The sequence below is a fragment of the Sulfurimonas sp. NW9 genome, assembly GCF_051132275.1.
GTDB lineage: Bacteria > Campylobacterota > Campylobacteria > Campylobacterales > Sulfurimonadaceae > Sulfurimonas > Sulfurimonas hydrogeniphila.
This window is the reverse complement of record NZ_CP093236.1, coordinates 912,289-969,959: the sequence shown is the minus strand read 5'-3', so window position 1 is coordinate 969,959 and position 57,671 is coordinate 912,289. Positions and strand designations below refer to the sequence as shown.

Genomic DNA, 57,671 nt, shown 5'->3' with positions numbered 1-57,671 from the left:
AAAGAGAATGAAATTGTCATGGTTGGCGTAAAAAATGCCATAGAAGATGCAAAAGATGTCGGGGACATCATTGTCGCACAGTATATGGGTTCTCCAATTTATTTGAGACAGGTTGCAAAAGTGACAAACTCTTATGATATTCAAAACTTCAAATCGGCACTTATCAGCAAACGAGAAAAAAACGGAAAATTTATGCCTTTTGAAAACCAGGTGACACTTACAGTCTCAAAACTGCAGGGAACGAATGCCGTCATTATTGCAGATGAAGTCAAAAAAGAACTGCAAAACTACAAAAGCGAACTGGACAAAAAAGGCATCAGTTATGTCATTACCAGAAATGACGGAGAACGTGCAAATGATGCAGTAAACGAACTTGTAATGCACCTGGTTTTATCTATTGTAATTATCGCGATTCTTCTTATATTTGTACTTGGCTGGAGAGAATCACTCATCGTAACCTTTACGGTTCCTGCAATTTTGGCAATTACTCTGTTTGTAGCCTATTTGAGCGGTCAGACCATTAACCGTATTACTCTTTTTGCATTTTTGCTTTCTTTGGGGCTTTTGGTTGATGCTGCTATTATTGTTATTGAAAATATTCACAGACACTACCATTCTGTCGAATCTGCCCATGAAAGCAATGATGAAATTATGATCAAAGCAACAGATGAAATCGGTGCACCGACAAATATCGCCACACTTGCTATCATCATGACAATGGTGCCTATGGCATTTGTCGGAGGCATGATGGGACAGTTTATGAAACCTATTCCTGAGAATGTTCCCGTAGCACTCATTGCTTCGCTCTTTGTAGCTTATATATTTACACCTTACCTTGCCGTGAGAATTTTAAAACGACCAAAACATGACAAAGGAGCGCATTAATGTTTAAGAAATTTGAAAAACTTGTACTGCAAGGCATACAAAGTTCTGCGCAGAGAAAATTGATACTTATCGGTACATTAATAGCATTTATCATCTCTATTTTAATGATAGCACCGACTGAAATTGTCAAAGCAAAGATGTTGCCGGGAAAAAACAATGATACTTTTACCATCTATGTGAAACTGCCAACAGGCAGTTCGATACAACAGACCCAGCAAGTGACACAATGTGTCAGCAGTTATATTACTCAAGAAAAAGAAGTGCGTGATACCGAAGTATTTTTAGGCATGGGTGCACCTCTTGATTTTGCCGGACTTATTAAAGGCAGTCAGTTTAAAAACTCTGAAAATGTTGCAGAAATTGTCGTAAATATCACAAAAAAACATGACAGAGAAGAGCCTTCTTATTTGATGGTACAGCGTCTGCGTCCTGTTATTCAAGATGCTTGTGAAAAGCTCTATCCAAATACACATATCTCTTTTGTAGAACCGCCTGCAGGACCTCCGACACTCTCGGCTATTGTTGCTGAAATATACGGTGACAATGCGCAGGGCATAAGAAAGCTGGCAAAACGTGTTGAAAAAGTTTTTCAAAATACACAGGGGCTTGTTGATATTGACATTATGGAAGATGACATATACGATAGTTTTGAAATAATTGTCCATACAACAAAAATCGCAAAATCAGGTCTCACTGTCAAGCAACTCAACAATATTTTATACCTTGCTTTTGAAGGGATGGATATATCTGTAAAAAATTCAGACAAATACAGCGATCAGATTCCTCTCTTTTTACGCCTGTCGGACTCTTCAAGAAGATTTAGCAAAAAAGATTTGGATTCTGTAAAAGCAAAACTGGCTTCACTCAAACTCATGAACAACAAAGGCATGATGGTACCTGTCACGGAACTTGTTACCGTAATTCCTAAAAAATCAAATCCGATGATCATGAGTAAGGATTTGCACCAGATGACCAATGTTTTAGCCGAAACCGATATGGTTTCTCAGGTTTATCCTCTGCTTGATGCAAGAAATACAATTATCAACAGTTTTGGTGATGAATACAAAGTCGAAAAAACAGGTCTTTTTGATTTGCAACTCACAGACAAAGCAACAGGAAAAGTCTATAAACTCATTTGGGACGGTGAAATGAAAGTCACAATGGATACGTTTAGAGACCTGGGCGGTGCTTTTATTGCGGCTCTTATCCTTATCTTTTTACTGATGGTTATCTATTATAAAAGTTATACACTCAGCGGTATCATTCTTTTAGGTTCTTTTCTTTCTATCATCGGTGTCATATTCGGTCACTGGATTATGGATATTTTCACGGCAGACACCTTCTTTTTAACGGCAACATCCCTTATCGGATTTATTGCTTTAATCGGAATCAGTTCGCGTAACTCTTTACTGCTTATAGACTTTACAAAATCACTCATGAGTGAAAAGGGAATGCACAAGGCCGAAGCGATTGCCTATGCAAGTGCGACACGGGCAAAACCTATTTTCCTGACAGCCATCGCCATTATGCTCGCTTCTACACTGCTTGCAAAAGATGCCGTCTTTGGAGGACTCGGTGTTGCTCTTATATTTGGTACGGTAGCGGCAGTGGTGGCTTCACTTATCGTAGTCCCTGTTCTGCTTTACATGTCAGACTTGGAAAGCCATTTCCATTTCCATGAGAAAAAAGCCGTTTCAGTTGAAGATCCTGTCTAATTAGACAGGATTATCAGCCTTTTTTCTATAAAAAGGTTTGAAAATCCAAACTTTTTTTCTATCCACTCAAAGGTCTTTTTTGTATAAAAAAAGACATGGGTCGGATCATTTTTATAATACCATGAAGAAAATTCTACACGCTCATCATAGATGTCTGTCATCAGATACAATTTTGCATTTTCTTTTAACATAGATTTTAAAAGTGTAAACTCTTTTGCGGGACGGTAAAAATGCTCTATCACCTCACACGAAGCAATATAATCGTATTTGTTTTCCAAAAGCTCTTTGTTTGGATGAAAATACGGATCATAAGGACTGATATCATAACCTTTTTCCTGCATGACCTTTGTAATGATTTGTGAGGTTCCTGCCCCAAAATCAAGTCCTTTCTCCTCTTTTGAAAAGTCTTTTTCAATATTTGCGGTAATGGGAGAAACAAACTTTCGATACCCTGCATCTTCGGTATTATCATCATGGAGTTCATAGCGTTCTTTTTCGCTTTGTGCATCCGGCAAGTCTGTTTCATCAACAAATATTCCATGACAGACCTTACATGCAAAGTACCTTTGATTCTCTTCGTATAGCAAACCTGCACTGTTTTGGCATAAGGGACATATTTTCTTCATGCCTAATCTTAGTCTATTAGGCTTTAATAAGTAATAAATAGATAAAATCTCATTACTAAAGTTTTCGGAGCCTAGGTTTTAGCCTTTAAAGACATATAGCCCAGACTAAAGTCTCAATAACATTCGGAACCGGTACTTCAGTGCCGGCTGTTGCAATAGTCTTGCCACTCTCAGCCGGCACTGAAGTACCGGTTCCAAAAAAATGCTTAACTTAATGGTAGTGAGACTAAAGTACCGGTTCCCAAAGGGATACTGAACTTAAATGACATTAAAAGGAACTTTTTGCTTAATTTGCCGAATTTATTAGCATCTTTGCGTATTCTCATTGCGCCTGTGATGTTTTGGATTATACTCAATCCCCAAATTTTTACCGACAACGGGTTTGATATAACATGGAACTACTATTTTGCCTCACTTTTGTTTGTTTTGGCATCTGTGACTGATTTTTTTGACGGCTATATCGCAAGAGAGTGGAATCAAATGACAATGCTCGGTGCCATCCTTGACCCGCTTGCCGACAAGATGCTCACACTTGCGGCATTTTTAGGACTTATGGTTATGGGAGATGCTTCTCCCTGGGCAATTTACATCATTATAGTTCGTGAGCTTTTCATCACAGGACTTCGTACTGTTGCACTCAGTGAAGGTATCAGCGTAAAAGCATCCTGGTCTGGAAAAGTAAAAACAGTAGCACAGATGATAGCCATAGGGTTTTTACTGATGCACTGGCCATATGGAGCGGCACTTCTTTGGTTTGCCGTATTTTTAACTGTTTATTCGGGCCTAGAATATCTTTGGGGATTTAAACAAGCGATTGTAAAGGAGCACAAAGCATGAGTTGGATTGTTTCACTTTTAGTCCTCTCCGGACTTATATTTTTCCATGAGCTTGGGCATTTTACCGTAGCACGCCTTATGGGTGTCTATGTAGAAGTATTTAGCATAGGTTTTGGAAAACGTCTTTTTACTTTTCGGGCTTTTGACACAGAGTGGAGTATTTCAGCCATTCCTCTTGGCGGCTATGTCAAGATGAAAGGTCAAGATGATGCAGACCCGAGTAAAAAAAGTTACGATGCGGACAGCTACAATACAAAAACGCCTCTGCAAAAGATTTTAATTCTTTTAGCCGGTCCTGCGGCAAATTTTGTGCTTGCATTTATACTCTATTTCATTATAGCACTTGGCAATCCTCAGGTTTTAGCCCCTGTTGTGGGAACGGTTATCAAAGACTCCCCTGCCTATGTTGCGGGTCTTGAGTCCAATGATACCATTATGAGTATAAACGGCAAAAAAATCACAAGCTGGAAAGAGATGGCACAAATGATTGCAGAGGCAAAAGGCTCTGTTGCACTGCAGGTGGACAGAAACGGCTATCTGAAGCTCATAACACTCAAACCAAAACTGCAAACCGCCAAAAACATGTACGGAGAAGATGTCAAACGCAAAATGATAGGCATATCGGCTGCGGGTGTCATGCATGAACAAAAACTGGACTTCGCAGACAAGTTGAAATATGCCACCGATCAGACTGTTTTTGCCTCTACTTTGATTTTTACCGGTTTGAAAAAACTCGTGATGGGGGATGTCCCGGCTTCTGAAATGGGCGGAGTTATCTCCATTGTAAAACTCACCTCCGATGCAACGGCAGTAGGCTGGATGAGTGTTTTGTTTTTTGCGGCATTGATTTCTGTAAACCTCGGAGTATTGAACCTGCTCCCTATTCCGGCACTTGACGGCGGACATATCATGTTTAATTTATATGAACTGCTCTTTAGACGAGAACCGAGCGAAAAAATAGTCATTAACCTGACAATAGCCGGCTGGGTCATACTCTTCGGGCTTATGGGACTTGGAATTTTTAACGATATTAACAGATTGGTAGGATAAGAAAATGGACGAAATTGAATACAAATTATATATAGATGATGTTATCAGACGGGTTGAGACGGCACGTCTAAAGGTAAGTGAACACCATATAGTAAAAATTGTTGCTGTGAGCAAATACTCAACGGCTGATGAGATAAAAAGACTTTACCATATCGGTCAGCGTGCTTTTGGGGAGAATAAGGTACAGGATTTAAAAGCAAAAGCAAAAGAGCTTGAAGAGTTGCCGCTTGAATGGCATTTTATAGGCAATCTGCAAAAAAACAAAATCAACAACCTTTTAGATATTAATCCAAGTCTTTTTCAGGCACTTGATTCATTGGAACTTGCCCATGAACTGCAAAAAAGACTTCTGGCAAAAGAGATGACGCTTGAGTGCCTTTTGCAGATCAATTCGGCAAAAGAAGAGAGCAAGCACGGTGTTATGCCTGAGGATGCCATAGAAACCTACAAGCAGATTATGCAGGAGTGTCCGAACATACACCTTAAAGGTGTTATGAGCATAGGCGCACACAGTGATGATGAGCAGCTTGTAAGAAAAAGTTTTGAGACGACCCATGCAATCTATGAGCAGCTTCCAAATGCAACAATCTGTTCTATGGGAATGAGCCAGGATTTTGAGCTCGCTATTGAGTGCGGGTCAAATATGGTTCGCCTTGGCTCCATTATGTTTCCCAAGTAAGTTTTTTATCTAATCTAATTATAATTATTATAAGATATACTTTAAGCAAAATTATAATTAGGATTAGCTGATGACAAAAACAAATTTTATGGATAAGTATCCCGTCTTTTCATTACATGTAAAGAAAAATGAAACAAGTTTCAAAAATGCAGATGAAATTATTACATATTTTCAAGAACACATACAAGAACATCCTGTAGCTACTTTTATAGCGATTTTCGATCACTATCAACACACATCCTCATTACAGGACGCTACTATTGCCCCTGAAATAAAAGATGCAAAAAACATTGTATTTTGTTTTGGCAAACAGCTGCCAAATGCTAAAATACTTGCAGTGCGTCCCAGAAGCATAGGTGTTTGTGAATTGGATGACAGTTTTGAGATCAGTTTTTTAGAAGTTCCAAATGAACAACTCCAAAACGTTGTTTATGAATGGGTACAGGCACTAAAAACTCAAGCCTAGTTTACTCTTCTCTTAAAGCGTACCGCGTGAGAGCGTGGATTTTGTATCAGCTCTTTTTGGTACGCTATCATTGCATGAAACGGTTTTAAAAAACTGGCTAACTGTTCTTCTTTAATCTGCTCTATTTTCCACTCCTGCAACAACTCCAAAACAACCAAAGTCGATTCTATTGTAGAGAGATAATTTTCATCCGGCTGTATTTTTATTTGATATTGTGACGTTTTTGTCGTTGTAAAGCTCATGTGTTTGAGTTTTTGCAGATTTTTACTTTGTGTAAACATCTTTTTTGTACAGCTCCACGTAGAGTCTATCAAAAAAATCGCCAGAGGCTTTTGGCTTCTTTTTGGATTTGCAGTTGTCAGGTTCACAGCATCTTCTGAGGGAAAAAGTATATAACTCTCATGTGTGGCAATAATCTCATTAATTCTGGTGTTACATGTAAAGTCTATGCCGACAAAAAGTTCGGAATTGTCAAGACTCTGATGCGTGAAGTGCCCTGTATTGTTTTTGACCTTTTTAAACTCTTTGGGGTGCATCAAAATGACAAATTTTGTTTGTGTCTGTATATGCTCAAAATGCCCGCACATACACGAACTTTTGGGTCTGTAACACTTATAACATTTTTCTCTGTCGCCCATAAGTACCTCTCTATAGATAACCCCAAATTCAGCAAAGAACAAATAGTTCTAGTGCTAGGCAGATTTCTGCAGGACTAACTGGTTAATCCAAAGGAATCTAACGACGCAACAGGGCTATTTGCTCTTTGCCCGAAGGGAAGTTTAAAAAGAGAGCTACTGCTTCGTTAAAAATCCTTGAAGCTACTAGTAGCTCCTACGAATCTTTGCCTTACATTAGCCCTCTTTTTAAGCTTCTGAAACTGGGGTTATCTATAGAGAAGTACTTTAATAAGTTTTCATTAATGCAATTATACTAAAATTACAGAATGATTGAACCAGAGAATAAAAAACATTATGATATCATCGTTGTCGGAAGCGGTGCAGCCGGAATCATTGCAGCAATAGTTGCGGCACGTGAAGGCAAAAAAGTCCTCCTTTTGGAAAAGCTCTCAAAAATAGCTTCCAAACTAAAAGCCACAGGCGGTGGCAGATGCAATCTTACAAACACCCTTTCAAATGAAGATTTCATGGCACGTTTTGGAAGAGAGGGGCGTTTTATGCAAGATGCACTCAAAGCCTTTGACAACAAAGCTCTCGTCACTTTTATGGATGAAATCGGTGTAGAGACCCATGCCCCTGACGGATTTAGAATTTTCCCCACATCACACTCTTCTGCCACTATCATTGCCGGGCTCCAAAAAGAGATGCTCAGACTCGGCGTCAGCGTTACATGTAACCAAAGAGCCACAAGGCTTTTGGCAACCGGCAATCACATAGACGGGGTTAAAACACAAACAGATATCTTTTATGCACCCAATGTCATCATCGCAACCGGTGGGCTTGGTTACCCTGTGCTTGGTGCTGAGGGTGACGGCTACAATCTTGCCAGTGAAATCGGTCATAAAGTAACCGACCTCTCCCCTGCCATGATGCCCTTAAAAACAAAAGAGAGCTGGGTCAAAAACTGTCGGGCTGACACCATTGCCAAGGTTGAACTGCGTGTCAATCTGAAAAAACATAAAAAACTGCGGGCAAAGGGTGATTTGATTTTTACAAACTCCGGCATACGAGGACCCGTTGTGCTTGATTTTGCCAGAGAAGTCACACCGCTTTTAAAAAAATACGGTGAAGTGCCACTGCTGTTGAATCTGACAAAGGGAAAAAATGAGGAACAGATACGCGAACATTTTAAAAAAGAGAGTGCAAAAGAAAATATGACAAACATCTTGCAACTGCTTAAAACTCTTTTACCGGAAGCACTTAGCCTTGAGCTGTGCCGATTAGCAGACATAGAGCCAGACACACCATACAAAAAACTCGAAGGGAAAAAACGAGACAGACTTATTTCACTCTTGGCATGGACACCCCTCACCGTTACAGGACATGACGGCTTCAAAATGGCAATGATAACAAGAGGCGGCATCTCCCTCAAAGAGATCAATCCTAAAACAATGCAGAGTAAGATTATGGACGGTTTGTATTTTTGCGGCGAGGTTATGAACCTTGATGGTCCCTGCGGAGGCTACAACCTGCAATGGAGCTTTGCCAGCGGCTTTCTTGCAGGCAAACTTTTAAAATAAAAAAGCTTAACTTAATGACAGTGAGGTTGAAACCCAGGTTTCAAGAAAGTATCGAAAATACAAACTTTACTTTTTTTGAGTCTGCCATAGTGGTTTTACCAGAGCACACTCCCAACCGTCATATTTTCCATTATAAGCTTCACTTACATCTATAAGTTCCACAGTCAAAGCATCTATGTCATAATAAAAGGGCTTGTCTTTTCTGTAAAAAGAAATACCGTACATTGTTTCATCTCTAAAAGGCACTTCACTTCTTTTTTGCTCTGCAAATCCCATCTCCTGAATTTTTTGCACAAATCCTTCTCTGTCATCATTACATGTAAAGTAGCTTTTATGTTCTATTGCCCTTGCCTGATGAAGGTCATCACCTTGTTCTTTAAGGTTGTCGCAGGCATGATGATTGGTGATGATCTGCCACTCTTTTACAGTCGGAAAGAGAAGTTTTTGATAAACCTCCCATTCGCTGTCTATGCGTGATCCAAACTCATAACTGTACTCAGGAAAATGTTTCATCGCATCTTCGACTGTATTTTTCCATTCAAAATCCATTTTCAAAGCATAGATAAAATTTACTGCACCCTGTGTGATAATGCGTCCTATATATTTTCCGTTGCGATACCGCAAAGACTCCATCTCCAGCCTGTCTTCTATAAATCCGACATCATCGCCCTCTTGTTCCCAAACCAAACCGTCCTCTTTCGGATTATTCAGTTTTACTTTGACAAATCCTACATACATGTACTCCTCATCCGGCACGCTGTCTGCCACACCTGCATTCAATGACACCATCGCCGCATGCCCGTCTATAGGCTTCATATACGCTTCCCAATACTCTTGCATCTCTACTCCATTTCCAAACTCATAAGGAACATATCTTCCCCGTCTGTTACATTGACATCAACCGAACCACAACTTTGACAACAGTAATGAATTTTTTCAAGTTCACTGACTTCTTCACAACTGTTGCACTTTATGACAATCGGCTGAATGTTCATGACAAACTCCGCACCGTCGGCTATGGTCTTTTCCTTAAAGGTATTAAACGCAACCTCAAGAAGGTGCGCTTCTATACCGCTCATGACACCGATTTTTACAATGATTTTTGTTACTTTTGTTGCTTCATTTTCTTCGGCAATATTTTCAATCTGTTCCAATAGTGCCTGGACTACACTGTACTCATGCATTTACTTTTCCTGAATGATTATTCGTTATTGTAGCTTTTAGTCGCTGTGGTGTTTCTAAAGGGCATATTTTATAGACAAATTCATAGCGTTTTTTATGAAAAGAGCTGCCTTCTTCCCAAAATTCCGGGTACATCACTGCTATTTCTTCTTCACGATGATGCTCTATCTGTTTTTTATGTGATTCTATGTATTCCTCTTTGTCCCATAAAAAATCTTCCAATTTTTCCTCATCACAAATAAGTTCCAAACAAAAATTTTCAAGTTCTTTTCTATACTCTTTGTGAGCAAAAAGTTTGTCCGCCAAACCTGTCTCTTTTGCTTTGCCTGCACTCAAAGGCAGACACTCCTCTAAAATCTTCTCAGCATACTCTTTACCGACCCGCTTTGGTAAGCTGTACGTGTGATACTCACTGCCACTGAGACGCAATGTTTTGTAGTGGGGATTAAGCACAACCCCTTCTTTTACCACAACATAATCACAGGCAAGTGCCAAAAAAACACCGCCTGCTCCCGCATTTTTATGAAGAGAAGCTACAGTGACTACATCATCGGCAAACAAAACACTTTTTACCAAATCATTCATTGCATTGATGTTGCTCCAGCCGTCTTCGCCGTTTTTCTTGCTGTCTTCTAAAATATTCAGATGAATGCCATTACTGAAAAAATCCTCTCCGCCCATCAGCACAACAATTTTTACCTGTTCTTTGATATATTCAAAAGCATATTTTAATTTCATACACTTGTCACTGCTGAAGGCACCGTTGTGAAAATTGAAATACAAATATGCTACTTCTTCTTTTATATCACAGCTTATTTCATAAAAAGTTTTATAACTTTTGTCAAAAATCAAAGGCAGTCTTTGCTCTTTGACACCTTGCAATCGCTCTTTTAAAACATAGGTGGCAGGAAGTTTGAAACGGTTTGGCTCTTTGAGATGGGTAATCCAGACCGCTCCGTCAACAGTTCCCAGACAGAGGGCACCGTCTCGTTTGGCAAGAATCTCTTTTGGTTTACCTTTTAGTTTTTCCTCTCTCCATGCTCCGTACAGGTAACATTCTACTCCTAAAAGTTCATCTTTTACTCCAGGATGAGAATCACTCATATATATTTTTTTTAGAATTTCCTGTGTTGTGTCTTTCTGCCAGTCAATCGCTCTGTCTTTTTGAGACAGAGCCTGATGCATCGGTAAATTTGACTGCGATGTAAACTTTTTGCCCTGTATATTTTCTAAAAAACCGTCAAGCATACTGTAAAAAGTTGTTATGACTTCATTTCTGTATATACTTGCTTTGTAAGCTTGCCGCATCCCAAAATTTTGTGTAATGACAACATCACCACTGTCAAATTCTCCATTTGCTTTAAGAACAGTAACTCCCCACTCTTTTTTGTCAAGCCTGATAGCATTATCTATCGCATACGCCCCTCTGTCACCCAGTACACCAGGATGGACAATGTAAGTATCGATGTTTTCATAAATCTCTTTGGGTACAAACTTCTTTAAAAACGGACACAAAATAAAATCGGGGCCAAAACAAAAAACCTCATCTATCATCTGTTGTTCATTGATGGCAAATACCACATCAACACTGTACTTTCTGTCTTTAAAGTAAGTATATGCCACCTGTGTCAAGGAATTAAAGGCACTGACAAGAAGAGTAATTTTCATTTAAAAAAACTTATGACTTCAACTTAAGCGGAATTTTGTAAAACTGTTCTATCGCTTTTTTTCCCAAATACCCGAGTATTCCATCTACTTTTACAAATGATGCTGTTGCAATGGCAAATTTTCCTCCAAGGGCTATGGCCAGACCGTAAATTTTTATGTTTGCTTTGATAAGCGGTTTTTGTTTGATTGTACGGAGGATATTTTTTGCAGCGATGACTCCGCTTTGTTCTGCGGTTTGTGCGGTTTGCGGTAACGGTTCACCTGTTTTGTCTTTTAAAAATGCACAATCCCCGATAGCAAATATATGTTCATCTACTCGCAGATACTCATCAACCTTTAAAAGATTTTTTCTTTTTCAAAGCCAAGATTTTTTATAAATTCACTTACTTCGAGTCCAATGGCTACAACCCCAAAATCAAACTCTATGAGCTCATCCTCAAGGTGCAAGCTGTTTGCTTCAACTTTTTGTACCATTTTTTGCAGTATGCGTATGCCGCTGTTTTGTAAAGTTTGCAGTGCTTTTTTTCTGGAGTGTTCATCAAGTTCACTCAAAAAAGCATCTGCAATCAAAGAGATTTGTATCTCCTGTGCCAAATTTGATTTTAAAAGATAATTTTGCATCTCAGCAGCAATCTCAACACCACTCGAACCGCCGCCGATAACAACTATGTTCGTATTTTTTTTCTCTTTTTTGAGATGTTTTACGATGGTGTCCTCAAAAGATTGTTTCAAATGCAAAGCATTTGAGAGATTTTTAACTTCAAAAAGATGATCATTTTTAAAAATAGAAGGAAGCAGTGTCTTTACCCCTACTGCTATTATAAGGTAGTCAAAAAAATATTCTCCTTCTTTACATGTAACCCTATGTGTATCCACCTTGAAAACTTCATCCTGGATAAAACAAAAATTTTTATCTATCCCTTTGACAAGACTGTCCAAAGGGATGATAATATCATCCAAAGAACTGTTTAATGCAACAAGATTATAACTTTCTGTCTGCAGATAATGATAGCGGTTTTTATCTATCAGCATTACCTCGATGTTTTCATTGTTGGCCAAAGTTTCCAGTGTTTTGATACCGCCATAGCCACCACCGAGAATAATAACTCTTTTTTTTCTGTTCATCTGTTACCTTCTGCTGTATTCCTGTATATGTTCAAGTCGTGCTTCTATAGGAGGGTGTGAGGCAAAAAAACTTCCTAAAAATCCGACTATTCCAAATGCTCTGTAATCATCGCTGAGTGCCAATTCTTCTTTTGGAATACGCCCTAATTTCGCCAGTGCATAGTATATTCCCTGTGGTCCACTCAAATCAACAGCCCCTTCATCTGCACGATACTCTCTGTGTCTTGAGTACCACATCAGTATAGCAGTAGCAAACAGAGAAAAAATCATCTCTAAGGCAAAACTTATCGCAAAATACATCATATGATTTGTATTGCCGTTTCTGTCTCGCGCAACCATGGAAGCAAGTAAACGGGAGACAAATATGACAAAAGTATTCAAAACCCCCTGCATAAGTGTCATCGTAACCATATCACCATTTTTTATATGACTTATCTCATGTGCAAGAACGCCCTCTATTTCATCTTTGTCCATACTCTCAATAAGTCCGGTACTCACAGCAACAAGAGAATTGTTTTTATCCCAGCCTGTTGCAAACGCATTCGGTGGTGCATCAAATATACCAACTTCCGGCATACCTATATTTGCCTCAACTGAAAGCTTGTGAATTGTACCCAAAAGCCACTCTTCAAAACTGTTTTGCGGTGTATCTATCAGCTCTACACCCATACCTCTGACAGCTATCCATTTTGACATAAAAAGAGAAATAAAACTTCCACCAAAACCAAAAAGTGCAGCCATCATAAAAAGCCCACTCATACTCTGTTGATCAATATAAATACCAAAAAAACTGCTTAGAATAAAAAGTGCTACATACAGTGATGCCATAACAGCCAGGTTCATTACTATTAACATGATTAAAGACATAGTTTTCCCTTTATAAAAAAATTATAATTTATTGTAGCTTCTTTTTTTATGCTCTTTTGCTACATAAGTAGCTTAAGCGCGCCTCTGAAAACCCTTAACAGATACGGGGCAAAAGTTCCCCTGTAGGGGTATCTAAAAACCTTTTTGTTCCGTACGGGCTTAACAATATAACTTTTTGACTGTATTGTTGGGTGACACTGGCAATTGTAACAGCATTTTTGGAATTTTCAAAACCATGCAGTATATCAAGTGCTTTTTGCTCATCTTCTTTTTTCACTGCCAAAACAAAAGTACCTTCATTTGCAAGGTTGAGTGCTTCAAACCCCAACATCTCACATACTCCGTTTACCTCCTGCGAAACAGGAACAGCATCTTCTTGCACTTCTATACAGATATTGGATTGTTTTGCCCATTCATTCAGTACCGCACTGACTCCGCCACGCGTTGCATCCCGCATAGCAGTGACTTTCACACCTGCATCGAGCAAAGCCTGCACCTGATGGGTCAGTGATGCACAATCACTCTCTAAGGTAGTTGAGAGTTCTATTCCCTCACGAGCACAAAAGATGGTTGCACCATGACATCCGATATCACGACTCAGCAAAATAACATCATCAGTTGTGATATTGTTGGAGCTTATCCCTTTTTTTTGGATTTCTCCTATTCCTGTTGTATTGATAAAGATTTTGTCAACACTGCCACGGGGAACAACTTTTGTATCACCGCTGACAACTACAGCACCATTGACTTCAAGCTCTTTTTTCATACTGCGCACTATTTTTTCAAGTTCACGGGTTGAAAACCCCTCTTCTATAATAACACTGCATGTAAGATATTTCGGCTTTGCACCCATCATGGCAAGATCGTTACATGTACCGCATACAGCCAGCTTTCCTATGTCTGCTCCCGGAAAAAAAAGAGGGCTTACCGTAAAACTGTCTGTAGAAAATGCAAGTTCACCGCCATGTATCACCGCGGCATCTTCACTTTTTTGCAATATCTCATTTTTAAACGCTTTGTAAAAAATTTTGGAGATAAGCTCGTTGTTCTCTTCTCCGCCATTACCCATGGCCAAAGTTATCTGTTTGTTCATAATAGATTTCCATATTTATAATACGCCGCACAGGCACCTTCACTGCTGACCATACAGCTGCCAAGCGGTGTCTGCGGTTTGCAGGCTGTACCAAAGATCGTACATTCGTTTGGTTTTGCCATTCCTCGAAGTATATCACCGCAGATACAAAGCTTATGGTCTTCTATCTCCTCTTTTGGTAAAATATCAGCATAAATATGTTCCGCATCAAGATAAGCATATTCGTCTTTGAGTCTGTATCCGCTATCGGGAATATTTCCAAGTCCCCGCCATTTAAAAAGAGAGGCTTTTTCAAAATACTTCTCTATAAGTGCCTGTGCTTTTTTATTGCCGTCATACGAAACGAGTCGTTTGTACTCCACTTCAAGTTCGCATCTGCCTTCATTGAACTGTCTGACTATCATCAAGATAGCTTCCATGACATCGACCGGCTCAAACCCTGCAACCACTACAGGTCTGTTATACTTTTTTGGGAATTTTTCGTAAATTTTACTTCCCGTTATAACGCTTACATGTGAAGGCCCCAAAAAAGCATCAATTCTGTTGTTATAGCTGTCTACATGTTCATCTCTGCTGTCTATAAGCTCCACCATGACTTCAGGAACCGTGACATGGTTGATATGAAAGAAAATGTTTTTTATCTCTTTTTTAATAACAATATCTATAAGTGAAGTTGTCATAGGCGTTGTTGTCTCAAAACCGATGGCAAAAAAGATTATTTTTTTATCCGGATTTTCCTGAGCAATTTTGAGTGTATCAAGCGGAGAATAGACAAAACGCACATCCGCACCTTTTGCACGAGCATCCTGCAGACTGCCGTGGCTTCCGGGTACTTTTATCATATCACCGAGTGTTACCAAAATCGTATCATCAAGCTCTGCCAATATGTAGGCATGATCAATCCGCTCTTTTGGCATAATACATACAGGACATCCCGGTCCGTGGATAAAGTTTATATTTTTTGGCAGAAGCTGCGGGAGACCAAATTTCATGATAGAGTGTGTATGACCGCCACAGACTTCCATGATATTAACCGGTTTTGGAAGTTTTTTTGCCTCTTCGTTTATAAGTTTTGCAAAACCCTCGATTACCTCAGGATTTCGAAAACCGTCATACAGATCTTTTAACTGGAGTTGGCTCATTTTATGCACCTCTGTTTGGACAGTTATCATCCTCTTCAACCAAAGAACGCCGCTCTTCCTCATCAAGTTTTTCTAAAATTTCATTATAAACTCTGAGTGATTCGAGGGCATCCTCTTCATCTATTTTGTTCATAATGAAACCGATATGCAATAATACATAATCACCGATTTGTACATCATCTTCTTCCATAAGTTCGAGTCCTGCCTCTCTTGTGATACCCATAGTATCAACAACCGCAACATTACGCTCTTTGTCTATCTTTACTACTTTGCTTGGTATTGATAAGCACATATTACCCTCTCATCTTTCTTTTAAACTCTATCCAGTCTATCACTTTTTCAACGGAGGCTTTGTCTTTGATATTTACTTCCAAAATATCTACATTTGGCTTGATTTTTCGTGCTTCATTTTTTTCATGTTCCACATCATACTCAAAATGCTCAAGCAAATCCGTTTTTGTAATAAGTATCAAATCAGCCTGACGAAACATTACAGGATATTTTTCTATCTTGTCGCTCCCCTCAGGAACCGAAACAAGGACAATATTCAGATGTGTACCGACATCATAAGATGCAGGACAGACAAGATTGCCGACATTTTCCACAAAACAGACATCAATCTCCTCAAGAGGCATTTCATGCAGACCCTTATGTACCATAAAAGCATCCAAATGACAGGCACTGCCTGTTTGAATCTGATATGCCGGTATCCCTTTTGCTTTAATCCGCTCAGCATCTCTGCTTGTTTCCAAATCACCCTCGATGACTCCAAACTTAAAATCAGCCATATCAGCCATATTTTCCAAAAGTGTCGTTTTTCCGCTTCCCGGGCTGCTCATCAGATTAATACTCAAGACATTGTGTTTATCAAAATGGGCACGGTTATGTCCTGCTTCATGATTGTTTTTATCTAAAATTTTTGTAATGACACTAATCGTTTTAGAATCATTGAGCTGTGGGTTATGATGCAGTGTTTCATGTGCTGCCTGGTGTTCATGGCTATGGTCGTGATGATGGTGATGCCCATCTCCTAAAGTTGTTCCTGTTATACTGCATCCGCAATCTGCACACATGTTTTCTCCTTATCCTAATAACATATCAGCACCTACAAGAACCGATATGAAACCGGCTGTTGTAAAGACTCTTCTTACATTCTTTTTGTTTGTCAAAACTTCTTTGTTGAGATATAAAATAATGCCTCCGAAAGAAACAAACACAATACTTACCCCTGCTATGAAAAAGAGTATCATCTCGAAATTTATACTCTTGTCATGAAGAGCACCAAGAGTAACAAGCATACCTCGTACTCCGCCCATACCCATCAGCGCTCCCATGGTCCATGCTGATGCTGTTTCTATATTTTCGGTATGTGTATGCTCTTTTCCAAAATAGATATGAATATGTTCTTTTCCGTCATGCATATGTTTGTTGAGATGGATTTTGTCCGTATAGACCATATACAAAAGATATATTCCCATTCCGATAATAACAGTTGAAGAGATAATATCCCCATATGCTGTTATTGCCTCAGGCAATCGATACACCTCTAAGATCTTTGCAAACATAAAAAGTGTCAATCCGTGGCCAAATGCAAACATAACTGTAATCATCATGGTTTTTTTCATAGACTTTCCGATAGAAAAATCCGCAATAGCTGTTAAATGGTCAGGCCCAAATGCATGAAGTATCCCGTAATAGAAGATTATCATATATCCTAATTCCATAAAGTTTTATCCTTTAAAAATGAATGTTTATTCAGGTTTAAAAGATTTTATACTATATTATGTAAAAGAAAGCTAAAAAGCAGTATTTCTTATATAATTTTAGAACTTTGGAGTTACAATGCAATGGCAAACCGAATGTTTATATTGCGGTGGTTACATGTATCGTCTGCATTCACACAATATCAAATGTTCACAATGCAAAAAAAAGCTTTCAATAAAAAGAGTAAATACAGTACTTTTTCTGATGGAGGCTTTTTTAGACAACAAAAGTGCTTTAGATGCATCGAAACTGCTGCATATCTCCTATGTCTGTGCAAAAAACTATTATCAGGATTTCAGAATGCTTTGTGCAAATATCAGTGAAGAACATTATATGAAAATAAGAGACAATGCCGTAGAATATGAAGAATATTTTTATCTAGAAAAATCAAAAAAGCATAAAAGCGGTGCCATCTTTGATGCATACAATTTTTTGACTTTTGACTATAATGGATATATTTATACACTTTTAATGCCCTCTTTGCAAAAATATAAAAATCAGTTTCTAGAAGACAACCTTGAAGATACGTATACCAAAGAGTTTAAAAAATTTCAAAGAGCAAGCAAACTCATCCGACTTTCAAACAAAGAAAACAAAATTCTTGATTTTTGGAAATATTTTGAAAAATCGATTCTTGTATATAAAGGTGTTTCCCATAAACTTTTTGACTATTATCTCAAAGAGTTTGAATTTAAATTCAATTATTCAAAAGAAGAAGCTTTAGAACTTCTCATACAAAATTATTTTAAAGAGCAGACATGAAACAACTGGCACTCCTGAGCGTAGGAAACATTTTAGAATTTGATGATGGTGTAGCTGTCTATGCTTCACAATACCTGGAAAAAAACTACACATTTTCTCCGCAGACAGATATTGTCAACGGCGGTGTTGAAGGCATAAATCTCTTAAATCTTTTTATGGAGTATAAACATATCATCATTCTTGATGCCATTGAGATAGATGACAGACCCGGCAGTATCTATCATATACCATCAAATGAGCTTACAGGATATGGTCTCAATTCCGGCGGAGCACATGAAATAGGTGTGTTGCAGTGTTTTGATATTTTAGAACTTATGGGAAAAGAGATCCCTAAATCGAGTATCATCGGTATAGTGCCACAAAAAATTGATGTATGTATAGGATTAAGTATGACTATGCAGGAGACTTTTGGTACATATATTGATACTGTCATTGCTGTCTTGCAAAAAGAGGGAATTCAAGTAAGCAAAAATGAACATCCTGTCTCATTGGAAGCTATTATTGAAAGTTTCAAAAACCCTGTAAGCCGATAATGCAGATGCAATAATTTGCTTTGAACTTTGAGGAATTACAGGAGTTGTGGATATATCTTATATTCCTGTTAAAAACCACGATTAAATTCTATACTCGGATTGGCAAATATATGCAAAATATCTTCCAAAGAGCATCTTTTTTCTTTTTCTTTCACAACAATGCCCATATTTTTCAAGGTCTGCAAAATAACACTGATATAGTTTTGCCAATGCGACTCAAGAGTTTCGCTCAATGCCACTTCTACCGATATAATATCCTCTGGAACAATACTGATGACCGTTGTCTCTGCCATTTTTTCACTCATAGAACAAATTTGCAGCATTTCGGCAATTTCGACTTCATTGGCAGTTTTTTTGACAAGCTCTCCGTCTAAAAATTCATCAGTTGTTTTTACACTGATCTCTCCCGTTTTTTTCATATTATCAGAGGCTGTATTTACAATAATGACTGCATCATATTCCTGCAAAAGAGGCATTAGTCTAAAGCCCAGTGTCCCTCCATCGACTATTTCGATTTCCGGTTCAAAATCAAAATTTTCTTTTAAAAACTTTCCGGCATACAGACCTGCCCCTTCATCTTTAAAAAATGCATTGCCGCTTCCGATAAGTGCTACTTTTTTATTCATAATTTTCCTTGATACTGTTTTGATGTAATGCATAATAGGCCTGCCCCAGTGATATACCACCGTCATTTACCGGTACTTTTGATGCAATATTATATTTAATATGATTTTTTTGAAAAAGAGACACAACTTTTTCCAGTAAATAACTGTTTTGAAAAACGCCTCCGCTGAGTATTACTCTTTTATTTTTATGTTGTAAGCTGATTTGTATTATCATCGCAGCAAGAGCATTCATAAATTTTGCCGGTATTAGCTCTTTTTTCTCTTCGACAAGTATCTCCTTGATAAGATTTTTACAAGATATCACATCATCTTTTACCTCAAAAGTATACTTCTTTCTTGTTTTAAATTCGCGTGCAAGACTCTCCATAATCATCCCGCTCTCTCCTTCGTGTCCTAAAGGATTCAAAAAACCACACAAGGCATACACAGCGTCAAAGAGTCTTCCCACAGAAGTAGTCTGTATAGAGTTTATACCCCTGTTTCGCATGAGGTAGAGCGTTTGTATCTCCTTTTTATCCAAAGAAGATACAAAATCATTGGGCATACTCTTTATTTCCTCAAGAGAAAAAATATCAAACAAAAGGGAAAGAGCAACTCTCTTTGGTTCTTTTATCGCTTTTTCACCCCCTATCAAAAAAAATTCTTCCATATGGCAGACTCTTTTGTACGCTTTTGGTGTTGCCAAAAGCACTTCACCACCCCATAACACTCCATCGTCTCCAAAACCTGTACCGTCAAAACAAAATACCAAAACTTCTTCATCCAAATCATACTCTGCCATCGTACCCAAAGCATGCGCATAATGATGCTGCAGCTGTATAAGTTCACATAAGGGATGATTTTGTATGTACTCTTTGGCCCATTTTGTTGTTTCATATCCTGGATGTTTGTCACATACAATAATGTCAGGTTGAAAATTATAAAGTCTTTGAAAAGTTTGCACAGTCTGCCTGAAATACTCCATAGCACCAACTGTATTTAAATCCCCGATATGAGGTGAAATAACAATATTTCCCTCAAAAGCCAAAGTAATTGTACTTTTTTGCTGTGCACCGAGTGCCAGGATTTTTTTACTCTTTTGTATCTTTGTTACAAAACTCAGTGGGGCAAAACCCCGTGCCAACCGTAATGTGATATTTTGATCGGCAATCTGCATCATAACACTGTCATCACAGCCGTTAATGATCTCACGGTCATGGTTAAGCGATACTTCCACAACAAGGGGCAATTTTTTAAAGAGTTCTTTTTGATCTTGAATAATCGGTTCATCACTTAAATTTGCACTTGTGGCTACTATGGGGAATTTGAGTTTTTTTAAAATCAATTCATGTAAGGGTGTATAGGGAAGGAACGCACCGATTTTGTCTATATTCGGAGCAATGTATTTGCATAATACCTGTTGCTGGCTTTTCTTTTTTACCAAAACAATGGGACGCTCTTTTGAAACTATGAGTTCTTTTTCACGCTTGGAAACTTGACAGATTTTTTGTAAAGACTCTATATTTTCAAACATTACAGCCAACGGTTTGCTTGGTCTGTGCTTGTTAATTCTCAAAAGCATCACTGCTTCTTCATTTCTTGCATCACATACAAGATGAAAGCCGCCCAGTCCTTTGACAGCCACTGTTTTACCGGATTTTATACACTCACATATTTTTTCTACAGCCTCATTGTTCTGAGCCTGACACTCTTCCATCAAAGATACAAATTCCAACTTTGGTCCACAGTCATAACAGGAAATCGGCTGCGCATGATAACGGCGATTTGTCGGGTCCTCATACTCCTCTTTACATGTATCGCACATTGTAAAGTTTTGCATTGAGGTGTTTTTTCTGTCATATGGAAGATTTTTTATAATGGTATATCTCGGTCCGCAGTTGATACAGTTGATAAAAGGATACATGTAACGGCGGTTTTTCTTATCAAACATTTCACGCTTGCAGTCATCACACAGTGTCATATCCGGGCTCAGCATTGTTGAAAGAGCGCTGTCTTGGGATTTTACAATACTAAAACCATCATCACTTTTGAGCTGTATATCTTCAATGCCAAGCGTATCTATTCTACTCAAAGGCGGCGCTGAAAAATCAATCTCTTTGATAAATTCAAGAAGCGTCTCGTTTTCCCCCTGTACTTCAACAACAACGCCATTTCCATCATTAAAAACAAAGCCGCATAACCTGTACCTGTTGGCTAAGGCATAAATAAACGGGCGAAATCCGACACCTTGAACAATACCGCTGATATATATCTTTTTTCTACAGATAGACTCCGCCGACAACAGCACTCTCCTTGCCAATTGGATAATTCATGTTCATAAGAGGCGGAGACATTTTCAAATTTCTTTGCATTCTTGAAAAAAGTGACTGGTTTGAAAAATGTGTTCCGCACAGTACAATGTGTTGGGCTTTTGTTTTGGATTTGAGTTCCTGTAAAATATCATTAAAATAATCCCCAAAACTCTCAAATATGGAATAAGCGAGGATAGAAGTACTTACATCAGCCAACTGGTATGAGATAATGCTTGAGAGAAAAGCCGCATGGTCAAAACGGTTGTCACTTACATGGGTGTCAATTTGGATACCGCCTTTGCCTACAAATTTCATCGCTTCATTGACAACGCCCCGCATTGTTTCATCTTCAATTCCGAGTAAAATTGCCACTGCTTCAAAAAGCTTCACATCTTTTTTCTTTTGCAGATGAAGCAGCTTTTTATAAATGCGGGGCATGTTTTTTTCCAAATTGGCAACAAGTCTGTCAGACCCTTCTCTGAGATTTTTTATATCTTCTATGATGTTTTTGCCATCAAAAGCCTTGGGAGGCACAACTCTGAGAACATTTTTACCGTCATAATACAAAAAAGAGGGTTCTTCGTCAAAATAGGCTCCGACACATTTTTCTCCGAAAACCTCATGTTCTGCAATCACAGACATAAAAGAAGCCTCTTCGGGCATAAAAATATGCTGATTTGGATGATACACTTCTTCTGTCCCCTCTATGACATTTACTTGCTCTACATGTAAAGAGTCAAAGTGTTGCATTTTATCAAAAAACATCTGATTTTCTTTTGCAAAGCCGATATATTCGTCAGCGATAGACAAAACGTTTCGTTTTTTCAGATTATGTGAGGGGAAAGAGACTCTCTCTCCCTGGGCAATAAAAGAGACATCTTTGTTTAAAAAGACTCTCATATCTTTTTGCGGATTGATTTCAAGGTCATAATCCATCAGCATATCAGCCTCACAGGCAGCATCAGCATCTTCATAGGCAATAAAATCTACGCCAAGTTTTTGCAATTCTGCTCCCAGCAAAATACAAAATCCGTCATCAGGATACTTTACATAGGCAGTATTGCGTCCAAGCTTTTCTTTAAGTGCTTCATTTTTAAGTGTTACATGTAAGATCGGTCGCTCAATACCAAGCAGCGCATTAAACTCTTCGGTGATAAGAGAAAGATGATCCGTTATTTTTGCCGCATTTATCATCATAAGCACGGAGTCATCATGCATTGTATCGGCTTTGTAAAAAAGACGATATCCCATCGTTGTTTTTATGAGCAGTTTTTTATCATCATTGAGTGCTTTTGCCGCCACCTCAAACATCGTACGAAAACTTCCTGCATCATTGGCATAGCGTTCACTCGATTTGTTCACAAGACGTACCGGTACACCACACTCCTGGCAGCTGTTAATGTGATGCGATTCTCTCAAACCGGCACTTTGCATCTCTTCCTTACACGATGTACAGGGAACAACAAATTTCATAGAGGTGTTTTTCGCTCATAGGGATAGGTATTTAAAAAACTGTAATTGCCTCCGCAACAGCTGCATGATGTAAAAGGATAGTAATATCTGCGTGAGCTTACATCAAACATCTCTTTTTGACAGGAGGGGCAAAGTCCCAGGTTTAAAGGGTATTCATTCTTTAATTCTGTCTTCGAAGAGACTTCTTCCTCGTTTGCATAACTTTTGGAAGCTTTTAAAAAGATGGAAGCCGGCAGTTTTTGTGCAATTGTATCAAGACACGCTTGTAGATTTTCATGTTCTGATGCAAAAGCACAAATAATTTTTCCTTCTCTTTGCGATATGTCCGCAACAATATCACAGGTTTTTACAATAGATACGACTGTATTATAAAGATAGTTTTGAGAAGATGTTGTGTGTAATTCCAAATGAATGCCATTGAATGCCTTTAAAATGATTTTTCTGTGTCAGAAAGAAGCGCTATGCTTCTTTCTCTTTAACAAATTTGGTACCGCTGACAACAATACCAATGTCTCCCTCTTTCCAAAATATGGTACGCCATACCTGATAATAGATATGAAAAGCCACCCAGGAAAGGATAAACCACATAGTCATATGATGCACTATGCGCACATCCATAATATTTGTTCCCGTTGCCGTTGAACCAATCATCCATGATGAAACCGGCAGGGTCCAGTCTGTCACCAAATGCAACATCCAGGGCCACCATGACCCTATAGAACTCAGCCCGGATTCAAGCCCGTGTACATAGAGTTGCAGTCCTGTCAAAAGCATCCATGCAAGCATTAAATGAAACAGCAAAAAGAAAACAGTATTGAAACTGTCACTGTGAGTAGAATCAAACTTTTTACGGCGGTTCAGCATAACAAGGTTGATGATAACTTCAAAAAACTCTTTGATGTTTCCTGCCGTCGGGATGATCTTTTTATATGGTTTTTCAAATCTTGAAAAGAAATAAAGATACGCGATAACAATACTGCTGACGTCAAATATGATTGCAATCATAAAATGCACCCATCGGTTCCATGCCATCACATACTTCATAACAGCAGGCTCAGCAATCAGTGTCTGATAATAAGGATGCCCTATATAGAGTCCGGTTACCACCGCACCTACCATGCTGAATGCGACAACCCAGTGGTTGAGTCGCATAAAAGCTGTCATCCTTTTGACTTGTTTGTATTTAGGTTTCATAATTGTTCTCCTTAGATACTGCAACCGGTATCTATTTTATAGACACCGAGTTCCTTACCCTTTGTATCAACAACATGCACTGCACACGCGATACAAGGATCAAAACTATGAATGGTACGTATAATCTCCAGAGGCTGTTCGGGATCAGCCACCTTTGTACCGATAAGTGCTGCTTCGTATGCTCCCAAACGGCCTTTGTAATCCCGTGGTGCAGCATTCCATGTTGAAGGCACTACTGCCTGATAATTTGAAATTTTTCCGTTTTCTACTCTCACCCAGTGACCGAGTGCTCCGCGAGGTGCTTCGGCAAGTCCCATTCCTTTTGTCTTCACACTTACTTTGTCAAAATCAAACTCTGTCCATGTTCGCAAATCTCCGCTTGCAGCATTTGCAGCCAACTCATCTACCCACTCAACCATAACATCAGCCATAAGCTCTGTCTCAATAGCACGGGCTGCTGTACGTCCGACTGTACTAAAGAGTACCGCTGTCGGTAAATTACCGCGTTTTAAGAAGTTCATGACATATTTTGTTATTCTCTCATCTTTTTTGGCAACACCGACAACCATACGTGCCAAAGGTCCGACTTCAACACGGGTATCATTATAAATCGGAGACTTGATCCAGGAGTATTTCTCATCAGTTTTAAGGTAGGCTATGCCATCCTCTTTTTTATCAAGTCCGGTATATTCCGGAATGGTTGTACCATCATACGGATGTTCGGTTTTCCTGTACCTGCATACCATGAGTGTGTAACATCTTCTGCAATTTTTTGCGGATCAACATCTTCAACTTTTGACAAATCACCACCATAAACCAGTCCGCTTGGAAAAAGTGTTTTTGCCTTGTAAAAACCGGTATCATCAAGTCTGAAATCACCATAGGTCATATAGTTAAGCAGACCTCCGCCGGTTCCGCCGACACCTTTGCCCTGCATAAGTTCAGTAAATGTTGCTTTCGAATCCGTTGCCTCATCGGCATACATTGTTCCAGCCATATAAACATCCGGAAGGTAGGCCTGCTTGACAAACTTTGTGGTATCTTGCAAAAGCTGTTTAAACAAAGCAATTCTTGCAGGATTTTGAATATCCTGCACACAGGTCACCCCACCGACAACTATAGACTGAGGATGCGGATTTTTCCCGCCAAATATAGCCTGCATTTTTGCCATATCTCTTTGAATATCCAGTGCTTTGAGGTAATGCGCAACACCAATGAGGTTTTGTTCCGGAGTCAGTTTATAATGTTTGTTCCCCCAATAGCCATTCCCGAAAATTCCAAGACGGCCCTGTTTGACAAACTTGGCTACTCTCTCTTGGACCTCTTTGAGATCTCCATATCCTTCATACGGGACTGTTCCGGCTACTGCAGCCCATTTTTCTGCTTCTTTTGCCGCTTTTTTCGGATCTGCCGAGAGTGCTGAAACAACATCCACAAAGTCAAGTGCATGCAGGTGATAAAAATGCACCAAATGGTCATGCATATAGAGTGCCCCCTGAATAAGGTTACGCACCAAACGCGCATTTTTAGGAACAGTAATGTCAAAAGCATCTTCTACAGCCTCAATACTTCGCTGATAATGCGTTCCCGTACAAACACCACAGATACGCATAGCCAACAATCCCGCATCGCGTGGATCACGGCCTTTTAAAATTGTCTCAATCCCTCTAAAGAGTGTTGAGGAAGCATATGCATCTACAATTGTATTGTTCTCATCTATAATTGCCTCTATTCTTAAATGACCCTCGATTCTTGTTATAGGGTCAACTACTATATGTTTCTTTGCCATTATGCTTCTCCTCCATCTTCTTTCTTCCCTGCTACTGCACTGGCCACGGCATGAATACCTATACCTATACCCGCTGCGGTCAAGAGTCCCAAACCAAACTCATCAACAGTTTTTTCTACACCGCCGGTAGGTGCTTTAATTTTCGCATCTGCCATTGGTCTCTCATACGCATATTTATCCCAGAAATCCGGTTCTGAACAGCCGATACATCCGCGGCCCACACCAACAGGCCAGTTCACACCCTCGTTATATCTCACTATAGAACAGTTGTTGAATGTCATTGGACCTTTACAACCGACTTTGTAGAGACAGAAGTTGTTTTTTGCACCCTCGTCACCCCACTCTTCCACATACTCACCTGCATCAAAGTGTGCCCGTCTTTCGCAGTTGTCATGAATTCTATAACCAAAAGCAAACTTCGGACGAAGCAGGGAATCCAGTTCCGGAACCTGTCCGGTTAGGATGTAGTGTAAGATAACCCCTACCATATTTGCAGGATTGGCAGGACAGGCAGGAATGTTGATAAGAGGTTTGCCCTGTATGACATCCATCACACCTACCGCACCTGTCGGATTTGGAGCAGCCGCAGGCACTCCTCCAAAAGTCGCACAACTTCCGACTGCAACAACAGCAGCTGCATGTTTTGCCACACGCAACAAGTGGTCATGCATAGTCTCACCGCTTGCACCTATAGTTCCAAACTGTCCGTTCATACCAAGCGGTACCGCTCCCTCAACAAACAGAAGGTATTTGTCTTTGAAAGTCTCCATCGCATCTTCAAGCTGTTTTTCAGCCTGATGTCCTGCAGCAGCCTGAAGTGTTTCATGAAATTCCAAAGAGATGATATCAAGCACAATTTCATCAATTTTCGGTCCGTCTGAACGCAGTAATGCCTCAGAGTTTCCGGCACAGTCTGAGAGTTCCAGCCAGATAACAGGCGCTCTGTTCATAAGCAGCGCAGCGTCAGCTACAAGCGGAGTAAAAGAAGCCGGAAGCATAAGCATACCGGTTACTGCACTTGCCCACTTTAAAAAATCCCTTCTCTCGATTCCCTGCATCTCCAAAACATCAGTAATGTCCAATCTGTTATTAATCGGTTGTTGCGTCTTTAACTCTTCAATACGGGCTTGACACTTCTCAAACAGCTTTTCATAATAAGCATCCCCTTTGTTTGTCTCAACGCGTGCACTTTTTGATGTAAAGAGTTTTTTTACACCTTCAATTCTATCCGCCATAGCTGACTCCTTCTCTATAAATGAATAATCATTCACTATCTTACAAAAGAATAACTTAAACAAATATAATATTTATTAAATTGAACTAAATTTATATTTTTCTTATATGGTTTTAGAACTAAACAGCTGTCTGAACTAGTGAGTAGTACACACAGAACAGACATCAAAAGTGCGAAATATGAATTTTGCATCTGCCTGTGAGCAATGCAGCATTGCCTGTTGTGCGGGGGAAGGATTTTCTTTTGTAGCGCTTGCTATATTGTACTGTGTCGGAGTGATGATTTCATAAGACTTTATAATACCCTCTTTTATTTGTACTCTGTGAATTAACGGTCCCCTGGGTGCTTCCACAACACCTTCTCCCGTTCCTGAGATGTTTTTAAGAGGAATAGTCTCTCTACAGGATGCTTCACTGATATTTATCTCATCTAAAAGTTTTTTACAAAACGCAAGAAGGTGTGCAGTTTCATAAATGCGTGCCATAACACGGGTATAGGCACTGTCTTTAAATCTTCTGTGCATATTTTTTATGAGTTTAAACTCTTTTGCCATGCAACGTGCAAGCGGACCTGTTTCGTAAAACTGGTTTTTATAAAGCGCATTTTTTGCATAACTCTTCTCATCCGGCGTATAGGCATCCTGTGTCTCTACATATCTGGAAGCTACCTTGAAAAGCTTCGTCCCTTTTACTTTTGCAGCATGAGAAAACTCATGTATGCCTATACTTAAAAATGTATCTTTTGCATGACCTTTTTTGTGCATCTCCAAATCTATCAATAACTGCTCAATTTTTGCAAAATCACTCTCAAGCGGTGCAAAGTCTTTACATGATTCAAAAGATAAAAACTCCTCAACACTCACGCCTAAAGTCTCTGCTTCAAAATACTCTGTCAGTTTTTGCAAATGACTTTTTGCCTTTGTAAGGTCCACATAGGTAAAATCACTTGTAATTCCTCCGGGAACCATATAAGAGGAATGCGGCCACTGTCCGGCAAAAATTGCCAGGATTTTTGTTGCCAAAGAGGCTCCGTAAGCTCCTTTAAGCGGAGTATTGAGCAGTTCTTCGGACTTTGAAAGTTCTTTGAGATGCGGCACAAGCACCAAATATATCCATTTCAGATGGTTTTGAATAATTTCTAAAACCAGTGTTATTTCACGTACCTTTGCTGCTTTGTTTGTTATCTCAACAACAGAATCGCTGTTTTTATAGGCATCTTCTATTGCCCGCACACTTGCCAAAAGATGGGAATGCCCGCAAATACCACACACTCTTGGGGTAATTACCAAAGCATCCATAGCATTTTTGCCCTCAAGCATCTTTTCCATACCTCTGAAATGTGGAAAGGCTATGGTTACAAAATCGACGATATTGCCTTTCATATCAAAATAGAGCGAGGCTTCACCCTCTATCTGTTCAAGTATTGTTTTTGTAATCAATCAGAGGCTCCTCAAGTCGTTTTATATGGAATGTTTTTGCAATACCTGTTACAGTCAGGTAGGCTCTCTTTGATACACCGACAGGAGCATCTGCCGGTATGGACATATTTGTTTTTGTCTCAAAAAGATTTGTTCTTGGAAAGTCACTCTCTGTACAGCCAAAACAGGGTGTTCCCGATCTTGTTTTGGAGTTCACACCATTCCAGAGAATTGTATTGCATGATCCGTGTGTCATCGGTGCACGACAACCCTGCTTGTAAAACAGGCAGCCTTCTTTTTCTCCAAAATGGTTTGCATCCACTTTCCACTCAAAATATTCGTTTCGTGTGCAGCCGTGATGCACCAGGGAGCTGTAAAGTTCTTGTGGTCTGTGCTCTTCATCAAGAACAATCTTGCGCCTGTCAATAATCATATTCAGTGTGAAACCCAGCCACTCCGGATGAACCGGGCACCCGGACAGGTTGATTATTTTTGTATTATATTCCTGCAGAGGACCGTTTTTTTCTGCTTCATTAAAAAGTATACCGGAATTTGTCTGGGGAGAAGTTGCCTTGAATATGCCGCCAAAACTGGCACAGGTACCGACTGCTATAATGTATTTGGCATTTTTTGCATAGTGGCGGAGTATTTTGTCTACAAAAACACCTGCCCTTTTTAAAGACGGATCATATGCCCCTTCAAATATCAAAACATCACAGCCTGTTTTGCACTCTGCCATTTCGCTTAAAGCGTATTTTGAGGGTAAAAGGGGATGCTGTAAAAATTCTGTCTTTTCTAAAAGTTCGCCTAAATAATCCAGATTTAAAAAAGAGTGGGCATTCCCGTTACATGTAAGGCCCTGCAGCCAAAAAACCTTTAATTTATGTTCTTGTTTTGAGTGCATTATAAATGTTCTCAGAAATTGACTGTTTATAATCATCCAATGGTTCAGGAAGAATTTTCTCACCGTAAAGAAATACCATACCGCCCAGATAGCCCATGAAAAGCCCAAAAGCTGAGAAGAAATCCTGATCATGCAACTCACCTGAAGCCACACCCTTTTCAAAAAATATCATCATTTCCGTAATAAAAGGAGAAACACATATCATTCCCTCGCATCCGTCTTTAAACACTTCCCTGTTTGAAAGATAGACACGCAAAAAATATTCTATCATTTCCGGCCGCTCTTTGGCCGTATCAAAATACATGGAGACAATTTTTTCAATTTTTTCCTGTGTGCTTATATCACTCTCATTGATAGCACGGATATTTTTGCCCAAATATTCAGAGATATACATAATGAGTTCTTTTGCCAGAATATCTTTTGAACTAAAGTAGTTGTAAAAATTACCGACACTCATACCGACTTTTTTTGCTATGTCAGGAATGGTTGTAATATAAAATCCGTTTTCAGAAAAAAGTTCCAGTGCCGCAGAAATTATTCCGTTTTTACGCTCTTCTTTTGTTGTTCTTGCCATACTCTTCCCAATAATTATATTTTCTGATTATAGCACCTTATCAGTGTAAGTGCAAAAATCATCTACCTAAATCAGCCTAAAAAGTAACGTATAGAAGCAAAGCCGTAGACCTTTGTTTCACTTATCGCATCAATCTGCTCTTGCGTGACAATCCCGCCAAGGGCAAAAATTTTGACATCTGTCATCCCTGCTATGCTTTGTAAATCCTGCACACCTTTGGGTTCACCCTTGTCCGGAGACGAAAATACGGGACTGTACGTCACATAATCAGCTCCCATCGCCTCGGCTACATGTACTTCATCATGCGTATGTGTGCTGATGATGACTTCAAGCCCCAGTTCTTTTGCCTTTGGAATATCATCAAACTGCTGGGATGTCAAATGCACACCATCTGCACCCAATTCCTTAGCCAAGTTATAATCTTGATGCAAAAACACCTTGAGTTCGTGCAGGGGCTTGCACATCTGTACAAAGTTTTGTGCTTCTATGGCGTAGTTTTCATTCTTTTTGTCACGGTAGAGTGCAAAATCAGGCATATATTTTCTGAGTTGAAAATAAGAAGGAGCGGATGTTATGAGATACTTTTTCATTATTTTTTCAACAAAGGATTTTGAAAATCTATTTTCTGCACATCCACATTTTTTGCATAACGCTCTGCCATTGCACTGACATGATAATCCAGCCTGTCAAGCAAATAAAGTTCTGGTTTTGTATATTTTGCTTTTGCCTCTTCTATATAATTTTGTAAAAATGCCAAAGCTTCTGTTTCATCTTCAAACTTTATCTCGGCTATCATCTTTTGTATCATCTCATATTCATCCCCGCAGGCAGACAAAAAATCATAACTCAAATCCATAGTTTTAAGGTTGTGATGTGCTTTGGAAAATGCAAAATTGTTATACAGCATACAGCCTACAAAGTATTCAATATCCGAGGGTTCATACTCCGAATACTGATTTGCTTCTTTTGCAAAATGTTTATGCCAGATATCTAAAATCTTTTCTATTTTTTTATCCATTTTTTCTCTCTCTGTTTTTTATAATTTTTGTAAAAGTTCTTATGTTTTCGGGAAACGATGCTTTCGCTTCGTCTTTTAGGCTTTAAAGACTAAAGCCTAGATTAAAACCTCACTACCCTTAAGTTAAGCATTTTTTGGAACCGGTACTTCAGTGCCGGCTGTTGCAATAATCTTGCCACTCTCAGCCGGCACTGAAGTACCGGTTCCGAGAAAACATCTGTTTTTTGCGTATTATACTCAAGTATGATAAACTTATACTATGATAAAATTAAACAATGCCTCCTCCAAACAGTTACATGTAATCCTTCCAAATACAAACAAAGCATTGGCGGAGGTGTTGAAAAATGCCTCGCCTCAGGAGATGCAGACGCTGACACAGTCAAAAGATTTGGGCTCCGTCTTAGAAGCTTTATTGCAACGCTCTGTCAATTCAACAGCAAAACAGGATAAACTTTTGCTTGATTTGCTGCAGAACAATCCGACACTGAAAAATTTGACAAACATAAACTCGACACTCAAAGAACTCTTACAGACCTTACAACAGAACAAAAATCCGCTGCCCTTGGAAAAAACACTTGAAGGTTTTTTAACAGATATCAAAGAGATAAACCCAAAAGAGCTAAAAACAAAACTGCAAAATTCCGGTATTTTTTTAGAAGCAAACATAAAAAATTCACAAAACCCAAAAGAACTTTTTTCATCGGACTTGAAGGCTGTTCTTTTGCAAACCCATGAAGCATTGACGAATTCATCACAGCCAAATAAACACGAAATACTCAAACATATAGATAAACTTCTGCTTCAGATAGATTACAGCCAACTGCTTTCGCACCTGGAAAATGCCTCATCGCTTTATCTCCCTTATGTATGGGATGAACTTGAAGAGGGGAATATAACTGTAAAAAATGCAAAAAACAATAAATTTTTTTGCGATATCCATCTACAACTCAAAAACTACGGAGAGCTTGACCTGAGACTGGCACTTTTTCAGGACAATCAACTCAGTATAAATATCAGTACCCAAAATGAAACACTGAAATCTCTCCTGCAAAGCAATCTGCAAAACCTGAAAAAACAGCTTTTACATGTAAACATCCTGCCAAAAGAGATTCGCTTTGTTAACATACATCAAAATGATTATGAAAAACAGATAAATGACGACCTGGAAATGGGATTTGAGGTAAAAGCATGAAAGAAAAAGCAGTCGCACTCAAATACAACAAAGAAAAAAACCAGGCACCTCTTGTGAGTGCCAAAGGGGAAGGCAAAACAGCACAAAAAATCATTCAGCTTGCCAAAGAAAACGGTGTTCCTCTCAAAAAAGACGAAGATTTAGTGGAACTGTTGTCCAAGGTGGAACTTGACAAAGAAATACCTCCGCAGATGTATAAGGCTATCGCTGAAGTTTTTAGCTTTGTTTATTCAGTTACAAGAGAAAAATCATAAACAAATTAAGCGGTTATATGATATTGTTATCATATATTTAATTTCTGGGAAGGTCAATTGTGGAAGAAGAGCTTACATGTAAAAACTTAAATGAAATACAGCTTGGTCAGCTTCATATCACTCCAAAAGAGTATGAAAAAATTCTTGACATTCAAAGTGCTGTTTTAAATAAACTGTCACTCAATGACGATTATGAGGATATCCTTCAGCATTTATGCCTGTTGACAGAACATCTGTTGCCAAATTCTGTCGCATCCATTATGCTTGTCAACAAAGAGACCGGTTTTATGAGTGTACTTTGCGCCCCTTCTATACCTGATTCAGGACGAAAATCCCTGGAAAATCTCAAACCGGGACCCGGTGGCGGCTCTTGCGGCAATGCAGTCTTTCACAATAAGCCTCAGTATGTTTTAAATACATTTAAAGACAAAAGATGGGCTGATTTAAGACAGGTTGCCTATGATTACAATCTCTGTTCCTGCTGGTCCATGCCAATTGTCGATGAAAACAACAAAGCCGTCGGAAGCTTTGCCCTCTCCTCTTTTGAACATCGACTGCCGACGCCTTTTCACAAAAAACTTCTTGAAACAGCCGCATTTATTGTTAATATTGTATTAAAAAACAAAGAAATAGAGAACAAAATACAACATATGCTTTATTATGACAGTTTAACAGGACTGCATAACAAAACATATATAGACAAATTATTGAATGACACTCAGGAACATACTCTTTTAATTCTCGATATCAATAATTTCAGCTATATCAACAACACTTACGGTTTTTCTGTAGGCGACGCACTGCTCACCAATGTTGCAGATATCTTTACAGCAAAACTGCAATATCCGAAAATATGCAAGCTTGAAGCAGACAGGTTTGCCATTATTTTACATGCAGATGCCAATGTGGAACAAAATGTTAAAAAGATACAGGAGTATTTTTACACCTATGAACTGCTTATAGATTCCATAGCCTTGAATATCTCTTTTTCCTACGGAGCTGCCACGGGCAGCACAAACCTTTTTAAACATGCGATTATCTCCTTGAAACATGCAAAAACAAGAGGCAGAAGTGCTCTCTATATTTTTGACAACAAGGAAGAAAATATTTTTTTTCAAAAAAGAAAAGAGTTTATAGAGGCAAATAATATTTTGCACAATGCCCTTATTTCAAATAATATTGTTCCTTTTTTTCAGGGTATACGGGACAACAGCACCGGTGAAATTACAAAATTTGAAGCACTTGCCCGAATAAAAACAGAAAAAGAAATTTTTTCTCCCTACTTCTTTTTGAAACCTGCCCACTCCTCCGGTCTTCTGCCGGAAATCACCAAAATCATGATAGACAAAACTTTTGAAATTATGTCACATAATGAGTATATCTTTTCAATAAATCTTACAGAAGATGATTTGACACGTCACTATATTCTGGATTATTTAAATGAGAAATCTGCCAAATACAGTATAAACCCTTCCCGTGTTATTTTAGAGATACTTGAAGGCATCAGTGCAAGCGGAAAGAAAAACCATATCCAACAGTTAAATGCTTTAAAAGAAAAGGGATATGCCCTTGCTCTGGACGATTTTGGTATTGAATATTCAAACTTTGAAAGAGTCTTGGATCTTGATATAGACTTTTTAAAAATTGATGCAAAATATATAAAAGACATTGACACCAATCCAAAAAGTTATGAAATCACCAAAGCGATTGCATTTTTTGCAAAAAATGCCAATATCCCCTGTGTAGCCGAATTTGTACACAATGCCAGTGTGCAAAAGATTGTTGAAGACCTGGGCATTGAATACTCACAGGGATATCATTTCAGCAAACCCAATCAAACACTTCCTAGCCCATAGGATATAAAATTTCCTGATGCACTTTATCGCAGGCGTCAAGCACTTCCTGTGAAAGTTCTACATCCATTGCCGCCAAACTTGCATCAAGTTGTGCCGGTTGCGTGGCACCTATAATAGTGGATGCAACAAAAGAAAACTGTTTGGACCAGGCAATTGCCATAGTTACCGGATCAAGCCCTGCATCATGCGCTATTTTTAAATATTTTTGCGTCGAAGCGAGCGTCTTGTCATTAAGAAATCTTTGTGCCATGGCTCTTTGTCTTGCATTTTTTGATTGTACATACGTTGCAAATCTTCCTGTTGCATTATTTGTCTGATTGTATTTGCCGCTCAAGACTCCGCCTGCAAGCGGCGAATACGGCAAAAGCGAAATCTGCTCTTTTTCACAAAGCACAGCAAGCTCATCCAAAAATCTTCGATTCAAAAGAGAAAAATTGTTTTGAATGGACTCAAATCTGGCATATCCTTTAAATTCGCTTGTCATTAATGCTTTTGAAGTACCGTAGGCCGTATCGTTGGACGTTCCTATATAACGCACTTTACCGCTTTGTACAAGTCTGTCAAAGGCTTTAAGACTCTCCTCAATCGGCACTACGGTATCCGGCCAGTGCATCTGATACAGATCTAGATAGTCAGTCCCCAAACGTTTGAGACTTCCCTCAACCGCCTTCTCAATATGAAAACTGTCTATTGCTGTCAGTCCGTGACGAACAGGCGGAACAAACCAACCGCTTGCAGCCCCTGCAACCTTTGTAGCAAGTATAACACTCTCACGCGGTTTTGTTTTGAGCCATCGGCCTACGATCTCTTCTGTCACTCCTGCAAGTTTGGCAGAAGGAGGTACAGGATACAACTCGGCTGTATCAAAAAAATTCACACCTGCTTCATAGGCTTTGTCCATTATTTCAAAAGCAGCCTTCTCATCAGGTGTCTGTGTCCCAAAAGTCATAGTTCCAAGGCATATTGGACTGACTCTCAAGCCTGTTTTTCCTATATATCGAAACTCCATTATTTTAATTCTCCCCAGTTATCCCCGATATTTAAACTTGCCCGCAGAGGTATTTTGAGTTCTACAATATGATCCATAATATTTCGGAATCTCTCTCCGAGTACATCAACTTCTTTTGCATCAACTTCAAAAATCAGTTCATCATGAATTTGCAGTAACATTTTAGCCGGCAGTTTTTCCTCATTGATAATAGTATGGATTTTATTCATACTGAGTTTTATAATATCACTCACACTTCCCTGAAAAACAGTGTTGACCGCTTCTCGTTCATAGGCAGCCTTGTACATCGGTGTGGCGTTTTCATAGTCAAAATAGCGTCTGCGTTTGAGTAATGTTTCTACATATCCCTGTTCTTTTGATTTTTCCACTATAGAACGAAAGTAGGCTTTAACTGTCGGAAAGGATGCAAAATACTTCTCTATAATTGCTTTTGCCTCTTTTGTTGGAATGCCCAGAGTATCTGAGAGTTTTTTCTGCCCCATTCCATATAAAAGTCCAAAATTAACGGTTTTTGCTATGTTTCTTTTTGCTTTTGCTTCCTCTTCACCGAATAATACCACAGCCGTCTGTAAGTGAATATCTTTGTCATGCATAAATGCATCCACCAAAACAGGATCCTGTGAAAAATGCGCCAAGAGGCGCAGTTCCATCTGCGAGTAATCAATACCAATGAGTTTTTTGCCCTCACCGGCTACAAATGCTCTACGGATTTTTGCACCCAGCGGTGTTCTTGTCGGAATATTTTGCAAATTCGGGTTTTTTGAGCTCAGTCTTCCTGTTGCTGTACCGGTTTGCACAAAAGAGGTATGAATTCTATGGTGTTCATCCTCATCCGCCAATTTTAAAAGCGGGTCAATATAGGTAGAGTAGAGTTTATGAACCTCACGATACTCCAGTAGTTTTGGGATGACGGGATGCTTCTCTTTTAAAGAACTGAGCACTTTTTCATCTGTAGAGTAGCCTGTTTTTGTCTTTTTTCCCACAGGAAGCCCGAGTTTTTCAAAAAGTATCTTGCCGAGTTGCTGTGTTGAATTGATGTTAAACTCACTCCCCGCAAGTTCATAGATACTTTTTGTCAAGTGTTCGAGTGTCTCTTTTACCTCAACCAAAAACTTTTCTAAAAAGGCTGTGTCGACTTCTATCCCCTCCTCTTCCATTTTCAAAAGTGTATGAATAAACGGAATTTCAACTGTTTTTGCCTCTTCTATGAGGTGTGTCGCATCCTGGAGTTCCAGTTTTTGTAAAAAGAGTTTATAGAGTTTTCGTGTTATAAAAGCGTCCTCTGCAGCATACACACAGGCATCATCAAGTTCCACGGTAGAAAAGTTTTCCCCTTTTTTTACCGTATCTTTGAAATGCACCATTTCATGCCCTAGGAGTTTGTCAGAAAGTTTGTCTAGGCTTAAAGCAGATTCCGGGTTAATAAGCCATGCCAAAATCATACTGTCACAATATACAGGCAGCTCTTTTTCATCTAAAAAACGTAAAACAAAATGCAAATCAAATTTTATGTTATGACCCACTACACGAGAGTTGAAAATACGGCGCATAGCACTTCTGGCAACCTCTTTGCTTACCTGATCAGCCACACCCAAATAAAAATGCCCAAAAGGAACATAATAGGCTTCCTCATCATTAAAAGAAAAGCTAAAACCGACAAGTTTGTTTTTTATATAATCCAGTCCCGTTGTTTCCGTGTCAAAAGCAACGAGTGTATCTGCATCGAGTTTGTCAAGAACCTTGTTCAACTCTGTTTCGTCTGTAAGCAGTGTCGCTTTAAAATCCAGTTTTGAAGCTTTTTCCTCACAGGACTCTTGTAGTTTTTTGGCGCTTTCCTGACGCTCGGGGCTGACCATGTTTTTTGCATGAAGCGTACGCAGAATTGCATTTTGTTCATATTTGACCAGTTCGTCATATATATTTAAAAACGGATTTTCCACATCCATTTTATACTCTTCAAAATCAAAGTCTTTGCAGTCAAACACATCAGGATGCAAAGTTACCAACTCTTTTGACATATAAGCCTGTTCTTTTGACTCTATGAGCTTTTTTTGTGTTGCACCCTTGATTTCGTCTATATGGGCATAAATATTATCTAAAGAACCATACTCCTTTAGCAGTTTCTCGGCACCGACTTTTCCTATGCCTTTGACACCGGGAACATTATCCGCACTGTCGCCGAGAATTGCCTGATAGTCTACAAACTGCTTGGGTGTTACGCCGTATTTGTCATAACATGCTTTTTCATTTACATATTTTCTTTTAATAGCATCGACAATGACTACTTTGTCATCATCTATGAGCTGGTAGAGGTCTTTGTCATGGGAAACAACTCTGACTTTGTAGCCTTTTTCTTTTGCACACTTGACTACTGTCGCTATAATATCATCCGCTTCAAAACCGCTCTTGCCGAGTGTTTTGTATCCCATCTTGTTTATCCACTCTATGGCAACGGGAAGCTGTTGTGTGAGTTCCGGTGGCGGCGCACTTCGGTTTGCTTTGTAATTGACATCTATTTCATTTCTGAAAGTATCGCCTTTGGAGTCTATGGCAAAGATGATATAGTCACTGTCGTGCTCTTTTTGCAAACTCGAAATAAAATTGGTAAAACCAGTTAAAAGTCCGGTCGGAAAACCGTCTTTTGTACGTAAATGCTGAGGAAGTGCGTAAAAACTCCGAAAGAAAAATCCGAATGTATCTATTACTGTAACTGTTTTGCTCATGAAGAAACCTCTGCAGCATCAAGCATATCATTGATTGCCTCTTGCAGTATGCTTGAATCATAACCGGTATCTTTGGCACGTTTGAGCCCAAAATTTATTGTCTGCTCTGACAAAGGATTATTAACAGGAATGACAGTCTTGACTATATTCAAAGCAGCAGCATATTCCTGTACCTCTTCCGGTGCACTCGAAGGATTGTCCGCATAACGAATCATTTCAACAAATTCTTTCTCAAAACTCCAGTGCTCAAAGATTTTTGCTGTTACCTGAGAACTTGTCACTTCTACATATGCTTTTTCCAGCTCTGCCAAATTGTTGGAATGTTCTGCTTCTGATTGAAAACTCATACCCTCATCTTCCTGGATGACATCACTTGCTATCAGAATTTTTCCTGTTTCTTGCAAAAATGCAGCCAAATACAATGTATCAGCCTTTTGTTTATCTATCTTTGCATACCATTTACGCATAAGCGTTGCCTGCATACTGGAGATTTCTGCAAATTTCTCACTTGTTACTCCGTAAGGTTGCATATCTACATTTAAAAGTTTACGCACAGAGTTTCCAAGCGCAATAGAGCGTGTCATGCTCATACCAAAAAGTGAAACAGCCTGTGCAACACTTTTAATCTCTCTCCCAAAACCATACAAAGGAGAATTGGCATGTTTAAGTAAATTGGCAACTATCATAGGATCACGTTCCACGACCTTGACCAAGTCACCGACACCTGCCTCTTCATCCGCATAAACCCGGTTAATGTCAATAATAGTTTTTGAAAGAGGAGGAAGCGATTTTATACTCTCAATAATTGAGCTCTTCATAAAATAAGCCTTTATTTTTCTTTTATTATAACATATTGTGCTAAAATGTTTTTAGAGCAAATACAACAAGGTTATTAGAATGAAAACATATGATGATAATTTAACCGGATTGACACAAGAAGAAGTGCAAGAACGCCTGAACAAATACGGCTACAATGAATTAAATGAAAAAGAAGAGAGTTGGCTGCATCGACTTTTACGACGATTTTGGGGACCTATTCCGTGGATGATTGAAACGGCTGCTGTTCTTTCTGCCATTGCACGCAGGTGGGAAGATTTTGCTGTCATCTTGTTTATGCTGCTTGTCAATGCTTTTGTTGATTTTTATCAAGAGTCAAAAGCACTGAGTGCCATCGCCGTTTTAAAGAAAAAACTGGCAAGAAAAGCACTTGTATTGCGTGAGGGAACATGGCAGAGTATTGATGCAAAAGAGCTTGTACCCGATGATATTATCAAAGTAAAAATAGGGGATGTTGTTCCGGCAGACTGTAAACTCCTGGGGGGCGGAGAGTTTTTGCAGGTTGACCAGTCTGCACTGACGGGAGAATCTCTGCCTGTCAACAAGCAGGCCCAAGAGGATCTCTATGCCAATGCTATTATCAAACAGGGTGAGATGATAGCACGTGTAACAGCTACAGGAATCAACACCTACTTTGGCAAAACGGTTGGTCTTGTCGCCAAGGCCGAAAAAGAGGAGCAGGGACATTTCCAGAAAATGGTTATCAAAGTGGGAGATTTTCTCATTGCTGTGACAGTTGTCCTTATAGGGATTATTATCTGGCATGGAGTCTCCAGAGGCGAGCCGCTTTTGGACCTGCTGATATTTGCACTTATTTTAACCATTTCGGCGATTCCTGTGGCGATGCCTGCGGTTTTAACAGTGACTATGGCACTGGGTGCCAGAGTCCTGGCAACCAAAGAAGCCATCGTTACAAAACTCTCAGCCATTGAAGAAGCAGCGGGCATGGACATTTTATGTTCAGACAAAACAGGCACGCTCACACAAAACATTATGAGTCTTGCCGAGCCGTATCTTGTCGGAGACTTTACACAGGAGCAGTTACTGCTTTATGCTGCATATGCCAGTAAAAAAGAGAATGAAGATCCCATAGAAAAACCGATTTTTGACTATATTGAGGCGCATCATCTCAGCAAAAAACTTCAAAAATCAAAAATGAAAAAGTTCATCCCTTTTGATCCGGTGCATAAAAAAACAGAAGGCGTCTTTGAGGATGGCTTCATTTATACCAAAGGGGCTCCCCAGGTTATTATAGAGTTATGTGATGAAAAAGAGTTTGATAAAAAAGAAGCCTACAAAAAGGTGGATGATTTTGCGCAAAAAGGGTTTCGCACACTTGGTGTGGCCTATAAAAAATGCGAAGAGGACTTCTACCATTTTGCCGGACTCATTCCGCTTTTTGATCCTCCGCGTGAAGATTCCAAAGAGGCCATAGCCGAAGCAAATGCCAAAGGTGTGGCAGTGAAAATGGTCACCGGTGACAATATCGCTGTTGCAAAATATATTGCCGGTATTTTAAATATCGGACAGGATATAGAAAACATCAAAGAACTCAAAGGACAGAGTACAAAAGAGTACATCTATCTTTCAGAAATTATCGTACGTTCAATATTGAAGACTTTGCAAAAAGATGCGGACAAAGAGGAAATTAAAAAAGAGGTAACCCAGATAGTCGAAGAAGTGCAAAAAGAGCTTGATGCGCAGCCGCTTCCTGAGGGAACTGTCCGTCAGCATGAGAGTGAAATTGTCAAAATTATTGAAAATGCCGACGGTTTTGCACAGGTTTTTCCGGAAGACAAATACTTTATAGTAGACAAGCTCCAAAAAGCAGACCATATTGTCGGTATGACCGGTGACGGGGTCAATGATGCTCCTGCACTTAAAAAAGCCGACTGTGGAATTGCGGTAAGCGGTGCGACTGATGCCGCGCGGGCAGCAGCGGATATTGTACTTATGGCTCCGGGTTTACATGTAATTGTAGATGCGATTGAGCAGGCACGTATTGTATTTGAGAGAATGAAAAGCTATGTTGTTTACCGTATAGCAGAAACCATTCGTATTTTGGCATTTATGACACTGGCTATTGTGGTGTTTGATTTTTACCCTATTACCGCGATTATGATCATTCTTTTGGCACTGCTCAATGATATTCCCATTATGGCAATTGCTTATGACAACACAAAAGTAGAGGAAAAACCGGTACGATGGGATATGAAAATCGTTTTTATTCTCTCAAGTTGGCTTGGAGTTGCCGGAGTGCTGAGTTCTTTTACCATCTTTTATATCACAATGGTCTATTTAAAATCACATCCCGATACAGCAATGTTCCTGCCGGAAGTTCCCTCATGGATCGATATGCATGATGATAAATCATTTTTGGGATTTGTCCAGACACTCTTCTTTGTGAAACTTATTCTCGCCGGGCATTATACGATTTTTAACACCCGTATTGCTGACTGGTTCTTTAAAAAGCCGTATCCGTCATGGCCGCTTTTCCTGGCATCTTTTTTGACAGCACTCATCGGCACGGCCATAGGTCTGTACAGTTTTGGACTCATGACCCGTATTAACTGGCAGTGGGCCCTCTTTTTATGGGGCTATGTAAGTGTCTGGTTTGTATTTAACGACATGGTCAAACGCATAGTTGTCCGATATTATGAAAAACGCTATGGAGAGGAGGCCTTGTAATGAAAAAAGACATCTACAAACAAGAGTTATATGCCCTGCAGGTTGAACTTGTGAAATTTCAAAAAGAGGTCATTGCAAAAAATTTAAAAGTATGTGTGATTTTTGAAGGTCGTGACGCTGCCGGAAAAGACGGTATGATAAAACGTTTTACAGAGCACTTAAGCCCCAGAGATGCCAGAGTGGTCGCACTTGGAAAACCCAGTGATGTAGACAAAAAATCATGGTATTTTCAAAGATATGTCCAGGAACTTCCTGTTGGAGGGGAAATGGTCTTTTTTAACCGCAGCTGGTACAACAGAGCCGGCGTGGAAAAAGTAATGAATTTCTGCACACAAAAAGAGTATGAACATTTTATGAAAGAGGTTGGCAATTTTGAGCACCTCTTGGTCAATGCGGAAATTATTTTCATCAAATATTATCTTGATATTTCCAAAGAGGAGCAGAAAAAAAGACTGCAGGAGAGAAAAAAAGATCCGCTCAAACAGTGGAAACTCAGCCCGATTGACGAACAGGCACAAAAACACTGGAAAGCCTACTCAAATGCGCGCGATGAGATGTTTAACAAAACCTCCTTTGTCTTTGCCCCCTGGTATGTTGTACACAGTGATGACAAAAAAACAGCACGGATCAATACCCTCAAACATTTTTTATCACAGGTTGATTATAAAGACAAGAACAAAGAGTGTTTACGCTTTGATCACAGTGTCGTATGCCTTTTTGATGAGAGCTGTTATACAAAAGGATTAATTTATAAATGAGTTTAAATATTGATTTGGTACATTTTCTGGTTGTCACTGTTTTTAGCTTTTTGGTCGGACTCGAAGTTAAATCATACAGAAAACAGTATATTACTTCCAAAACAGAAAATCTTTTCTTTGGAGATGTACGCACCTACAGTTTTGTAGGAATTTTAGGCTTTGTTTTGTTTGCGGTTGATTCGAGTCTGCATATTCTGTATGCGGGAGGGTTTTTGTCAATTACACTCTTGTATGCCCTGCTCTATCAAAAAAATCTTCAAGAAAACCAACGCAGTATTTTACTCTACATTGTTATGCTCCTTGTCTACTCTTTTGGCGCTCTGATTCAGACAGAGGCCTTATGGATGACAGCCCTTCTGTATGTCAGTATTGTCTTTATATTGAATGTCAACAAAGGTGTTGAGAAGTTTACACAAGAGATAAATATCAGCGAATTTGAAACATTAAGCAAAATGATACTCCTCTCTGTCGTCATCCTGCCTCTGCTTCCCGATACAAAAATAATTCCCTACATTCCGCTCTCTCCTTTTAAAATCTGGCTGGCTGTTGTAGTGATCTCAGGTATCAGTTACAGTGGATATATACTGCAGAAATACTTTTTTCCCTCCAAAGGCTACTACCTGACAGGAATTTTTGGCGGTTCCTACTCTTCAACGGCAACAACTGTTGTCCTGGCAAGGAAGGCAAAACAGCTGCAAGGATATGCCGTCATAGATGCAGCGATTATTTCGGCAACCTCGGTGATGTATCTGCGTCTCATTGTTATTGCCTTGATTTTTAATATTGAGATTGGAAAAAATCTGCTTTTTCCTTTTATACTTCTGGCACTTACAGGATTTCTGATTTCTCTGTTTTATTTGAAAAGCGAACAAAAAACACAGGAAAATGTTGAAATTGTCGACCACAATCCCTTGGAACTCAAAACTGCTTTTTTGTTTGCCTTTTTGTTTGTTGCCATGATTGTCATTACCCATTTTGTGACAAAACATTACGGAACATCAGGCCTGGAAATACTCTCTTTTTTAGTCGGATTTACCGATATTGATCCTTTTATACTCTCTATACTGACAGGCAAGTTCTCTATCGAGGACACCCAGACAACTGCCGCTATAATGATTGCCGCAGGAAGCAACAACCTACTTAAAGCTATTTATGCCTTATGGTTTGGTACAATAAAAAATACCTATAAATCGGCACTGTGGATTTCTCTCTTAGGTGTCATTACCATCGTATGGGGACTCTATTTTGAACATATATTGTAAGGAATGATAAATGAAAATGAAAAAAACCGTTTTACCCTGGGAACATCCAAAACTGCAAGAAGAAGACCCGCAGTCATTAGAACTGATAAAAACCATTATGCAAAGCCCGACATATGCGATGGCGGAAGAAGACAAAGAGTTTATCAACTCTTATGAGGCAAGAGGTGTCCGACTCGAACTTGATTATCTCAAACCGGAACTCCAAATGAACAAACACGGCATAGAACATACCATAGTTGTCTTTGGAAGTGCACGGATTGTCGAAAAAGAGACTGCGATGAAACGGCTTTCTGCCATTGGGGAAATGCTGCAGAAAAAACCCAACAACAGAGACCTCTTACATGAACTCTATGTTGCAGAACGGATGGTTGGCAAAAGTATTTACTATGATGATGCCAGAAAATTCGGTCAGCTTGTAGGAAAAAGCGGAAAGAGTGCTGAGGACTGCCGTGTCACCGTGATGACCGGAGGCGGTCCCGGCATTATGGAAGCAGCAAACCGCGGTGCGTATGATGTCGGAGCCAAAAGCATAGGGCTCAATATCAAACTGCCGCATGAGCAGTATCCTAATCCTTATATTACCCCTGATTTGTGCTTTTTGTTTCACTATTTTGCCATCAGAAAACTGCATTTTTTAAACCGTGCAAAAGCTTTGGTGATTTATCCGGGCGGATTTGGAACTTTTGATGAACTGTTTGAGACACTGACACTGATTCAAACAAGAAAATCACAGACAATCCCTGTTGTGCTTGTCGGCAAAAGCTACTGGAACAAAGCAATAGATTTTGAATTTTTAAAAGATGAGGGTGTCATTGCACCGCAGGATACAGAGATCATTACATTTGCAGACAATGCAGAAGAAGCATGGGAATACATTCTCTCATGGCATCAAGAACAGGGAACACCACTCTACAGCTAAAAGGCAGTCATGTATGGATATATATTTTGCAGTATTAAACTTCACTCTCTCCGGAGCCATTGGGTTAGTAGGTATCCTCACGCTTCAAAAAGTGAGTACACCCAATGAAGTTCTTTTTGCTCTCTTGCCGCTTTTATTTGCCCTGCATCAGTTTGATGAAGGTTTTGTCTGGCTTGGAATGGGTGGGCATATTGATACACGTGCCCTGGAGATTGCCGCAGGTATTTTTGTCTATTATGCGCAGGGGTTGCTGCCCTTTCTCATTCCTCTGGCTATCTGGCTCATAGAAAAAGACGGATACAAAAAAAAGCTGGTTGGAATTTTGGCAATTTTGGGTTTTGGTCTTGCTGTCTATACAATGTACGGACTCTCAACAGTACCAACAAGTGTCAGTGTTGTAAACAACACACTGTATTACAAAAATCCATGGACTGAAAACTTTTATGATGCGGGCATTTATATACTCACAACCTGCGGCTCTTTGATGCTCAGCAGCAGTATTGCCATAGAACTTTTTGGACTTTTAAACCTCATCGGTCTTGTTGTTATATATATTTTCAGACCTTACGGTTTTACCTCTTTATGGTGTCTGTATGCGGCAGCTATCAGCGGATTGTTATATTTTTATTTTGTTGAACGACGTATTCAGTTTCTCCAGGAACTCAAAACAAAAAAAGACGGTATAGGTAAAAAACTCGAACAGGAATTAGACAGACTCAAAAAAGCACATCCAAAGCTTTTTACTTCACGCCTCTAATGACACTGCAACAGTGTTCTGAGAGGATTCGTCAAGTAGTCATACCCATTGTAAATCGTAAATATCCCGTATAAAATCACAGCCACTGAAGAGAGGCTCATCATCATATTTCTAAAACTCGTCGCAGAGGCAAGAGAAGATAAAAATCCTAAAGAAAACATTGCCGGAATAGTGCTGATACCGAAAATAAACATTACCAAAGCACCGTAAAGCGGACTTGCCGTACTTGCAGCCGTGATGGCAAAAAAGTAAACAAAACCGCAGGGAAGCAGTCCGTTTAACATACCGAGAATAAAAAAGCTTGTATTTGATTTTGAGTGTAAAATAGCCTGAAAAGATTTTTTGTAAAAATTTGATGAAGAGATGGAATGTTCTATCAATGTAAGAAATTTTATTTTTCCCATTAACGACAAACCTGCCAAAATCATTGCAGTTCCTGCGATGATGAGCAGTGTACCGTTTGCGGTATTGCTAAAAGTTGCCACCCCGCCGATTGCGCCAAAGAGTGCTCCTAAAATTGTATAGGTCAACACACGTCCAAAGTTATACAGCAGATGAGCCACTGTTTTGGAGACCTTGGAGCTTGCAGGTTCAATTTTAATGGTTGAATAGGCAAGGACGATACCCCCGCACATACCGATACAGTGCCCAAAAGAGCCTAAAAAAGCGATAGTGACAATTGTCAATAAATTTACCGTATCCACACTATTGTCCCAGTAGCTGTTTTCTTATTTTTGGATCTTTCATTGTTTCGCCTCGGAGCATTTTTAGACGCATCGTATCAAAATCGACCATGCCCTCTTTTTTGTGCTCATAAGCTCCAAAGCCATACCCCATAGGTGTCAGTTCATTTAATGTATAATAGGCCTTTCTTCCGTCTATCCATCGGTGCGTATCTCTGCTCATCACCCAGATAACGGCCCTGTCTTGAAATTTTTTGTCACTGAGCCAATGCACAAAATCCCCATGATCATGAAAAAACCAGGTCTTCCCATCGGGTGCGACAACCTGAGAGGCATATGTCAAATCATCTATGACCATGCCACAGTCACTGTCTTGAAACTTATGCAACTCCATTTTCAAAGGCAACTGTTTGAGATTTCCCTCTTTGATAACAACCATTTTCTGCGTTTTTTCCAAAGAGAGAAAAAGTGTAACAATAACAATAACAATAATTCCGATAAGAAGAATCGGCATAAATTTTTTCATATTTTTTTAACCTTTATGTGAAATATGTCCTTCAGCCCAATTAAACAGCTTTTTTAAAACCGGTACTTCATACAATTTGGACTTTTGCACACCCAATAGTCGGCACTAAAGTACCGATTCCGATGAAGCATTATATAGCGAAATTGTTACAGTTGTATTAATCTCTTCTTTTTTTACCTTTTCCCAGATCATCATAATGCAAAAACCTTTGTAAATCCTCTTGCAAATCCTCGTCCAAAGCATCCCAGATTTCTTTTTTTTGGGCATATCTGGGGAGATCTTCTTTTTTTGACTTTTTAATATCCCGGATAAGGTAATGATAGCGTACAATTTTTTTCGTGTATTCACTGATAAAAGGCCAGTTTTTTATAATCTGATAACTTTTCTCTTCATGGTCCGTAAAACTCCATTCATGAAACTCATAATCCTCTGCATCTTTTTTATAGGCAACAAAAGGCTTTCCGATATCATGCAAAAGTCCTGCAGCAAAAAACTTGAAATCTCCCGCTTTGAGGGCATAATATGTCACACGAAGCGTATGCAGCAAAACACCGTGCTGATGCCATTTGTTCTGTGTAAAAAAGAGCGAATCCAAAAAAGCATAGGAAAATATTTTGTTGTTTGTTGTATTCACAGTGACTCCTTTGCCATAGGATGACATACTTCTACAGTATCTTTTAAATCCTGTTTTTGAATATGGGTGTATATTTGTGTTGTCAGCAGTGAAGCATGCCCTAAAAGTTCCTGTACTACCCGTAAATCGGCTCCACCACGAATCAGTGAAGTTGCATAGGAGTGACGCAGTACATGGGGGGAGACTCCAAGATATTTTTGTGTTATTTTATACGCGGAAATTCGACTGAGTTTTCCTCCCTGGTAATTACACCAGACATACTCTTTTTGCATGTTACATGTAAGCAGATAGGCATCTATTGCCTGTTTTGCAACTTTTGCCAGAGGAACAATGCGCTCTTTTTCTCCCTTTGCGTGCCTTACATGTAACCATCCGCCTTCTATATCGCCGAGTTCCAGCTCCAGACATTCGCTGATACGCGTGCCGCTTGCATATAAAAACAGTATAAGGGCATAGTCTCGCAAGCCTATCCAGTTGCTTCTGTCTATCAGGTCCAGACCGTGTAATATATCTTCATAAGATAAAAATTTCGGAAGAAGTTTTGGAATTTTTGCAAATTTCAGTTTCATTTTTTCACTGCTGAATTGCTGTCTGTAGCAAAATTCAAAAAAGGCATTGACAGAGGAGAGCTTTCTGTTGAGTGTGCGTTTGTTTTCATACGAAGACAAGAGAGTCATAAGTTTTTGTGTATCAAGAAAAATCAACGGTTTGGAGAGTTTTTCTTCAATGGCACACAGATCACTTTTGTACGCCTCTACACTCTTTTTACTCAAAGCTCTTGTTACAGTAATATACTCTAAAAAAGCTTCCAGTTCGTTTGACATCTATTGTATAGAAATTTTCTCATTATCTACAAAGAAGGCTTTTTTACCGACAAAAACAAGCCCGTCATCCAAATCCACTTCATGAACGGTATAATCAAATGTTTTTTTATTGACCACTATCATATACCCCTCTTTTTCCAGAACATATAAATTATCTCCATCACTGATCATCCCCAAAAAGTGTGCAAAAGGAAACTTTATTTTAGAATCAACCTGCAAAGAGGGTGTCAAGGAGAGTATTTCTCCCTGTTTTGTTGTAATATACAAAGCTTTTTCATCATGCACGATATTTCGTAATTCATATTTGGCACGCAGTTCTTTTTGCGAAAGTGACAAGATTTTGGAATCACTTGCGGCAATGATTTTATCATCAAATATACTGAAATAGACAATATTGTTAAAATAGTCATCAGACGAGACTATGACAGTTCTGAGTCTTTTTTTCAGTTTTGTATTCACAATGATGACTTTGCCGTCTAATGTTGAAAAGATAACCAGATCATTCATAAAGTACGGCTGAACAATTCGAATATCATTGGCTATCGCTTTGCCGCCCTGCTCTTTGAACAAAAGCTCTTTTGAATGCATATCATATAAGGCTATTTCATTATTGGCAAACAAAACTGCCAGAATATTGTCTTTGACACCTGCGGTTGCTATTGTTCTTTTTAAGGCAAAATGTTTTGTCATTTTCGCTGATTGCTCTGATGTAAGCGTCAAGTTTCCGTCAATTGCGGCAGATAAAACCCAACCGTCACTTTCACCGAGTACTCTTTGATGCTCTTTGTCTATTTGTATGCTTATATTTCCGTCTCTGTCTAAAACTTTTCCATTATCCAAAAGTGCCGTATTTGATGAAATATCAACTATTTCATCTTCAATTTTGGCATGATTTTTCCAGTCATAAGAAACTTTTTTTGGTGTAAAAACCTCTTTTGTACTACATCCGCTCAGCAATACAAGCATAATTGATGCTAAAAATATATATGTTTTCAAAGTCTATTTTACTCCATAGTGCATTAAAGCACGGGAAACCTGTGCCAATGGAGAGTTCACACTGATCATACTGAGTTTTGAATGTGCCTCTTCTATCTTTTTGTCATGCATCAGTAAAATTGCAAGTTGCACCTGAGCCAAGTCCCTGTATATTGCATCCTGTTTTTCAGTGTACTCTTCAAGTTTATTGCTATCCTGAAGATTTTGTGCCACTTCATAACTTGACAAATCACCAAGCAGTAAAGCCTGAGAATTTTGCAGTTTTTCCAATTCTTTTATATTTTTGCTCACAACGGCCCGGGAATAGACCCAAAGATCATGCAGGTTCGGACTTAGAGTTGCCAAAGTTGCCAGTGTCGCTTCATCTTTCGGATTTTTCTGTAATGTCAAAAGTGCCTGGTTTGCCGCTTCAAGTGTATGCTGTTTGTTAATATTGTATGCAATGTCACCGGCAACAAACAGTGCAATTGCCACAACAGAACCTATCATTGCTTTTTTGTATTTTTTTACAAATTTCTCCGTAACCACTGCTTTTTCAAAAAACTTTTCTTCTGATGTCAGCTCTTCTTTTACCATTTCAATATTTTCTTTTAAACTCAAAAATTCTTCCTTATATCTATATCGATTGTTTTATAAAGTTTCTAATATTACCCATAAATAAGTTAAAGTTTTATCAAATATATGATAAAATCAAAATAAACTATTATACAGGACAGACAATGCAAGTAGATGACACACTATTAACACGACTGGAAAAACTTTCCTATTTACATGTAAGCGATGATAAACGTGAAGAAATTATATCGCAGCTCTCAGAAATAGTAAGTTTTGTAGATAATTTAAGTGAGTTGGATACAAGTGAAGTGGATAGTACTTTTGCTATGGATGACAGAGCAACACCTTTACGCGAAGATATCCCAAAATGTGACAGTACCATCAGCCAGGAAATTTTAAAGCACGCTCCAAAAAGTGCAGATGATTTTTTCATCGTTCCTAAAATCATTGAGTAGTGCCATGATAAAAGTTTATGGCATTAAAAACTGTGACAGCGTCAAAAAAGCACTCTCTTTTTTTAAAAAACACAATCTGGCGTATGAACTTTTTGATTTTAAAACACAGCAGCTTCCATGTGAAAAAGTAGACTACTGGGTTTCAAAAGTCGGCATCAAACCCCTCTTTAATACCAGAAGCACCACCTACAGAAATCTCAAACTCAAAGAACTGAACCTGGACGAGCAGCAACAACAGGAGTGGCTCTGCAAAGAAAACCTGCTGATTAAGCGTCCTGTCGTAGAGTATAACGATGATGTTCTTGTCGGTTTTAATGAAGAACAATACCAAAGGAGTTTTTTATGAATGAAGAAGTAAAAACAGAGAGTTCCACGCAACGCTTAGATATCAAAAAGCTGTTAAAAAGTGTCTTGGCATTTAAATCTTCGGATTTACACCTTGTTGTAGGCAGTGAACCGCAAATCAGAATAGACAAAGAGTTGCGTGCTTTGAATCTTCCTGTCCTTACCGCCAATGATATTGAAGAGATGGCCTATTCTCTCATTGAAGACAAACAAAAGAAAGTTTTTGAAGAGCGCAATGAACTGGACTTCTCATTTGAACTCAAAGATGTTGGTCGTTTTCGTGCAAACTTTTACAGAACCATTCACGGAATTGCCTGTGCTTTTCGTATGATTCCTATAGAAATTCCGACACTGGACGAATATGGAAATCCGCCTATTTTCAAAGAACTGGTAAAAAAAGAAAAAGGACTTATTTTGGTCACCGGTCCTACGGGTTCTGGTAAATCAACAACACTCGCTTCCATGCTGCATGAGATAAATATGACAGAACGTCGTCATATTATCACCATTGAGGATCCTGTGGAGTTTGTTCATAAAAACATCAAATCTCTTTTTTCTCAGCGTGATGTGGGAAACAGTACAGAATCTTTTGCCACAGCACTCAAATACTCACTGCGTCAAGATCCGGACATCATTCTCATCGGGGAAATGCGTGATGCCGAAACCATCGGTGCCGCACTTACAGCAGCCGAAACAGGGCACCTGGTATTTGGAACCCTGCATACAAACTCTGCACCGGGAACAATCAACCGTATTATTGATGTCTTTGACGGAGAAGAACAGGCCCAAATTCGGGCACAACTCTCCTCTTCTTTGGTAGCGGTTATTGCACAGACACTTATTCCAAGAATAGGCGGCGGTAAAGTAGCCACACAAGAGATACTTATTACAAATCCGGCAATCCAAAATCAGATTCGAGAAGACAAAGTGCACCAGATTTATTCTCAAATGCAGTTAAACCAGCAAGAGACACATATGACAACACAGACACAACAACTCATAGAACTGCTTCAGAAAAATATTATCTCAAAAGAAAATGCCATTAAAAACTCCAACAGACCCGAAGAGTTAATGAAAATGATAGGTTCCCTTTAGGAACCTTTTCTAAAACGAATCATTTTAAATCTTTCCCCCAAAAAGTTTGGCATGATGAGCATCTTTACTTTTTCAAGTTCCTGTTTGTATATTTTTTCATCAGCATGCTCTCTAAGCATCTCCAAAAGTTCTAAAATACCCATATCAACGAGTGCGACCATCTGCGCTTTGAATTCTACAAACTTCACCCCTGCCTCTTCATAGGCATCCTTTACATGTAAGAAGGTGACATCATAGGTGATATCGCTTTTTGCAAAGAGTTCTTCTGTGTTTAAACCCTCTTCAAAGAACGGATGCACTTCATGCTTTGTATAAATTCTGAGTGAAAAATCGGGACGGGCCTGCATCTCACCGTAATCAAAGCTTATAAATTCAAACTTCTTTGCAGCATTTGCCATCTCTTTTGCAAATGCTTCATATCCTCGTGCAATTTCCCCTCTGTCTTTGTGGTATTTTTTTGCCTTTTGCTCCACCCATTCGTCTGTTTCGTCAAAAATCACTTCATGGTTTTGTACCCGTGCACTTTTGCCTTTAAAATACAGTTCACAGGGAAATGCGTCAAATATTTCATTGGCTATAAAAAAGGCATTGTTACATGTAAGGTCAGAGAGAGATTTGTAATGTTTCAAAGATACAGCATCACCAAAACTTTCTGAAAAATATTCTCTTTGATGTTTCTGCAAATCATCAAAGCGTTCTATAATAACAAACTCAAAACTTGACAACAGCTCCGGTCGCAGAGTATAAAGAAACTCACACACATCCGCCAAAAAGTACCCATGATGTGCCCCTATTTCACAAATAACCGCATCTTTTTGTAAAAAACCTTCATCAACAAGTGAAATAATATGCCTGGCAATGGTACCGCCAAAAAATTTGCTTGTACTGACTGCCGTATAAAAATCACCCTCTTTGCCTATATTTTTGTATGTTGCATAATAGCCGTTTTCACCATACAGCCACTCTGCCATATATTCACTAAATTTTTGACTCATTCTTTTTCCCGTTTATTTTTCATTGCTGATATACATTTCATACAGATTCAAGAGTTCCAACTGCTTGTCCAGCTCATATATTTTTGTATCTATATTTTGTATCCGCAAAGAATTTGCAAGTCTTTGCACATCATATTCTGTCTTGTACCCAGCCTTAAAAAGTTTTTTTGTATCTTCCAAAAGCTTCGTATATAATACGATATTTTCATTACTCAACGCTATCTTTTTATTATAATTTTCTATATTGTGCATGACCTGTTCATACAAAGAGTTCAATTCTCTTTGTTTGTCTTTTAACACAATTTTTGCCTTTAAGTAGTCTACTGTTGCAGATTCTATATCTCTGAATGTATTGATATCGAGTGGAACTGAAAGGGCAATACCATAATCATAGTAGTTTAACTCATTTGAATTGCTGACTATTGTCGGACCTACCTGAAAAGCCTGATTTGTCGTAAGCTTCCAGTTATATCCTGCTGTAAGATTTACCTTTGGAAGATATTTTGCAAGAGTAACATTTTTATTGTATCTGTTTTTCTCTGTCTGGGCTCTATCCATTTGCAGCACTATATTATGTTGTAAAAACTCGTCATGTTCTAAAAGTTTTAATTTCGGAATAGCGACTTTTGTATAATCCAAATCACTCAAAGCATGAAAAGAGCTCACAAGTTTTTCTTTCGCAGCCTGAATATCGTACAAAACAGACAAGGCTGTATTTTTTTGAATCACAGCATCATCCAAAAACCCTGAATCAAGCTGTCCGCTGAAATACTCCTCTTTTTTCTGTTGCAGATTTATTTCACTGTTTTTAATTTGTAGTTTTTGCTTTTGCTCTTTGAACTCTGTTTGTTTTATCTGCATCAAAACAGCAATAGTATCTTTAATCATTTTTCGTTTTGCCACATCAATAGAGTACTTCGTATAATATTTACTCGCATTGGCAAATTTTATGCCGTAATAGATCCCTCCGCTTTGAAAAATTGGCTGATTTATGCGAATAGCCGCATTTTGGTTTGACTGTCCAACACCAAAAGCATTGTTTTTGGAATAACTGTAATTGATCTGAACAGGAACTATCCATGAGTCACGCAGTTTGGAACTCTCCGCTTCATTTTTTTCATAATCATACTGAAACTGCAACTGCTTGTAAGAAGATATGAATTGCTCCAGACCAGCATTGTCATCAGCTCCAAAAAGAGGGAAACTACAGCTGAGACATAGCAGAGTTAAGAGCACTGAAGCCTTCATCAATTTCCTCTTTTGTAATTGTCAGCGGTGGTAAAAATCTTAATGTGTTTCTTCCTGCTTTAAGCATAATGACACCATTTTCCTTTGCCAGGTTTATAATATTTGTCAGTGTATCTGCATCTTTGACACGCAGACCACACATCATACCAATCCCGACTTTTTGTGTAAATATTTCCCTGTTGGCATTATAAAATTTTTCCAAAGACTGATTGAACATCAAAGAGGTTATTTCCAAATCACCGCTTTGTTTTTTTTCATTGAGTATATCTACCACTTCACATACAGCACGGCTGCTCAGATAGTTTCCGCCAAATGTCGATCCATGATCTCCTGCGCTGAGAACATGCTTGAGTGTTGTCATGACTATTCCTACAGGAACACCTCCTCCGATGCCTTTTGCCAGTGTGATAATCTCAGGGGAGATTCCATAAGCCTGCGATGCCGTAAATTCACCGATTCTATAGGCACCGGTTTGTACTTCATCGACAATCAAAGGAATTTCACGCTCTTTTAAAAGCTTTGCCAGTGCCTGTACTTTTTCTTTGTCCTGCGGCTCTACTCCGCCCTCGCCCTGAATCAGTTCGATCATTACACCCGCTGTATGGTCGTCCAGCAGTGCTTCGATTTCGTCTATACCGTCTGCATACACAAAACCGTCAGGAAAAGGTCCGAAATAGTTATGCATCGCCTCCTGCCCTGTTGCCTTGACTGTTGTAATGGTTCGTCCGTGAAAAGAGTGGTTGAGTGTAATTATTTTGTATCTTTTTATCTCTCCGTCACGCTCCCCGTGTTTTCTGGCAATTTTTATAGCTCCTTCATTTGCTTCTGCACCACTGTTTGCAAAAAAGCACTGCATATCATACCCGCTTGTCTCGACAACTTTTTGAGCAGCCAGTGCCTGGGGTGCTATATAGTAAAGATTCGATGTATGTGTCACACTTGCCAGCTGTTCGCACAAAGCCCTGCTCACTCTTTCATTTGCATGACCGACTGAAACAACACCGATACCGGAAGTAAAATCTATATACTTTTTCCCCTCACTGTCAAAGAGAGTAGCGTTTTTTCCTCTTACAAACTCTATATCTGCCCGTGCATATGTCGGTAAAACATATTTTTTATCCATTTCTTTAATGTTCATTTTGTCTACTCTCTTTATTTTTTAGCAATTTTAACTTTATTTTCTTGAAAAACAGCACATTTACCCTCATAAGAGTGCTTTGAGGATGTCAGATTGTTGACACCCGGTGTGCCGCTGTATATAAGCACAGTATCTGTACGCAGTCTGCTGTCATTTTTTACTCTCAGAACAACACTTCCGTTTTGTGAACTTATTTCAATCTCTTCACCGTCTTTATATCCATGAAAGGGATGTATATAGAGATGTTTTTCTCTGTAAAACTGAGAATTTAAACTTCTGGGACTCTTGGGTGTTATGAGATTAAACTCATCCTCAGCCTCACTCTGCTGTGTTTCAAACTCTTCCAAAAAAACAAATTCACCGTCATTGGTATCAAAACCGTTTTGATACGGAACTGCTTCTCTGTTTTCAACCTCAAAACATCCGTTAATTTTTTTCACACCAAAATTTTTAAAATACTGCAGATACTCCTCTTCTGCTTTAATTTCTATATCAAATGCCTGACACAGATACGCTGCCAAATCATACTCACTGATACCGATGTCACTCTCAATCTGTTTATGCATCACCATCAGTCCGTTATGAGCATAGGAGGTACGTATATCATTCTTTTCCAAGAAGGTTTTTGCAGGAATCACCAAATCTGCCATTGCACTTGTTTCATTCTCGTACAAACCAAAATAAACTACATTTTGTGTTTTTTGTAAAGCATTTTTGACTCTCAAACTGTCTGGCATCTGTGCAAGAGGATTTGCACCCTGAATAAACACGGTTTCAAAGGCATCAAAGTCAGTATTGACCTTGGAGACTCGTTTGGCTTTTGTTTCAAATGGAGAGCTGATTCCCTCTTTGGAATTTCCAAGGTATGCCACACCGCAGCCCTCTTTTCCAAAAAAGCCAAGGGAGACGGCAAAGGCATCAATACTGCGCATCACATCCGCCCCGTCTCTGTATTTTTGAATACCTACACCACAGACAATAGCAACCTTTTTATCTATAGTCATATGTAAAATATCGCCAATATCGCCCAAAGTCACACCGATATCTTCAAGTGTTGCTTTAATGCGCACACCCTGGGTCAATTCGTAATACTCCTCAAATTCACTTGCATACTGTTGTATAAACGCTTCATTCAAACTGTCATTAATGTATACAAATCGTGCTAAAAGCAATGCAAGGTATATATCTGTATGCGGTTTTATCTGTACATGTAAATCAGCCATCTGGGCAATTTTGGTTTTAACCGGGTCTATCACTATAATGGTTTTGTCTTTTATAAGCGGTAGTATGTGAGAAGAAGTCGTATGCGGATTTCTTCCCCAGAATATAATCACATCTGATTTTTCAATTTCACTCAAAGGCATATTTTTGTTGCTGCCTCTGCCTTCTATTATTCCGGCTTCTCCTGCTCCGTCACACAAGCTTCCATCCGTAAGCGTTGCCCCAAAATTCGCAAAAAAGTGGTCTGTCACTTCCTGCATCAAAGCAAAATTTCCGCTGCCTCTGTAATGTAAAACATCACTTTTAAACTCTACTGCAAGCAACTCTTTTAGTTTTAACAGTGCTTCTTCCATCGTAATTTCTTTTCCCTGAAATCGTGCTTTTTCTATCCTTTCAAATTTGTCATAATGGTTGAGATGGGGGCATAAAAATCCCTTTGTATGTCCAATTTTAAGAGGTTTGAGTTTTTTTTCATCATACACTAACCCGCAGGCGTCATAACAGTCAAGAGGACAGGCCGTAAGACTACTTTTCATTATTTCTCGCTTTGAATTCAATTTTTACCAATCCGGAAAATACTTTTTGCGCATCTATAATAATTTGCGCTTTGTATTTTGAAATATTTTTTGTATCTGCTATATAAGAAACACGTGAGACTTTATACGGTGTCTCTTTTCCGTTGATATATATCACTTTTTTCTTCACATTTTTTAAATCATTTTTATCCAAATAAACACTCAGCAGAGCCTTGGAGGTATCTGCAATTTTGGCCAAAGGGTAGAAACCCCTACCGTTTGACCCGCTTTGACGGAGATTTCATACAATACAAAGTTTTTGGCACTGATGTTTTTGTCTTTTATGGTTTTTACAAGCTGTTTTCGTCTTAACTCCAAATCGGCTATAGTGGTTTTTAGATTGTTTATCTCTTTTTGTGTTGCAAGAGAAGAGTTCTCACTGCTCAGCAAGTCATAAAACTCTTTGTCTTTTTCTATACTGGATTTTATCTTTAAATGCTTGATTTTTTGATAATTTTCTCGCTTTTTTTCTACAAGTTGTCGCAGGTTTTGCAGTATTTTTTCATTCAAAAGCAAGGTGTTTTTTTGATAAGAGAGCTTTTTCTCAACAGCCTTTAATTCATCTTCATCAAGTTCTGAATCAATTTTTATAAAGACTTTTGATGTGAGTTTTTTTCCAGTCATATTGTCATCTGTGTAAAGCACTTTGCCCGAAACATTTGATGCAATTGTTCTTATTTCATAAGGTTCTACTTTTGAATAGTATACGTTGGAAAACAAAAAGGTAGTGATAAAAAGTAATGTTACTATTATTTTCAAAAATTCTTTCCTGAGTGATATTATAAAGCTATTTTAACATTTCATTACTAATATTCAAGCCAAATTCATTTTATTTTCGCTACTATTAATGCCTATTTAAAATTAAAGGTATTATATGTCTGTATTAGACAATGTCGACGCTGCCACAAATCTGGCAAAAAATAATGAATTACAACTGTTGGTCTTTAGGGTAAGTGAGAAGAGAGACTCAGCTTTTTATGCTATCAATATCTTTAAAACCCGAGAAGTGGTCGAAT

At 38.9% G+C, this 57,671-nt stretch carries 59 protein-coding genes and 1 pseudogene (2 of these 60 only partly in view); 21 read left to right on the top strand and 39 right to left on the bottom strand.

Annotation, left to right across the window (positions count from 1 at the left end):
• Together MLC44_RS05540 and MLC44_RS05535 are read left to right on the top strand one after the other, a co-directional pair.
• Positions 1–885, top strand: partial view of an efflux RND transporter permease subunit gene (locus MLC44_RS05540; RefSeq protein ID WP_151900537.1) — the 3' portion only. 705 nt of this gene lie to the left of the window's left edge; 885 of the gene's 1,590 nt are visible here — the last part of the coding sequence; its start codon lies off the left edge, out of view; it ends in the stop codon at positions 883–885.
• Positions 885–2,600, top strand: coding sequence for an efflux RND transporter permease subunit (locus MLC44_RS05535; RefSeq protein ID WP_151900538.1), 1,716 nt, complete (start codon positions 885–887; stop codon positions 2,598–2,600). Before MLC44_RS05540 ends, MLC44_RS05535 begins: the two co-directional genes overlap by 1 nt.
• Here the strand turns inward: MLC44_RS05535 and MLC44_RS05530 are convergent.
• Positions 2,597–3,226, bottom strand: coding sequence for a class I SAM-dependent methyltransferase (locus MLC44_RS05530; protein ID WP_434658764.1), 630 nt, complete (start codon positions 3,224–3,226; stop codon positions 2,597–2,599). The genes MLC44_RS05535 and MLC44_RS05530 overlap by 4 nt on opposite strands.
• Before the next feature lie 282 nt (positions 3,227–3,508).
• Here MLC44_RS05530 and pgsA point away from each other — a divergent pair, with 282 nt between their 5' ends.
• The 4 genes from pgsA (at position 3,509) to MLC44_RS05510 (ending at position 6,257) form a co-directional block, all read left to right on the top strand.
• On the top strand, positions 3,509–4,063 hold the full coding sequence (gene pgsA / locus MLC44_RS05525; RefSeq protein WP_346388645.1) for a CDP-diacylglycerol--glycerol-3-phosphate 3-phosphatidyltransferase: 555 nt from the start codon (positions 3,509–3,511) through the stop codon (positions 4,061–4,063).
• A complete protein-coding gene (rseP, locus tag MLC44_RS05520; protein WP_434658763.1) occupies positions 4,060–5,112 on the top strand; it encodes an RIP metalloprotease RseP in 1,053 nt (350 codons plus the stop codon). Before pgsA ends, rseP begins: the two co-directional genes overlap by 4 nt.
• Before the next feature lie 4 nt (positions 5,113–5,116).
• Positions 5,117–5,791 (top strand): YggS family pyridoxal phosphate-dependent enzyme, encoded by a 675-nt coding sequence (locus tag MLC44_RS05515; RefSeq protein ID WP_151900554.1) that lies wholly within the window; start codon positions 5,117–5,119, stop codon positions 5,789–5,791.
• A gap of 70 nt (positions 5,792–5,861) precedes the next feature.
• Positions 5,862–6,257: a DUF6858 family protein gene (locus tag MLC44_RS05510; protein WP_434658762.1), complete on the top strand. Its 396-nt coding sequence runs from the start codon at positions 5,862–5,864 to the stop codon at positions 6,255–6,257.
• Here the strand turns inward: MLC44_RS05510 and MLC44_RS05505 are convergent.
• Positions 6,254–6,895 carry a tRNA-uridine aminocarboxypropyltransferase gene (locus MLC44_RS05505; protein ID WP_434658761.1) on the bottom strand — a complete coding sequence of 214 codons (642 nt, stop codon included), beginning with the start codon at positions 6,893–6,895 and terminating at the stop codon, positions 6,254–6,256. The genes MLC44_RS05510 and MLC44_RS05505 overlap by 4 nt on opposite strands.
• Before the next feature lie 305 nt (positions 6,896–7,200).
• Here MLC44_RS05505 and MLC44_RS05500 point away from each other — a divergent pair, with 305 nt between their 5' ends.
• Positions 7,201–8,454, top strand: coding sequence for an NAD(P)/FAD-dependent oxidoreductase (locus MLC44_RS05500; protein WP_434658760.1), 1,254 nt, complete (start codon positions 7,201–7,203; stop codon positions 8,452–8,454).
• Between the two features lie 66 nt (positions 8,455–8,520).
• Here MLC44_RS05500 and MLC44_RS05495 read toward each other — a convergent pair whose 3' ends face one another.
• The 10 genes from MLC44_RS05495 to MLC44_RS05450 all read right to left on the bottom strand — a co-directional run bounded on the left by MLC44_RS05495 (position 8,521) and on the right by MLC44_RS05450 (position 17,255).
• Positions 8,521–9,294, bottom strand: a complete 774-nt coding sequence (locus tag MLC44_RS05495) for a DUF695 domain-containing protein (protein WP_434658759.1) — start codon at positions 9,292–9,294, stop codon at positions 8,521–8,523.
• Between the two features lie 2 nt (positions 9,295–9,296).
• The gene (gene hypA, locus MLC44_RS05490; protein WP_346388639.1) at positions 9,297–9,638 is read right to left on the bottom strand and encodes a hydrogenase maturation nickel metallochaperone HypA; all 342 of its coding nucleotides are present in this window, start codon (positions 9,636–9,638) and stop codon (positions 9,297–9,299) included.
• Positions 9,631–11,304 (bottom strand): enoyl-CoA hydratase-related protein, encoded by a 1,674-nt coding sequence (locus MLC44_RS05485; RefSeq protein ID WP_434658758.1) that lies wholly within the window; start codon positions 11,302–11,304, stop codon positions 9,631–9,633. Before MLC44_RS05485 ends, hypA begins: the two co-directional genes overlap by 8 nt.
• A 336-nt stretch (positions 11,305–11,640) precedes the next feature.
• Positions 11,641–12,429 carry an NAD(P)/FAD-dependent oxidoreductase gene (locus tag MLC44_RS05480; RefSeq protein WP_434658757.1) on the bottom strand — a complete coding sequence of 263 codons (789 nt, stop codon included), beginning with the start codon at positions 12,427–12,429 and terminating at the stop codon, positions 11,641–11,643.
• A gap of 3 nt (positions 12,430–12,432) precedes the next feature.
• Positions 12,433–13,296 (bottom strand): protease HtpX, encoded by an 864-nt coding sequence (gene htpX / locus MLC44_RS05475; protein ID WP_434658756.1) that lies wholly within the window; start codon positions 13,294–13,296, stop codon positions 12,433–12,435.
• A 94-nt stretch (positions 13,297–13,390) separates the two neighbouring features.
• On the bottom strand, positions 13,391–14,389 hold the full coding sequence (gene hypE, locus MLC44_RS05470) for a hydrogenase expression/formation protein HypE (RefSeq protein WP_434658755.1): 999 nt from the start codon (positions 14,387–14,389) through the stop codon (positions 13,391–13,393).
• A complete protein-coding gene (hypD, locus tag MLC44_RS05465) occupies positions 14,386–15,531 on the bottom strand; it encodes a hydrogenase formation protein HypD (protein ID WP_151900564.1) in 1,146 nt (381 codons plus the stop codon). Before hypD ends, hypE begins: the two co-directional genes overlap by 4 nt.
• A 1-nt stretch (position 15,532) precedes the next feature.
• Positions 15,533–15,823 (bottom strand): HypC/HybG/HupF family hydrogenase formation chaperone, encoded by a 291-nt coding sequence (locus MLC44_RS05460; protein WP_151900565.1) that lies wholly within the window; start codon positions 15,821–15,823, stop codon positions 15,533–15,535.
• A 1-nt stretch (position 15,824) separates the two neighbouring features.
• Complete coding sequence (hypB, locus tag MLC44_RS05455) at positions 15,825–16,604, bottom strand: hydrogenase nickel incorporation protein HypB (protein ID WP_151900566.1); 780 nt, start codon at positions 16,602–16,604, stop codon at positions 15,825–15,827.
• A 9-nt stretch (positions 16,605–16,613) separates the two neighbouring features.
• Positions 16,614–17,255, bottom strand: a complete 642-nt coding sequence (locus MLC44_RS05450; RefSeq protein WP_434638084.1) for a hypothetical protein — start codon at positions 17,253–17,255, stop codon at positions 16,614–16,616.
• A gap of 118 nt (positions 17,256–17,373) precedes the next feature.
• On the opposite strand from MLC44_RS05450, the gene MLC44_RS05445 reads away from it, so the two are divergent.
• Both MLC44_RS05445 and MLC44_RS05440 read left to right on the top strand, forming a co-directional pair.
• The gene (locus MLC44_RS05445; RefSeq protein WP_434638082.1) at positions 17,374–18,057 is read left to right on the top strand and encodes a transposase; all 684 of its coding nucleotides are present in this window, start codon (positions 17,374–17,376) and stop codon (positions 18,055–18,057) included.
• Complete coding sequence (locus tag MLC44_RS05440) at positions 18,054–18,590, top strand: HyaD/HybD family hydrogenase maturation endopeptidase (RefSeq protein WP_434658753.1); 537 nt, start codon at positions 18,054–18,056, stop codon at positions 18,588–18,590. Before MLC44_RS05445 ends, MLC44_RS05440 begins: the two co-directional genes overlap by 4 nt.
• Before the next feature lie 68 nt (positions 18,591–18,658).
• Here MLC44_RS05440 and MLC44_RS05435 read toward each other — a convergent pair whose 3' ends face one another.
• The 12 genes and pseudogenes from MLC44_RS05435 to MLC44_RS05380 form a co-directional block, all read right to left on the bottom strand.
• Positions 18,659–19,216, bottom strand: coding sequence for a hydrogenase maturation protease (locus MLC44_RS05435; RefSeq protein ID WP_434658751.1), 558 nt, complete (start codon positions 19,214–19,216; stop codon positions 18,659–18,661).
• The gene (gene hypF, locus MLC44_RS05430; protein WP_434658750.1) at positions 19,209–21,497 is read right to left on the bottom strand and encodes a carbamoyltransferase HypF; all 2,289 of its coding nucleotides are present in this window, start codon (positions 21,495–21,497) and stop codon (positions 19,209–19,211) included. The genes MLC44_RS05435 and hypF overlap by 8 nt, the downstream gene beginning before the upstream one ends.
• Positions 21,475–22,980 carry a Kae1-like domain-containing protein gene (locus tag MLC44_RS05425; protein WP_434658748.1) on the bottom strand — a complete coding sequence of 502 codons (1,506 nt, stop codon included), beginning with the start codon at positions 22,978–22,980 and terminating at the stop codon, positions 21,475–21,477. The genes hypF and MLC44_RS05425 overlap by 23 nt, the downstream gene beginning before the upstream one ends.
• Complete coding sequence (locus MLC44_RS05420; RefSeq protein WP_434658747.1) at positions 22,977–23,387, bottom strand: hypothetical protein; 411 nt, start codon at positions 23,385–23,387, stop codon at positions 22,977–22,979. Before MLC44_RS05420 ends, MLC44_RS05425 begins: the two co-directional genes overlap by 4 nt.
• A gap of 52 nt (positions 23,388–23,439) precedes the next feature.
• A complete protein-coding gene (locus MLC44_RS05415) occupies positions 23,440–24,174 on the bottom strand; it encodes a cytochrome b/b6 domain-containing protein (protein WP_151900573.1) in 735 nt (244 codons plus the stop codon).
• A gap of 11 nt (positions 24,175–24,185) precedes the next feature.
• Positions 24,186–25,963, bottom strand: a pseudogene (locus MLC44_RS05410) (nickel-dependent hydrogenase large subunit).
• Positions 25,963–27,198, bottom strand: coding sequence for a hydrogenase small subunit (locus tag MLC44_RS05405; RefSeq protein ID WP_151900575.1), 1,236 nt, complete (start codon positions 27,196–27,198; stop codon positions 25,963–25,965). The pseudogene MLC44_RS05410 and the gene MLC44_RS05405 overlap by 1 nt, the downstream one beginning before the upstream one ends.
• Before the next feature lie 135 nt (positions 27,199–27,333).
• A complete protein-coding gene (locus tag MLC44_RS05400; protein WP_434658746.1) occupies positions 27,334–28,635 on the bottom strand; it encodes a nickel-dependent hydrogenase large subunit in 1,302 nt (433 codons plus the stop codon).
• Positions 28,613–29,518, bottom strand: coding sequence for a hydrogenase (locus tag MLC44_RS05395; protein ID WP_434658744.1), 906 nt, complete (start codon positions 29,516–29,518; stop codon positions 28,613–28,615). The genes MLC44_RS05400 and MLC44_RS05395 overlap by 23 nt, the downstream gene beginning before the upstream one ends.
• A complete protein-coding gene (locus tag MLC44_RS05390) occupies positions 29,496–30,092 on the bottom strand; it encodes a TetR/AcrR family transcriptional regulator (RefSeq protein WP_151900578.1) in 597 nt (198 codons plus the stop codon). The genes MLC44_RS05395 and MLC44_RS05390 overlap by 23 nt, the downstream gene beginning before the upstream one ends.
• Before the next feature lie 71 nt (positions 30,093–30,163).
• Complete coding sequence (locus MLC44_RS05385) at positions 30,164–30,682, bottom strand: thiamine phosphate synthase (protein ID WP_434658743.1); 519 nt, start codon at positions 30,680–30,682, stop codon at positions 30,164–30,166.
• Positions 30,682–31,110 carry a hypothetical protein gene (locus MLC44_RS05380; RefSeq protein ID WP_434658741.1) on the bottom strand — a complete coding sequence of 143 codons (429 nt, stop codon included), beginning with the start codon at positions 31,108–31,110 and terminating at the stop codon, positions 30,682–30,684. The genes MLC44_RS05385 and MLC44_RS05380 overlap by 1 nt, the downstream gene beginning before the upstream one ends.
• Before the next feature lie 259 nt (positions 31,111–31,369).
• Here MLC44_RS05380 and MLC44_RS05375 point away from each other — a divergent pair, with 259 nt between their 5' ends.
• From MLC44_RS05375 to MLC44_RS05365, 3 genes are read left to right on the top strand one after another with little or no spacing between them, the layout of a single operon-like run.
• Positions 31,370–32,302, top strand: coding sequence for a flagellar hook-length control protein FliK (locus MLC44_RS05375; protein WP_434658739.1), 933 nt, complete (start codon positions 31,370–31,372; stop codon positions 32,300–32,302).
• Positions 32,299–32,556: an EscU/YscU/HrcU family type III secretion system export apparatus switch protein gene (locus MLC44_RS05370; RefSeq protein ID WP_151900584.1), complete on the top strand. Its 258-nt coding sequence runs from the start codon at positions 32,299–32,301 to the stop codon at positions 32,554–32,556. Before MLC44_RS05375 ends, MLC44_RS05370 begins: the two co-directional genes overlap by 4 nt.
• Positions 32,557–32,615: 59 nt before the next feature.
• Positions 32,616–34,412 (top strand): EAL domain-containing protein, encoded by a 1,797-nt coding sequence (locus tag MLC44_RS05365; RefSeq protein WP_434658737.1) that lies wholly within the window; start codon positions 32,616–32,618, stop codon positions 34,410–34,412.
• Here the strand turns inward: MLC44_RS05365 and MLC44_RS05360 are convergent.
• From MLC44_RS05360 to MLC44_RS05350, 3 genes are read right to left on the bottom strand one after another with little or no spacing between them, the layout of a single operon-like run.
• Positions 34,402–35,421, bottom strand: a complete 1,020-nt coding sequence (locus tag MLC44_RS05360; protein WP_151900586.1) for an aldo/keto reductase — start codon at positions 35,419–35,421, stop codon at positions 34,402–34,404. The genes MLC44_RS05365 and MLC44_RS05360 overlap by 11 nt on opposite strands.
• Complete coding sequence (gene polA, locus MLC44_RS05355; protein WP_434658736.1) at positions 35,421–38,144, bottom strand: DNA polymerase I; 2,724 nt, start codon at positions 38,142–38,144, stop codon at positions 35,421–35,423. Before polA ends, MLC44_RS05360 begins: the two co-directional genes overlap by 1 nt.
• The gene (locus MLC44_RS05350; RefSeq protein ID WP_434658735.1) at positions 38,141–38,962 is read right to left on the bottom strand and encodes an HDOD domain-containing protein; all 822 of its coding nucleotides are present in this window, start codon (positions 38,960–38,962) and stop codon (positions 38,141–38,143) included. The genes polA and MLC44_RS05350 overlap by 4 nt, the downstream gene beginning before the upstream one ends.
• A 79-nt stretch (positions 38,963–39,041) precedes the next feature.
• On the opposite strand from MLC44_RS05350, the gene MLC44_RS05345 reads away from it, so the two are divergent.
• From MLC44_RS05345 to MLC44_RS05325, 5 genes are read left to right on the top strand one after another with little or no spacing between them, the layout of a single operon-like run.
• Positions 39,042–41,669 (top strand): plasma-membrane proton-efflux P-type ATPase, encoded by a 2,628-nt coding sequence (locus MLC44_RS05345; protein ID WP_434658734.1) that lies wholly within the window; start codon positions 39,042–39,044, stop codon positions 41,667–41,669.
• Positions 41,669–42,427, top strand: coding sequence for a polyphosphate kinase 2 (gene ppk2 / locus MLC44_RS05340; RefSeq protein ID WP_151900590.1), 759 nt, complete (start codon positions 41,669–41,671; stop codon positions 42,425–42,427). The genes MLC44_RS05345 and ppk2 overlap by 1 nt, the downstream gene beginning before the upstream one ends.
• A complete protein-coding gene (locus MLC44_RS05335; RefSeq protein ID WP_418641273.1) occupies positions 42,424–43,689 on the top strand; it encodes an MgtC/SapB family protein in 1,266 nt (421 codons plus the stop codon). Before ppk2 ends, MLC44_RS05335 begins: the two co-directional genes overlap by 4 nt.
• 10 nt (positions 43,690–43,699) lie before the next feature.
• A complete protein-coding gene (locus tag MLC44_RS05330) occupies positions 43,700–44,608 on the top strand; it encodes a TIGR00730 family Rossman fold protein (RefSeq protein ID WP_151900592.1) in 909 nt (302 codons plus the stop codon).
• A 13-nt stretch (positions 44,609–44,621) separates the two neighbouring features.
• Positions 44,622–45,365: a DUF6629 family protein gene (locus MLC44_RS05325; protein WP_434658732.1), complete on the top strand. Its 744-nt coding sequence runs from the start codon at positions 44,622–44,624 to the stop codon at positions 45,363–45,365.
• On the opposite strand, the gene MLC44_RS05320 is transcribed toward MLC44_RS05325, so the two are convergent.
• The 6 genes from MLC44_RS05320 to MLC44_RS05295 all read right to left on the bottom strand — a co-directional run bounded on the left by MLC44_RS05320 (position 45,362) and on the right by MLC44_RS05295 (position 49,628).
• A complete protein-coding gene (locus tag MLC44_RS05320) occupies positions 45,362–46,069 on the bottom strand; it encodes a sulfite exporter TauE/SafE family protein (protein WP_226069046.1) in 708 nt (235 codons plus the stop codon). The genes MLC44_RS05325 and MLC44_RS05320 overlap by 4 nt on opposite strands.
• A gap of 1 nt (position 46,070) precedes the next feature.
• Positions 46,071–46,574: a hypothetical protein gene (locus tag MLC44_RS05315; RefSeq protein ID WP_151900595.1), complete on the bottom strand. Its 504-nt coding sequence runs from the start codon at positions 46,572–46,574 to the stop codon at positions 46,071–46,073.
• 157 nt (positions 46,575–46,731) lie between these two features.
• The gene (locus MLC44_RS05310) at positions 46,732–47,208 is read right to left on the bottom strand and encodes an HD domain-containing protein (RefSeq protein ID WP_230973238.1); all 477 of its coding nucleotides are present in this window, start codon (positions 47,206–47,208) and stop codon (positions 46,732–46,734) included.
• Positions 47,205–48,032, bottom strand: a complete 828-nt coding sequence (locus MLC44_RS05305; protein ID WP_434658731.1) for a tyrosine-type recombinase/integrase — start codon at positions 48,030–48,032, stop codon at positions 47,205–47,207. The genes MLC44_RS05310 and MLC44_RS05305 overlap by 4 nt, the downstream gene beginning before the upstream one ends.
• Positions 48,033–49,028, bottom strand: coding sequence for a hypothetical protein (locus MLC44_RS05300; RefSeq protein WP_151900598.1), 996 nt, complete (start codon positions 49,026–49,028; stop codon positions 48,033–48,035).
• A 3-nt stretch (positions 49,029–49,031) separates the two neighbouring features.
• A complete protein-coding gene (locus MLC44_RS05295; RefSeq protein WP_151900599.1) occupies positions 49,032–49,628 on the bottom strand; it encodes a hypothetical protein in 597 nt (198 codons plus the stop codon).
• Positions 49,629–49,747: 119 nt separating this feature from the next.
• Here MLC44_RS05295 and gatC point away from each other — a divergent pair, with 119 nt between their 5' ends.
• Genes gatC through MLC44_RS05280 form a run of 3 tightly spaced genes read left to right on the top strand, consistent with a single transcriptional unit; the run spans position 49,748 to position 51,478 of the window.
• A complete protein-coding gene (gatC, locus tag MLC44_RS05290; RefSeq protein WP_151900600.1) occupies positions 49,748–50,038 on the top strand; it encodes an Asp-tRNA(Asn)/Glu-tRNA(Gln) amidotransferase subunit GatC in 291 nt (96 codons plus the stop codon).
• 4 nt (positions 50,039–50,042) lie between these two features.
• Complete coding sequence (locus tag MLC44_RS05285; RefSeq protein WP_346388612.1) at positions 50,043–50,384, top strand: arsenate reductase family protein; 342 nt, start codon at positions 50,043–50,045, stop codon at positions 50,382–50,384.
• Positions 50,381–51,478, top strand: coding sequence for a type IV pilus twitching motility protein PilT (locus MLC44_RS05280; protein WP_151900602.1), 1,098 nt, complete (start codon positions 50,381–50,383; stop codon positions 51,476–51,478). The genes MLC44_RS05285 and MLC44_RS05280 overlap by 4 nt, the downstream gene beginning before the upstream one ends.
• Here MLC44_RS05280 and MLC44_RS05275 read toward each other — a convergent pair.
• From MLC44_RS05275 to MLC44_RS05250, 6 genes are read right to left on the bottom strand one after another with little or no spacing between them, the layout of a single operon-like run.
• Positions 51,475–52,473, bottom strand: coding sequence for an SAM-dependent methyltransferase (locus tag MLC44_RS05275; protein WP_346388611.1), 999 nt, complete (start codon positions 52,471–52,473; stop codon positions 51,475–51,477). The two genes, MLC44_RS05280 and MLC44_RS05275, sit on opposite strands and share 4 nt — an antisense overlap.
• Before the next feature lie 12 nt (positions 52,474–52,485).
• The gene (locus tag MLC44_RS05270) at positions 52,486–53,721 is read right to left on the bottom strand and encodes a TolC family protein (RefSeq protein ID WP_434658729.1); all 1,236 of its coding nucleotides are present in this window, start codon (positions 53,719–53,721) and stop codon (positions 52,486–52,488) included.
• Positions 53,678–54,859: an acetylornithine transaminase gene (locus tag MLC44_RS05265; protein ID WP_418641270.1), complete on the bottom strand. Its 1,182-nt coding sequence runs from the start codon at positions 54,857–54,859 to the stop codon at positions 53,678–53,680. Before MLC44_RS05265 ends, MLC44_RS05270 begins: the two co-directional genes overlap by 44 nt.
• A 14-nt stretch (positions 54,860–54,873) precedes the next feature.
• Positions 54,874–56,616 (bottom strand): molybdopterin-containing oxidoreductase family protein, encoded by a 1,743-nt coding sequence (locus tag MLC44_RS05260; protein ID WP_346388608.1) that lies wholly within the window; start codon positions 56,614–56,616, stop codon positions 54,874–54,876.
• Positions 56,606–56,854: a hypothetical protein gene (locus MLC44_RS05255; RefSeq protein WP_434658727.1), complete on the bottom strand. Its 249-nt coding sequence runs from the start codon at positions 56,852–56,854 to the stop codon at positions 56,606–56,608. The genes MLC44_RS05260 and MLC44_RS05255 overlap by 11 nt, the downstream gene beginning before the upstream one ends.
• On the bottom strand, positions 56,818–57,414 hold the full coding sequence (locus MLC44_RS05250; RefSeq protein WP_434658725.1) for an HlyD family secretion protein: 597 nt from the start codon (positions 57,412–57,414) through the stop codon (positions 56,818–56,820). Before MLC44_RS05250 ends, MLC44_RS05255 begins: the two co-directional genes overlap by 37 nt.
• 115 nt (positions 57,415–57,529) lie before the next feature.
• Here MLC44_RS05250 and MLC44_RS05245 point away from each other — a divergent pair, with 115 nt between their 5' ends.
• Positions 57,530–57,671, top strand: the beginning of a protein-coding gene (locus MLC44_RS05245; protein WP_418641267.1) for a chemotaxis protein CheW. The gene runs 800 nt beyond the window's last position; the window shows 142 of its 942 coding nt (coding positions 1–142); it begins with the start codon at positions 57,530–57,532; the stop codon falls past the right edge of the window.

Coding starts and splice junctions, on each gene's coding strand:
- MLC44_RS05535 (WP_151900538.1), top strand. CDS start 885: ATGTTTAAGAAATTTGAAAAACTTGTACTGCAAGGCATACAAAGTTCT.
- MLC44_RS05530 (WP_434658764.1), bottom strand. CDS start 3,226: ATGAAGAAAATATGTCCCTTATGCCAAAACAGTGCAGGTTTGCTATAC.
- rseP (WP_434658763.1), top strand. CDS start 4,060: ATGAGTTGGATTGTTTCACTTTTAGTCCTCTCCGGACTTATATTTTTC.
- MLC44_RS05515 (WP_151900554.1), top strand. CDS start 5,117: ATGGACGAAATTGAATACAAATTATATATAGATGATGTTATCAGACGG.
- MLC44_RS05510 (WP_434658762.1), top strand. CDS start 5,862: ATGACAAAAACAAATTTTATGGATAAGTATCCCGTCTTTTCATTACAT.
- MLC44_RS05505 (WP_434658761.1), bottom strand. CDS start 6,895: ATGGGCGACAGAGAAAAATGTTATAAGTGTTACAGACCCAAAAGTTCG.
- MLC44_RS05500 (WP_434658760.1), top strand. CDS start 7,201: ATGATTGAACCAGAGAATAAAAAACATTATGATATCATCGTTGTCGGA.
- MLC44_RS05495 (WP_434658759.1), bottom strand. CDS start 9,294: ATGCAAGAGTATTGGGAAGCGTATATGAAGCCTATAGACGGGCATGCG.
- hypA (WP_346388639.1), bottom strand. CDS start 9,638: ATGCATGAGTACAGTGTAGTCCAGGCACTATTGGAACAGATTGAAAAT.
- MLC44_RS05485 (WP_434658758.1), bottom strand. CDS start 11,304: ATGAAAATTACTCTTCTTGTCAGTGCCTTTAATTCCTTGACACAGGTG.
- MLC44_RS05480 (WP_434658757.1), bottom strand. CDS start 12,429: ATGAACAGAAAAAAAAGAGTTATTATTCTCGGTGGTGGCTATGGCGGT.
- htpX (WP_434658756.1), bottom strand. CDS start 13,296: ATGTCTTTAATCATGTTAATAGTAATGAACCTGGCTGTTATGGCATCA.
- hypE (WP_434658755.1), bottom strand. CDS start 14,389: ATGAACAAACAGATAACTTTGGCCATGGGTAATGGCGGAGAAGAGAAC.
- hypD (WP_151900564.1), bottom strand. CDS start 15,531: ATGAGCCAACTCCAGTTAAAAGATCTGTATGACGGTTTTCGAAATCCT.
- MLC44_RS05460 (WP_151900565.1), bottom strand. CDS start 15,823: ATGTGCTTATCAATACCAAGCAAAGTAGTAAAGATAGACAAAGAGCGT.
- hypB (WP_151900566.1), bottom strand. CDS start 16,604: ATGTGTGCAGATTGCGGATGCAGTATAACAGGAACAACTTTAGGAGAT.
- MLC44_RS05450 (WP_434638084.1), bottom strand. CDS start 17,255: ATGGAATTAGGATATATGATAATCTTCTATTACGGGATACTTCATGCA.
- MLC44_RS05445 (WP_434638082.1), top strand. CDS start 17,374: ATGCAATGGCAAACCGAATGTTTATATTGCGGTGGTTACATGTATCGT.
- MLC44_RS05440 (WP_434658753.1), top strand. CDS start 18,054: ATGAAACAACTGGCACTCCTGAGCGTAGGAAACATTTTAGAATTTGAT.
- MLC44_RS05435 (WP_434658751.1), bottom strand. CDS start 19,216: ATGAATAAAAAAGTAGCACTTATCGGAAGCGGCAATGCATTTTTTAAA.
- MLC44_RS05425 (WP_434658748.1), bottom strand. CDS start 22,980: ATGAAATTTGTTGTTCCCTGTACATCGTGTAAGGAAGAGATGCAAAGT.
- MLC44_RS05415 (WP_151900573.1), bottom strand. CDS start 24,174: ATGAAACCTAAATACAAACAAGTCAAAAGGATGACAGCTTTTATGCGA.
- MLC44_RS05405 (WP_151900575.1), bottom strand. CDS start 27,198: ATGGCGGATAGAATTGAAGGTGTAAAAAAACTCTTTACATCAAAAAGT.
- MLC44_RS05395 (WP_434658744.1), bottom strand. CDS start 29,518: ATGCACTCAAAACAAGAACATAAATTAAAGGTTTTTTGGCTGCAGGGC.
- MLC44_RS05390 (WP_151900578.1), bottom strand. CDS start 30,092: ATGGCAAGAACAACAAAAGAAGAGCGTAAAAACGGAATAATTTCTGCG.
- MLC44_RS05385 (WP_434658743.1), bottom strand. CDS start 30,682: ATGAAAAAGTATCTCATAACATCCGCTCCTTCTTATTTTCAACTCAGA.
- MLC44_RS05380 (WP_434658741.1), bottom strand. CDS start 31,110: ATGGATAAAAAAATAGAAAAGATTTTAGATATCTGGCATAAACATTTT.
- MLC44_RS05375 (WP_434658739.1), top strand. CDS start 31,370: ATGATAAAATTAAACAATGCCTCCTCCAAACAGTTACATGTAATCCTT.
- MLC44_RS05370 (WP_151900584.1), top strand. CDS start 32,299: ATGAAAGAAAAAGCAGTCGCACTCAAATACAACAAAGAAAAAAACCAG.
- MLC44_RS05360 (WP_151900586.1), bottom strand. CDS start 35,421: ATGGAGTTTCGATATATAGGAAAAACAGGCTTGAGAGTCAGTCCAATA.
- polA (WP_434658736.1), bottom strand. CDS start 38,144: ATGAGCAAAACAGTTACAGTAATAGATACATTCGGATTTTTCTTTCGG.
- MLC44_RS05350 (WP_434658735.1), bottom strand. CDS start 38,962: ATGAAGAGCTCAATTATTGAGAGTATAAAATCGCTTCCTCCTCTTTCA.
- MLC44_RS05345 (WP_434658734.1), top strand. CDS start 39,042: ATGAAAACATATGATGATAATTTAACCGGATTGACACAAGAAGAAGTG.
- ppk2 (WP_151900590.1), top strand. CDS start 41,669: ATGAAAAAAGACATCTACAAACAAGAGTTATATGCCCTGCAGGTTGAA.
- MLC44_RS05335 (WP_418641273.1), top strand. CDS start 42,424: ATGAGTTTAAATATTGATTTGGTACATTTTCTGGTTGTCACTGTTTTT.
- MLC44_RS05330 (WP_151900592.1), top strand. CDS start 43,700: ATGAAAATGAAAAAAACCGTTTTACCCTGGGAACATCCAAAACTGCAA.
- MLC44_RS05325 (WP_434658732.1), top strand. CDS start 44,622: ATGGATATATATTTTGCAGTATTAAACTTCACTCTCTCCGGAGCCATT.
- MLC44_RS05315 (WP_151900595.1), bottom strand. CDS start 46,574: ATGAAAAAATTTATGCCGATTCTTCTTATCGGAATTATTGTTATTGTT.
- MLC44_RS05305 (WP_434658731.1), bottom strand. CDS start 48,032: ATGTCAAACGAACTGGAAGCTTTTTTAGAGTATATTACTGTAACAAGA.
- gatC (WP_151900600.1), top strand. CDS start 49,748: ATGCAAGTAGATGACACACTATTAACACGACTGGAAAAACTTTCCTAT.
- MLC44_RS05285 (WP_346388612.1), top strand. CDS start 50,043: ATGATAAAAGTTTATGGCATTAAAAACTGTGACAGCGTCAAAAAAGCA.
- MLC44_RS05280 (WP_151900602.1), top strand. CDS start 50,381: ATGAATGAAGAAGTAAAAACAGAGAGTTCCACGCAACGCTTAGATATC.
- MLC44_RS05275 (WP_346388611.1), bottom strand. CDS start 52,473: ATGAGTCAAAAATTTAGTGAATATATGGCAGAGTGGCTGTATGGTGAA.
- MLC44_RS05270 (WP_434658729.1), bottom strand. CDS start 53,721: ATGAAGGCTTCAGTGCTCTTAACTCTGCTATGTCTCAGCTGTAGTTTC.
- MLC44_RS05265 (WP_418641270.1), bottom strand. CDS start 54,859: ATGAACATTAAAGAAATGGATAAAAAATATGTTTTACCGACATATGCA.
- MLC44_RS05260 (WP_346388608.1), bottom strand. CDS start 56,616: ATGAAAAGTAGTCTTACGGCCTGTCCTCTTGACTGTTATGACGCCTGC.